Annotated in this window: 32 protein-coding genes, 1 tRNA gene and 3 pseudogenes; 18 read left to right on the top strand and 18 right to left on the bottom strand. The window is 54.8% G+C overall.

All coding sequences use genetic code 11. The features are described 5' to 3' along the window. Nucleotides 1-1,430: 1,430 nt before the first annotated feature. From Poly21_RS25605 to Poly21_RS28395, 8 genes and pseudogenes are all read right to left on the bottom strand, one after another. Nucleotides 1,431-2,195, bottom strand: a complete 765-nt coding sequence (locus tag Poly21_RS25605; RefSeq protein WP_302120638.1) for a Ycf46 family AAA ATPase — start codon at nucleotides 2,193-2,195, stop codon at nucleotides 1,431-1,433. Between the two features lie 26 nt (nucleotides 2,196-2,221). Next, nucleotides 2,222-2,800, bottom strand: a complete 579-nt coding sequence (locus tag Poly21_RS25610) for an ATP-dependent endonuclease (RefSeq protein ID WP_302120639.1) — start codon at nucleotides 2,798-2,800, stop codon at nucleotides 2,222-2,224. An 80-nt stretch (nucleotides 2,801-2,880) separates the two neighbouring features. Then, complete coding sequence (locus Poly21_RS25615; RefSeq protein ID WP_146409920.1) at nucleotides 2,881-3,075, bottom strand: DUF2997 domain-containing protein; 195 nt, start codon at nucleotides 3,073-3,075, stop codon at nucleotides 2,881-2,883. Then, complete coding sequence (locus Poly21_RS25620) at nucleotides 3,072-3,440, bottom strand: DUF1257 domain-containing protein (protein WP_146409921.1); 369 nt, start codon at nucleotides 3,438-3,440, stop codon at nucleotides 3,072-3,074. The genes Poly21_RS25615 and Poly21_RS25620 overlap by 4 nt, the downstream gene beginning before the upstream one ends. Before the next feature lie 31 nt (nucleotides 3,441-3,471). After that, nucleotides 3,472-4,041: a hypothetical protein gene (locus Poly21_RS25625; protein ID WP_146409922.1), complete on the bottom strand. Its 570-nt coding sequence runs from the start codon at nucleotides 4,039-4,041 to the stop codon at nucleotides 3,472-3,474. Between the two features lie 504 nt (nucleotides 4,042-4,545). Next, nucleotides 4,546-6,480: a recombinase family protein gene (locus Poly21_RS25630; RefSeq protein ID WP_146409923.1), complete on the bottom strand. Its 1,935-nt coding sequence runs from the start codon at nucleotides 6,478-6,480 to the stop codon at nucleotides 4,546-4,548. A 198-nt stretch (nucleotides 6,481-6,678) separates the two neighbouring features. Continuing rightward, nucleotides 6,679-7,656 (bottom strand): annotated as a pseudogene (locus tag Poly21_RS25640) (ISL3 family transposase); the annotation flags it as partial. A 12-nt stretch (nucleotides 7,657-7,668) separates the two neighbouring features. After that, nucleotides 7,669-7,941, bottom strand: a complete 273-nt coding sequence (locus tag Poly21_RS28395) for a transposase family protein (protein ID WP_146409926.1) — start codon at nucleotides 7,939-7,941, stop codon at nucleotides 7,669-7,671. Nucleotides 7,942-8,392: 451 nt separating this feature from the next. On the opposite strand from Poly21_RS28395, the gene Poly21_RS25655 reads away from it, so the two are divergent. The 7 genes from Poly21_RS25655 to Poly21_RS25685 all read left to right on the top strand — a co-directional run bounded on the left by Poly21_RS25655 (nucleotide 8,393) and on the right by Poly21_RS25685 (nucleotide 16,407). Continuing rightward, entirely contained in the window at nucleotides 8,393-9,364 is a 972-nt protein-coding gene (locus Poly21_RS25655; RefSeq protein ID WP_146409927.1) for an alpha/beta hydrolase, read from the top strand. A 54-nt stretch (nucleotides 9,365-9,418) separates the two neighbouring features. Then, nucleotides 9,419-9,943, top strand: a complete 525-nt coding sequence (locus Poly21_RS25660; protein WP_146409928.1) for a Dps family protein — start codon at nucleotides 9,419-9,421, stop codon at nucleotides 9,941-9,943. Nucleotides 9,944-10,015: 72 nt separating this feature from the next. Next, nucleotides 10,016-11,023, top strand: coding sequence for an NADPH-dependent aldehyde reductase Ahr (ahr, locus tag Poly21_RS25665; RefSeq protein WP_146409929.1), 1,008 nt, complete (start codon nucleotides 10,016-10,018; stop codon nucleotides 11,021-11,023). Nucleotides 11,024-11,060: 37 nt separating this feature from the next. Beyond that, complete coding sequence (locus tag Poly21_RS25670) at nucleotides 11,061-11,891, top strand: FAD-dependent oxidoreductase (protein ID WP_146409930.1); 831 nt, start codon at nucleotides 11,061-11,063, stop codon at nucleotides 11,889-11,891. Between the two features lie 237 nt (nucleotides 11,892-12,128). Next, nucleotides 12,129-14,429 carry a DUF1553 domain-containing protein gene (locus Poly21_RS25675; RefSeq protein WP_302120644.1) on the top strand — a complete coding sequence of 767 codons (2,301 nt, stop codon included), beginning with the start codon at nucleotides 12,129-12,131 and terminating at the stop codon, nucleotides 14,427-14,429. A 281-nt stretch (nucleotides 14,430-14,710) separates the two neighbouring features. After that, complete coding sequence (locus Poly21_RS25680) at nucleotides 14,711-16,189, top strand: DUF1501 domain-containing protein (protein WP_146409932.1); 1,479 nt, start codon at nucleotides 14,711-14,713, stop codon at nucleotides 16,187-16,189. 146 nt (nucleotides 16,190-16,335) lie between these two features. Continuing rightward, a tRNA-Gln gene (locus Poly21_RS25685) sits at nucleotides 16,336-16,407 on the top strand. 995 nt (nucleotides 16,408-17,402) lie between these two features. Here Poly21_RS25685 and Poly21_RS25690 read toward each other — a convergent pair. The 4 genes from Poly21_RS25690 to Poly21_RS25705 form a co-directional block, all read right to left on the bottom strand. Next, nucleotides 17,403-17,804, bottom strand: coding sequence for a DUF3467 domain-containing protein (locus tag Poly21_RS25690; protein ID WP_146409933.1), 402 nt, complete (start codon nucleotides 17,802-17,804; stop codon nucleotides 17,403-17,405). Between the two features lie 257 nt (nucleotides 17,805-18,061). Next, the gene (locus tag Poly21_RS25695; RefSeq protein ID WP_302120645.1) at nucleotides 18,062-20,299 is read right to left on the bottom strand and encodes an HlyD family efflux transporter periplasmic adaptor subunit; all 2,238 of its coding nucleotides are present in this window, start codon (nucleotides 20,297-20,299) and stop codon (nucleotides 18,062-18,064) included. 52 nt (nucleotides 20,300-20,351) lie between these two features. Then, the gene (locus Poly21_RS25700; protein WP_302120647.1) at nucleotides 20,352-21,281 is read right to left on the bottom strand and encodes an efflux RND transporter periplasmic adaptor subunit; all 930 of its coding nucleotides are present in this window, start codon (nucleotides 21,279-21,281) and stop codon (nucleotides 20,352-20,354) included. A gap of 68 nt (nucleotides 21,282-21,349) precedes the next feature. Continuing rightward, on the bottom strand, nucleotides 21,350-23,401 hold the full coding sequence (locus tag Poly21_RS25705) for an HlyD family efflux transporter periplasmic adaptor subunit (protein WP_146409934.1): 2,052 nt from the start codon (nucleotides 23,399-23,401) through the stop codon (nucleotides 21,350-21,352). A gap of 226 nt (nucleotides 23,402-23,627) precedes the next feature. Between Poly21_RS25705 and Poly21_RS25710 the strand changes: the two genes are divergently transcribed. Further along, nucleotides 23,628-24,098, top strand: a complete 471-nt coding sequence (locus Poly21_RS25710) for a hypothetical protein (RefSeq protein ID WP_302120648.1) — start codon at nucleotides 23,628-23,630, stop codon at nucleotides 24,096-24,098. Between the two features lies 1 nt (nucleotide 24,099). Here Poly21_RS25710 and Poly21_RS25715 read toward each other — a convergent pair whose 3' ends face one another. The 3 genes from Poly21_RS25715 to Poly21_RS25725 form a co-directional block, all read right to left on the bottom strand. Next, nucleotides 24,100-25,587 carry a DUF805 domain-containing protein gene (locus Poly21_RS25715; RefSeq protein WP_146409935.1) on the bottom strand — a complete coding sequence of 496 codons (1,488 nt, stop codon included), beginning with the start codon at nucleotides 25,585-25,587 and terminating at the stop codon, nucleotides 24,100-24,102. Nucleotides 25,588-25,672: 85 nt separating this feature from the next. After that, nucleotides 25,673-26,734: a DUF1349 domain-containing protein gene (locus Poly21_RS25720; RefSeq protein ID WP_436967528.1), complete on the bottom strand. Its 1,062-nt coding sequence runs from the start codon at nucleotides 26,732-26,734 to the stop codon at nucleotides 25,673-25,675. A 145-nt stretch (nucleotides 26,735-26,879) separates the two neighbouring features. Then, nucleotides 26,880-28,532 (bottom strand): DUF1559 domain-containing protein, encoded by a 1,653-nt coding sequence (locus Poly21_RS25725; RefSeq protein ID WP_146409937.1) that lies wholly within the window; start codon nucleotides 28,530-28,532, stop codon nucleotides 26,880-26,882. Between the two features lie 364 nt (nucleotides 28,533-28,896). On the opposite strand from Poly21_RS25725, the gene Poly21_RS25730 reads away from it, so the two are divergent. The 6 genes from Poly21_RS25730 (at nucleotide 28,897) to Poly21_RS25755 (ending at nucleotide 36,325) form a co-directional block, all read left to right on the top strand. Then, nucleotides 28,897-29,370, top strand: coding sequence for an Hsp20/alpha crystallin family protein (locus Poly21_RS25730; protein WP_302120651.1), 474 nt, complete (start codon nucleotides 28,897-28,899; stop codon nucleotides 29,368-29,370). Nucleotides 29,371-29,826: 456 nt separating this feature from the next. Then, complete coding sequence (locus Poly21_RS25735; protein WP_146409939.1) at nucleotides 29,827-30,582, top strand: AraC family transcriptional regulator; 756 nt, start codon at nucleotides 29,827-29,829, stop codon at nucleotides 30,580-30,582. A gap of 350 nt (nucleotides 30,583-30,932) precedes the next feature. Beyond that, a complete protein-coding gene (locus Poly21_RS25740; RefSeq protein WP_146409940.1) occupies nucleotides 30,933-32,171 on the top strand; it encodes a DUF1559 domain-containing protein in 1,239 nt (412 codons plus the stop codon). A gap of 143 nt (nucleotides 32,172-32,314) precedes the next feature. Beyond that, nucleotides 32,315-32,509, top strand: coding sequence for a hypothetical protein (locus tag Poly21_RS25745; protein WP_302120654.1), 195 nt, complete (start codon nucleotides 32,315-32,317; stop codon nucleotides 32,507-32,509). 690 nt (nucleotides 32,510-33,199) lie between these two features. Next, a complete protein-coding gene (locus tag Poly21_RS25750) occupies nucleotides 33,200-34,516 on the top strand; it encodes a sulfatase family protein (RefSeq protein WP_302120656.1) in 1,317 nt (438 codons plus the stop codon). A 387-nt stretch (nucleotides 34,517-34,903) separates the two neighbouring features. Then, nucleotides 34,904-36,325, top strand: coding sequence for a sulfatase (locus tag Poly21_RS25755; protein ID WP_146409943.1), 1,422 nt, complete (start codon nucleotides 34,904-34,906; stop codon nucleotides 36,323-36,325). Between the two features lie 155 nt (nucleotides 36,326-36,480). On the opposite strand, the gene Poly21_RS25760 is transcribed toward Poly21_RS25755, so the two are convergent. Then, nucleotides 36,481-37,335, bottom strand: coding sequence for a tyrosine-type recombinase/integrase (locus Poly21_RS25760; RefSeq protein WP_146409944.1), 855 nt, complete (start codon nucleotides 37,333-37,335; stop codon nucleotides 36,481-36,483). A gap of 810 nt (nucleotides 37,336-38,145) precedes the next feature. On the opposite strand from Poly21_RS25760, the gene Poly21_RS25765 reads away from it, so the two are divergent. The 3 genes from Poly21_RS25765 (at nucleotide 38,146) to Poly21_RS25775 (ending at nucleotide 40,053) form a co-directional block, all read left to right on the top strand. After that, nucleotides 38,146-38,559, top strand: a complete 414-nt coding sequence (locus Poly21_RS25765; protein WP_146409945.1) for a hypothetical protein — start codon at nucleotides 38,146-38,148, stop codon at nucleotides 38,557-38,559. Nucleotides 38,560-38,660: 101 nt separating this feature from the next. Further along, nucleotides 38,661-38,984 (top strand): 50S ribosome-binding protein YggL, encoded by a 324-nt coding sequence (locus Poly21_RS25770; protein ID WP_146409946.1) that lies wholly within the window; start codon nucleotides 38,661-38,663, stop codon nucleotides 38,982-38,984. Between the two features lie 163 nt (nucleotides 38,985-39,147). After that, on the top strand, nucleotides 39,148-40,053 hold the full coding sequence (locus tag Poly21_RS25775) for a leucine-rich repeat domain-containing protein (RefSeq protein ID WP_146409947.1): 906 nt from the start codon (nucleotides 39,148-39,150) through the stop codon (nucleotides 40,051-40,053). 1,001 nt (nucleotides 40,054-41,054) lie between these two features. On the opposite strand, the pseudogene Poly21_RS28520 reads toward Poly21_RS25775, so the two are convergent. Together Poly21_RS28520 and Poly21_RS25785 are read right to left on the bottom strand one after the other, a co-directional pair. Continuing rightward, a pseudogene (locus tag Poly21_RS28520) lies at nucleotides 41,055-41,477 on the bottom strand (transposase); the annotation flags it as partial. A 46-nt stretch (nucleotides 41,478-41,523) separates the two neighbouring features. Beyond that, nucleotides 41,524-42,234, bottom strand: a pseudogene (locus Poly21_RS25785) (site-specific integrase); the annotation flags it as partial. A gap of 148 nt (nucleotides 42,235-42,382) precedes the next feature. Between Poly21_RS25785 and Poly21_RS28025 the strand changes: the two are divergent. Beyond that, nucleotides 42,383-42,562, top strand: a 180-nt coding sequence (locus Poly21_RS28025; RefSeq protein WP_302120658.1) for a hypothetical protein, incomplete at its 3' end; no start/stop codon positions are given.

The following is a 42,562-nucleotide window of genomic DNA, read 5'->3' on the forward strand; positions in this document are numbered from 1 at the left end:
TCAAACTGCCCATCGCAAAGGCCTCCTTGCCGAAGATGAAGTTGTGGTAAACCCATCTAAGCAAGTGAGGCCTTTCTTGTATATGTCGTTTCAGGGAAAAGAGTTAGCGAAAACTACGTGCCATTCGAGTCGGCCACCGGAACAGCTTACGAGCGTCCGAATCTGGCGTCGGTCTGAAACACCGAGCGCAATTTGGCGAATTGGTTCGCCACCTCGGTTTGTCCAACCTCAGCCGATTCGATTGTCTCGTAATTAGCAGTCGTCTATATCGAGAACACGGTTCAATAACGACTTCGAGATCGCCCCGGAACGCCCATTTGCTGCCCAGGGGCGATCGTTCGCGCGGTTTAGAGCCTTAGGAATCGGCCAGGGTTACTGCTTGGCGAAACCAGGTTCCTGATGGATGCTGGTCTTCAAGTACCGATTGTCAGACAATCACAGAAAGGTTCCGGCCACTTTTTTCTATCTGATGTTCGGTGACATGGGAGTTCGTTTCAAAGTTGGTTTTCTTATCCTAGCAGAACTCGCCAAGAGTTTCGGCCTTCGATATCGGACTACTGAATGTCTTGGCGACTTCCGCTAAAATTCCTGCACAGTGCCCCGACCAGGACGAAAAGCTGCCTCGTCCAACAGGGGCAATCAAAATTGCGACTTCTCAGGAGTATGTAATGGAATCGGTAGTTGAACTGATCCGACGGGTGGAAGATTTTGAGATTGATCCGGGCGAGAAAGCCTTGCCATTTGAGGCTCGTTTAGCCCGCGAGAATGGCTGGACGGTGGCGTATTCGCGACGCGTGACCAACGAATATAAACGGTTCTGCGTCATGGCGGTTGCCGCCGGGCATCCTGTCACGCCGCCTGAGCATGTCGATCAAGCCTGGCATCTCCACCTCACCTACTCGCGATCTTACTGGGAACGCTTCTGCCCCGAAGTGCTCGGCCAACCGCTGCATCACGAACCGACCAGCGGCGGGACACACGAAGGACTGAAATATCGCGACTGGTATGCCGAGACACTCGCGAGTTACAAAAGACTGTTTGGACACCCGGCCCCGACGGATATCTGGCCATCGGTCAAACAACGCTTCGCACATGCGGGTGAGTGGCGATGGGTCAACACCGGGCAATCATGGGTGATCCCCCGATTTCAAACCGTGGTGACCGCCATCGCCGTTGCGACGATGTTGTTTCTGTTGATCTTACCAGGATGCCACGGCGCAGGCGGCTGGCCAGTTCCACCGTTCCATTTGGGAGGCGGTGGTTTTCTGGTTTTCTACTTTGCATTCGCAATCGGTACGTTGGCCTTCACGGCTGCCAGCCGTTTGTCTCAGTCCAATGACAACAGCCCGGAGTCAACGTCAACGACGCCGATCGATGTAGCGGAGTTATCGCCACAGCAGATCGCTGTGCTCAGCGGAGGCGGAGCGAGATTAGCTCATGTAGCCATGGCCCAATTGTATATGGATGAGAAAATCACGATCAGCAAACGATGGTGGGGAAAGCCCACCCAGCGATGTGAAGTCGTCGCTGCTCTTGTAGAGTTGCAGCAGGCCCGACTTTTTGAGCATGCTTGCCTTCAGTTCCCAGACCGATTCCGGCAGGATCACCGAGTCGCGAACCAGACTCAATCCGAATGCATTCTCGGCTTCCAATCGAGTCAGCCCCATCGCCGCAGCGAGCACGGTTTCAAGTCGTTCGGCGCCGGGGAGTTCACCCTCTTCGGTGGCGATGCCTTCGGCAATTTCCTTGAGTTGTTCCCGGGTCGGCAACGGATGGTCGATGACGATGAATAGCTTTTCGAGTTCCGTTGGGATCTGGACCACCGGCGATAGGATGACGAAGATCGTTCGAGTTGACTTGCCGTCAACGATCTGACGCGCCAACGCCTGCATGATTTCGGCGGAACTGAGGAAGCGATGGAAATTCGTCAATACGACGATCGACGGCGTGTCATCGCCAGCGAATGAACGCATCGAGCGAATTGCGGACAAAGGATCATTTGACCCATCATCATCACCGAGCGGACTTCCGCTCACTCGCAAACCCTGGTCGATGTCCCAGCTCACTAGCCGCCACTCGTGCTCACGACAAAGCTGGCTGATTTCGAGTAACGCGTCGTCATGCTCGTGACTTTCGATCCAGATGCCGGTGAAACAGGCTTTCACCAATTCCTCCAATCGATCGGATAGTTTCATAGATTCTCCTTGTTTTAAAGTGAAATTCAGGATGCCAGCAGGTCATTGATCGCCAACATCCAAGACGTGATTTCTCCCTCTGGGTCACGCTCGGCCAGCAAGCTGGGCGTCATGTGTTCAACGGCAACTGTGTTGAGCCAACGTTTCGCTCGATTCGCCATTCGGCTTTGCGAACGTTTGGCCTGCAGTAGCCATGCGGTCTCGCCAGGACGCTGGCGGTAGAGTTCGCGGGCAGTCAGTTCCGCAACGCGATCGAAGTCGTCAAATTGCACGGTGATCTGTCCCGCCGCAAATATCGCTCGAGGATGCAGGTAGTTTTCAAGACACCGTTTCCGGGTGATGACCGCCCGGCATCCTTCACGATTGTTGACCGAGTCCGCAGCTTGCCTGCGGAGATCGGTCTCGGGAGACAGCTCGTGATCGTAAAGATGGAATTCGGGACGACCGAGCGGAGCAAAGCGATTGACCCACGCTCGAACATGACCGCCCCCGAATGGAACGAAAATGAGTTCACCCCGCCGCTCCATCTCCGCCAAATTTGGTAGCTGACAGTCGGTGGCATGAAGCATCAGGCTGATGCGACGCAAAAACTCGATGTCATTCATTCCCTCGACGACCAACAGCAGACCAACGCGATCTGCTGTTTGGATTCTTGCATCGTTTAAGCTTTCGCTAGATATGTCGATTATCTCTCCTTTTGTGTTTCGGTGTTGGCGCTGGACTGAGCCGAATAGAATTCGGTTGTGAGTCTTTCGGACTGTCGTTTGCCCAGAGCGGTTTCGAGGAATTGAGTAGCTTCGCGGCATTCACCGCCAGTAAAACCAATCGTTTCGATCTTGGTCGCACCGGTCGGAGAGATGACAATGTTGAACGTTTTCAACTGGCACCTCCAACTTGGACGGTGAGCTTGATTGATCCGTCAGCCAGTGATTGTTCAGTCACGGAGTGCCCCTGCTTGCGAGCTTCCAAAACCGATTTTTCAACCGCATACCGCTGGATCAGCTTGTCCAGTTGAGCCTGTTCACCCCAATGACCTCCGTAGTTGTCGTAGTGAACAGTGCCGCTGTCGGTATCGCAGACGACGGGGTATCGCCAGCGTGGGAGCTGGACGCAATATCCAGTTGCCTCGGCGCTGAATAGCTTGATGGTTTGATGCATCGGTGCGTCAAGGCCAAGTCGACGGCACGATGACCGCAATGCCTCTGGATCACGCACCTGTGTCTCGATCGTCACAACGTGTGACATAGATTCTCCTTTGTGGAAATAATTGAATGAACTAGTTGCGATCGCTTTGACCTGTCGGTCTGTCGCCAATCCGTGGAAGTTCTTTGGACCTGTCGCGATCAGTGCTGTCATGAATCGTGAACAGCTTTGGAGTCGGAGAATTGATTTCTGCGAGCAGAAGTTCGGCAATTGCCATGTTCTCATCAGCCTGGTCACTGCGGCGTAGAACTTGCCAAGCGATTAACAGCGGAACGGCACATGCAAACATCAAACCAACGGCTTTGATCGCTTCGGCAATCACCGGCGCTCGATTTCTTGAGTTGGCAACATCACGGCGGTCATGCTCCAGCAAGTCTCGTTGCCTCCCGAGTTCAGATCGTTCCAACTGCACATCGCGATGCAGACCGATCATGTCCTCGCGTGCGACGGCATCGAATTCGACGAGCCGCTTGGTTCCTTCAGCGATGTGACGCTGCAACTCCGTGTTGCGAATTTCCTGCTGAGCTTGCCGCTCAAGACTCCTTTCCGCCATTTCGGCGAGTCGTCTGTTTTCGTCGTCCCGACATCCGCCTGCGGCGAGGGTGACGATGGCCACGACCAAGACCGTCTTCAGTTTTGGCATGTTGTCTCCATTGTTCTAGAATTCGATTCAAAATGGCTTGCAGGCCGAGTCGCAGTCGACGCTCTCGGGCCAAGGCGAGCACAGCAACTAGCAATGCGCCGCTAATAACCACCATGAACATGTAAGCGATAGGCCCCTCCTTTCCATGGTAAAGAGTAAGATAAATTGAGGATGCTGATTGATTTGGCTCTACATATGACGCGTTTTGGGCGTCAATTTGGGTCCATCGGCGACGCCCAAACAAGAAGCGGCCATTCATGGAATATGCCACGCATTATCTGGTAACTTCGCTCTTGGTCTTGCTGGCATCTGATTTGGCAGCGATCTCCTCGGCAATTCGCCGAGCCACCAAACGCAAGAGTTTGCGAAGGATCGATCCACGATCCCGTAATGCAGTTTTTGCTCGGTCTTTCATCGTGTTTCCGTGTTAGCGCATGAAAAACCCCGCGGCCAATGACCAGCGGGGCATAAGATATGAAACGGGTTGGAAGGTCTCCTCGCCTGCTAAAGTGGGTCAAATCGATAGCGAGGATGTAAATGTCGGCGTAGCTTGCCTTCCGCTGGCGGGGCCGTCAGAACCTGATATGGATCGTCGAGTCCACGTTGACGCATTTCGCGATAGAGACGCTTTGCGCGCTGCACCGCAGGCTGCGTGATCTTGAGACGCTCCGCAATCTCACGTTCGGTCAGCTCAGGTCCGGATTCGCCGTTCAGTTTACTCTGCCGGGCAACTTCGGCCATAAACTTGACTCGTTGAGGTACTTCAAAGAGGTCGACTGTCCGGTGGTGCTTCATCACATCGACGTCGAGCATCTTCGACAGTGGTTCGCCTTCGATCAGAGAAAGCAAGTTAACTGTGAAAGTGGCTCGCAGGCCGACTTTGCCACCATCGATCAATTGAACCGGGAGAACGACAAGGTCTTCGATGAACTGATTCATAAGGCGGCCAAACTGTGGATCTGGAAGGCTCGATTTGAAAATATCGATAGCCCGTGATCGAATATCATCGACAGAGGGCACCACGATGTTGCTCTGCGACGAGTCTTGCAGCGACCGGAGTTCATCCGCTAAGTCAGCTTGGCGATTTTCAAGCCGATTCAATTCGACCTTCAGCAAACGAGACCCACTGCCGGAGCGAATAAAATTGAGAACGTTATCTATTTCCCGCTCGACACGATCTAGATCACGACGTATTTCTTGAAGACGTCCTCCTGCATTTTCGTTTAACTGCTGAACTTGGTTTCGGACTTCATTCATCAGCACTTCGTCAAACTCTGGAAGTTCTTTAACCAGTTCTATGACCGATTCACAAATCCGCCGAGAGGTATCCCGGCCATTTGCACTCGCTCCGTTCCAGCATTTGTATTCGATCGCTCCCTTGCACATCAGATTCTGAGGCTGGCCATGAGCACCGTAATACAGAACGCGACCGCAAATTCCGCAGTACATGCTCTGTCCCGGCCAGACCGTGCGTGAGCGGGGCATGCCCTCACGTTTGTCCTTTGCATGCTGCTTTCCACGACGATACTTGGCATTCTTGCGATCGATCTTCCGCAAAATCCGGTCGTACCGAATCGGTTCGATGAACGCTAAATGCTCACAATGTCGCGTCAAATGATCCTTTTCTGCCGCCGTCACCGAACGCCGCTTACCGGTCCGATTGTTTCGCTTTGATACGCGGCGATTCCACCGCCGAGAACCCTTTAAAATCGTATTATGAGTGATTCGAGAAACCATAGCGGTTGACCAAGTGTTTAAGCGGCACCCAGGCCCCGTTGGGACCCCCTGGTCGTTGAGCCAATCAGCGACTTCAGAATAGGAGGCTCCGTCGTCAAGCATCTCGAACCAGCGATTGTAAACCTTCTCTGCATCTGGGTCTTTCGAAAGATCGTTGTCGGTCTTGGCTCCTTCAGCGCGAACATAGCCGTATGGCAAGACAACCAAAATCGAGCCTTCCGAGAATCGATTACGAAAGGTCCGCTTAATTCGATCGGAGGTATCCTGGTTGTGCCGCTCGTGGTGCAGCGTGGAAAACATCGCTGACGTCTTCCAATCAGACTTGAACGTATCGACGTGGTCGTTGATGGCGATCAACCTCGTTTCGAAGTCTTCACAGAGTTCGCAAATTCGAAGAGCGTCAAGCCGGCGGCAAATACGGCCAAGGTCTTCAACGACGATCAAATCGGGCCAACCCGAATCGATCAAATCCTCCATCTCGCGGTAAGAGTCGCGGTCGATGACCTCGCCGCTACCGCGGCTAGCAATACTCTTCCAGTCAATCTCGCCATCGTAATGGTCGGAAACGAGGCGTTTCGACTTCGCCCGTTGATCATCGAGGGCTCGTTCGTCTTGGTGCTCGGTACTGATTCGCTCAATGGTTAGCACCTTCAATGTCGTTCCGCGTCGCGGTCGAAGGGCCGGGTTTATGTAGTCACTCATAACAGTCTCACTCAATGAGACCCGGCAATCCAATCTTGGCACACTGTGCCAAAGAACCTGCCTACGGGTGAGAACACGTGACTACAGCTGACAACAAACGAAAAATCGCAAGTCGTTGACACGGAACACTTTGCAGCTGCAAGTGCTTGTTCGGCAATCACTTACGGCAAGCAGATTTTAGAGTCCCGTGTCCTCCGCTTAAAAGCCACTTGCCGCCAGTCGGTAAGTGGCTTTTTTTTGGCTCATACGACTGAAAGCGTACTTTGTTGGATGGAGCGAGTAGAGCGTGAGCTCAAAATACTCACGGTCGCGGATACCGCAGGATTGCCTTTGGACAGTCTTGATTTTGCTGTTGGTGCCCTCCATCGGCCCGGATTATATCCGATGCCTAAAGTAGTTCATCAGTCCCTCTTCAAGCCGCATCAACGTCTTTGCCATTGTTTTTAGGGGGGCCAGTCCGGTCGCTATCGCTCGCTCACACCAAAACCGCAGGAACAACTGGGCCGGCCAGCGAAACGTATACCTCCAAAACATTCGCAGCTCCTCCTTGAGATGATACGCCGTGGCTAGCGGCTCGTTGAGTTCCAATGCCGCGGCCAGGTGTGCTTCCTCGTTGCGATCTGCACGTAGGTTCTCGGGATTCTTCAGCAGCAGCCACTGACTCCCCTTGAGCACCGACTTTTCAGCGGCGGTCGCTTTCTGGAAGAGTTGCCGACGGAGTGTGGTCAACTTCTCGTTCATTAATTTCACGACATGGAAGCGGTCAAACACGATATCGGCGTTAGGAAGGTTCCCACGCACCGCAAGGATGTAGGCGCTGGACATGTCCATCGCAACTGCTTCGATGCGATGCCGCCGACGGCCCCGTCGTTTTCGAAAAGGTACTAGCGAACCGGCCGATTTGCCTTCTCCCACGAAGATAATCGCACCGCTGTCCAGGTCCATCACTAGCGTCACGTAGCGGTGACCTTTGCCAATGCAGATCTCATCGATGGCGATTCGCCGTACGTCATTCAGGGAAGGATTGGCGAATCGTCGCCTGAGATCGTCTTTTTTGATTTCCCTGATCACGTCCCATGTGAGACCGAGAAGATCGGCAACGTCTTTGATTGTCATGCTGCGAGTGAGCTGCAATGCGTATGTCCCCCAGCCCTTGGTGTAGCTTCGGCGGGCGTCGGCAAAGTCAGTTTAGATTTGGCGAACGGCCCCGCAATCATGGCACTGCACGCGAGGTAAGGAGGCGACGACTACGGTCCGTTTTAGGCCGATCGGAGAAGCTCGAAATTCCCGTTGCCTGAGTCTTCGACGGATCACGTTTCGGCTATCGCACGATGGACAGCAAATCGTCTTTCCGCGTGGCGGGACATGAAATCGTGTGACGCCTTTGGAGAACTCAATCCGCGTCTGCTGGTAGCCACGGATGCCAAAGGACTGATAAAACAAGGTGGTGGACATGTGCATTTCTCAAAGAAGACATGAGAAATCTCCTCGAAAGATCGCATATCCACGCTTTTTCTTCCATACGCCACATTCTCGATCGCCCGGAGCCTCGCGCACCCGTCAGTCGGATGAGCCACTTTTCGTGGGCAATTCCAATGGACGGAAGCGGTCACACTCGTTTCTAAGTCCCACGTCGCCGATGACGTCTATGCCCGAGCAATTGAACAGTTGTCGGAGGCCGAGCTAACCAATTTGACGCTCGCCATTGTCGCCATCAATGGTTGGAATCGTTTCAGCATCGCGTTTCGCAAATCGCCTGTGTTGGTCACTGCCAAATCCAACTAGGTCTCGGCATGAGCAAAGCAGGCCGGACCAAGCGAAGCGACGTTCCGATGGTCAGCTAGTCCAGTACTTACGCTTAGTTGAACGAGGTATCTGACAAGTCAGCGAAATCTTCCTTTGGGGAACGACTATGCAAATCATCGAGCCTACTCACGACATGGCCATCGATCATCGCGTTCGCGCATTTCTGAGAATGCTTAACTCCGCCGATGGAAAACCGCTCGAGGAGTTGTCGCCGGCCAATGCCCGCGACGTGCTAGCCGGATTGCAAACATCCGTCCAAGTTGATGTGCCGCCCGCACACGTATCTAAGTTGTCAATCACGCAGGATGGCCAAAAAATTGAACTGACCATTGTTCGCCCGGCCGGTGAAGTCAAGACAGTGCCAGTATTTATGTTCTTTCATGGCGGGGGCTGGGTGCTCGGCGATTTCCCTACTCATGAACGCTTGGTGCGTGATCTTGTGTGGCTCTCTGGCATCGCCGCCGTGTTCGTGAACTACACGCCTTCGCCGGAAGCTCGATACCCAATTGCCATCAATCAAGCCTATGCCGCAACAAAGTGGGTTTCAAAGCATGGTCAAAAGATTCATGTTAACGGCAGTCGAATGGCGGTCGTTGGTAACAGCGTCGGCGGCAACATGGCTGCGGTGGTTGCCTTGATGGCCAAGGATCGCGGCGGACCCGACATTCGCTTTCAAGTTCTTATGTGGCCCGTAACGGATGCCAACTTCGACACGAAGTCGTACCACGAATTTGCTGAGGGTCGTTTCCTGACGCGAAGCATGATGAAATGGTTTTGGGACAACTACACGACCGATCCCATCGAACGTATCGAAATCTACGCTTCACCATTGCGAGCGATGACCGAAGAGCTTCGTGGGTTACCACCGGCGTTGGTGCAGACGGGTGGTAACGACGTGCTGCGTGATGAAGGCGAAGAATACGCTCGCAAGTTGGACGCCGCCGACGTTGACGTCATCGCGACGCGCTATAGCAACATGATCCACGATTGGGGACTGTTGAATCCAATTAGCGACGTCCCCGCGACTCGCGCCTCGATCCTACAAGTCGCGCAAGAACTCAAGCGTCGGTTGCAATAAGCTTCTGGCGGAAAATGTTCAAGGTCATACCTACACCCATTGATAAAAAAAGACATGTCTACGACGAACACTCACCCCAGCCGAACTCACGTCAATACCGCCTTCGCAAGGCCCACCGACCTTTCACCCCTTGGCGTGGCAGAGGTATCTGCTGAATTGCGTGTTCTGTTGGCGGATATTTTTGCGTTATACATCAAAACCAAGAACTTTCATTGGCACATGAGCGGCCCGCACTTCCGTGACTATCACCTGCTTCTGGACGAACAGTCCGAACAAATTCTCGCGATGACAGATGACCTCGCCGAACGAGCTCGCAAAATTGGAGGCACGACACTGAGATCTATCGGCGACATATCACGGCTGCAGCGTCTGCAAGACAACGACGAAGATATTGTTGCCCCGGAGGACATGCTGTCGGAGCTAGCCGAAGACAATCATCAACTCTCCAAAGCGTTGCGTGCTACCCACGCAATTTGCGATGAACACAACGACGTCGCGACCGCCAGCCTGATCGAAAACTGGATCGACGAAACCGAATGCCGAACTTGGTTTCTGTCCGAAACGGCGAGGTCGCGTTGACTTCGTCGATTCAACACGCACGAGACGAGTTGCTTCTTCAAACAAATTTCCATTTAACAGAGAGATTAATTCATGGACTATCAAGCATGGGTCGCAGCCGAACCTGGTGCACCGTTTCAAAAGCAATCCATGAATCGGCCATCACTGGGGCTAGAGGAAGTCGAAGTAGAGGTTGAACATTGTGGCGTTTGCCATTCCGACCTTTCGATGTGGCAAAACGAATGGGGCATCGCGGCCTATCCTGCTGTGTTGGGACACGAAGTGGTTGGACGCGTTACGGCTTTAGGAGCACATGCCAAAGCGTTAGCGGTAGGCCAACGCGTCGGCATCGGTTGGAATAGCGGAAGCTGCATGCACTGTCGTCCATGCATGTCAGGCGACCAACATCTCTGCAACGAAGCTCAACCGACCATTGCCGGACACTTCGGCGGATTCGCGAAATCAGTGCGGGCCCATTGGGCTTGGACAATCCCACTGCCTGAGGGCCTGAATATCGCCGATGCAGGGCCACTACTTTGTGGCGGCATCACAGTATTTAATCCTATCGCGAAATTTGCCACGCCGATGAGCCGCGTGGGAGTTATTGGCATCGGCGGGCTTGGACATATGGCCGTCAAGTTTGCCTCCGCGTACGGTTGCGATGTGACTGCGTTCACCTCCAGGGAAAGTAAGTTCGACGAGGCGCGTGGCTTCGGCGCTCAACATGTCGTCGCGACTCGCGATAGCCAAGCGGTTCATAAGCTTGAAAAGTCGTTTGACCTGTTGATCGTCACCGTGAACGTTCCTCTGGATTGGGATGCTCTCATCGCGTCTCTCGCACCCAACGGACGAATGCATGTCGTCGGCGCCGTGCTTGACCCAATTCCAGTCTCGGTTTTCCCTTTAATCATGCGGCAAGCCAGTGTCGGGGCATCTCCGACCGGTTCGCCTGTCGGTATGGCCGACATGCTTCAATTCGCAGCGCGACACGACATCGCCCCGCAAGCCGAGCACTTTCCGATGAGTAAGATCAATGAAGCTTTTGAGCATGTTGCTGCCGGCAACGCACGCTATCGCGTCGTCTTAGACGCCGACTTTTAAAACGTTTCCCCAGTCAAATCCGAAAATAGGATCAGCAATGATGCTCGAGAATATTAAAAACGTCATCATCGGAAGCGGTGAAGGTGGTAAGTTCCTCGCTTGGCACTTGGCACGCAGTGGGGAGCCCGCCGCTGTCATCGAGCGGAGAATGATTGGCGGTTCTTGCCCCAACACCAACTGCTTGCCAAGCAAGAATGAAATTTGGAGTGCCACAGTCGCTCACCTCACGCGGCACGCAAACGCGTTCGGCGTTGACATCGCAGAGCAAGATGTATCGGTCGACATGGTCGCGGTGCGACAGCGTAAACGAGACATGGTCGAGGGTCTAATACAACTTCATCTCGACAATTTTCGATCGAGTGGCACCGAGCTTGTCATGGGAAATGCGACGCTCATTGGTGAACGCCTGCTCGAAGTGCAGCTGAATGATGGCGGCACGCGCACGATATCCGCCGATCGACTATTTCTGAATCTTGGCACACATGCGACAATTCCCGCCGTGCCGGGATTGGTTGAGGCACAACCGATGACGCATGTTGACCTGCTCGAGCTTGATCGTGTCCCGGCATACTTGGTCGTTGTCGGTGGCGGATATGTCGGTTTAGAATTCGCTCAAGCGTTTAGAAGGTTCGGTAGCCAAGTCACCGTCTTGCAACACGGCAGCCAACTGTTAAGCAATCAGGACGACGACGTATCATCCGAGATTTCGCTGGCGCTGCGTGATGAAGGGATTGAAATTGTCACGTCGGTCGATATCAAATCTGTCACCGGGCGATCGGGGCTTCGCGTTGGTATCGATCTCTGTACGCCTGACGGTGATCGAAGAATCAATGCGAGTCACATCCTCGTCGCTGCTGGACGAACGTAAGCGTTCGGCGGGAGGATGAAAATGGGCGTCGGTAGGTTGGCGGTTTTTCTTGAACCCAGGAGGTCAACATGTTGCCGTCTCGTCGTCAGGTTTGGGCTGAGCGATTCAGTCGCTATCAAGCTTGTACGTTCCTGCAAAGAAGATGTGAGAATTCTCTTTGAAGGATGGCATGTCCACACTTTTTTATCCATCCGTCGTAACTTCCGCGACTTCAAACCCGGCGCACGCTTTAGTCGGATGAGCCATTTTAAGGTGCTGCGGACGCCTACCGAGGCGATGGAAAACACGACGCAGTTGTTTCTGGGGATCCGGTTCAATTGCAATCAATGTCACGACCATCCGTTTGAGCGTTGGACCCAAGATCAATACTTCGAAATGGCTGCGTTTTTCGCACACGTCAATCGGAAACGCGATCCGAACTCGGGTGATCGCAAGGTCGGCGGTACCGCGGTTGAACAGGCCACGCCGCTGTTTGAGATTATCGATGACACTGCAACGAGCGAAATCGAACATGCCCGCACGGGTGAATCCGTCGCTCCATCTTTCCCATACAAACTCTCCGGCCTAGAACAGCCCGCCGCAGCTAGTGAAACGCTGACCACGGTGCGAAGCGATGCCACCAGCGACGAGGAAATTCAGAGTACGCGTCGTGAACAACTCGCCGCGTGGATGACAGACCCGCATAACCCCTATTTCGCTCGTAGCTATGTCAATCGCATCTGGGCATACCTTACCGGCGTGGGATTGATTGAACCGATCGATGACATTCGCGCCGGGAACCCCGCGACGAACCCAGAATTACTTGACTACCTCACCGATGAATTCGTACGTTCGGGATTCGATACGCAAGCATTGATTCGTTTGATCTGCCAGTCGAGAACCTATGGGCTGGCGATCGACACGAATCCTCTGAACGAGGACGATCAACAAAACTACTCGCACGCGACGCCGCGGAGGTTACCGGCCGAGGTCATTTTTGACACGGTACATGCACTGACCGGTTCAGTGAGCAAATTGCCCGGCATGCCGCCAGGATCGCGAGCGGCCGCCGCCACGGATGCGGGCGTCACATCACCCGACGGCTTCCTAGCTAATCTGGGACGGCCGGTGCGAGAAACCGCCTGCGAGTGTGAACGAAGCGATGAGTTGCAACTCGGCCCCGTCATGGCGCTAATCAGCGGCCCTACCATTGGGTCCGCAATTAGCGATCCGCAGAATGAATTGGCGGAGATTGTTGCTGAGCATCCCACCGATCAAGCGATTGCTGAGGAGATCTTCATCCGGGCAATTGGGCGTGCGCCCTCGCCCACCGAGGTGGCGGCCTTTACCGATATGACGCAGCAGATCGAGACTGATCATCAACGACTCGCTGCCCGGCTCGCCACCGCCGAGGCCGCGTGGACGGTAGAGTTTGAAACTCGGGAAGCATCACGCCGGGCGATGCTGCAGGATGTAGAAGAGAAAATCACCGCCCGCGAGATGGAAATTGCCGATGAGCAAGTACGCTTGGCTGAGCAGCGAAAAGCGGCAATTTCGCTAGCCACAGAAAACCTCGCTGCTGCGACCGCAGCGATACCAGCGGCCACGGAAGCTTGGATTGCGAAAAATGCGAAAGCGGGCGTGCCCGAGTGGTTTCCGCTCGCGCCGCAAGCCTACTCCGCAAGTGATGATGTTGTGCTCACGGTGCTCCCCGATCGCAGCGTCTTGGCCTCCGGCACAGCTGCGAAAGCCACCTACACACTGGAGTTTGAAACTGAACTCCACCAGATCACTGGTTTCCGAGTCGAAGCCCTTGCTGATGAATCGCTCCCCGGCGGTGGTCCAGGACTACCGCAGAACGGAAATTTTGTCGTCACCGAAATCACCGTCCACGCCAGCAGCGACGAATCGCTACCACCGCCCAAACTACCTGGGGTGAAAATCTCGCGAGGCAACGCCGACTTTCTACAAGCGGGTTTCTCCATCGATCTCGCATTCGACGGCAAAACAGGTAACCAGAACGGTTGGGCGGTCTCGCCGATGCTGTCACGGGATCACTGGTCTACCTTCCAGTTTGCCAGTGCCCTGGCGACCGAGCCCGATTCGAAAACTCGATTACGTTTTGTCATCTCACAAAACCATTCAGCTGCCAACCACCTGTTGGGACGCTTTCGAATCAGCTTGACGACTCATCGGGGCGATATTCCCTTGAGCACGACCGAGGCGCTCGGGATTGCCTCGCTGGCATCGCCCCCGCAACGCACTGAAGCCCAGACGAAACTGTTACTTGACTACGTGCGATCTCAGGACGACGGGCTTCAGATGGCGCAAGCTCAATTGGCGACAGCTAGTAAACCCGTGCCGCCAGACAAGCAGCTTGTCGCCTTACGCGCAACGCAAGAGCGACTTTCCGCCACTACCGGTGTGGACGCCGACTTGCTCACGCTGCGTGAGAACGTCCAACGAAGCGAGTCCCAGAGAAAGCAGGCGAGACTGACCGCTACCCAAGACCTCGTATGGGCACTGATCAATTCGTCCGCATTTCTTTTCAATCATTGACAGAGTTACTTTGCGATGGGGTGCTAGCTTTGGCGCTGACAACTCTGCTCGCTCAATATCGACTTCATTACATTGACCGCTGCATCTATGACGAGCCGAGCCCGCTGATCCGACAACGGCGTTGAGCGTTTCAGACTAAATCGCGATTTCGTGTGAGCTTGCGACCTCGGACACTTAGCAGATTTCTATCGCTTCCCCTCCCCAGCCGCTTTCAGATTCTCTCTCCACCAAGGCTAGTAGCGAACGCTAATAGCTATCAGCTTTCGAACAAAGGAACTCCGATGTTGTCATTCAAAGGCCATGCGGGCAAAGACCTGTGTGATTCCCAACTAGGTTCGACGCGGCGTAGCTTTCTACGGGTTGGTGGAGCGGGGATGCTCGGTCTGTCACTGCCACAGCTACTCCAACTCCAGTCCGCTCAGGGTGAATCGAAAGGCGGGGAATCCTCGGGAGGGCCGGGTTGGAACAAAGCCAAGTCAATTATCATGGTCTACCTGCAAGGTGGCCCAAGTCAGTTGGATCTATGGGATCCCAAGGAGCATGTGCCGGACAATGTCCGCAGTCAGTTCGCACCGATCAGCACGAAGATTCCAGGCGTGAAGTTCACTGAAAATCTGCCCCGTCTCAGCCAGATCAACGATCGATTCACGACAATCCGCTCGATGTCGTACACACCCAACGGTTTGTTCAATCATACCGCGGCGATCTATCAGATGATGACGGGATACACGACCGATAAGGTCAGTCCCTCCGGACAGCTCGAGCCGCCTTCGCCAAAAGACTTTCCTAATTTCGGCAGTAACATCGTTAAGATGCGTCCCATCGACGAGCCCATGCTGCCCTTCGTGATGTTGCCAAGACCGCTGCAGGAATCCAACGTGATCGGCAAGGGCGGCACCGCAGGGTTTCTCGGCAAAGCATTCGATCCGTACACGCTCTACCCCAGCGGCGATGACATGTCGATGGACAAGATGGAGCGGATACGCACCGATGACCTCAGTCTACGCGACGAAGTCTTCGATATTCGCTTAGAGCGACGGGCCAATCTCCGGCAACTCCTCAACGAGCAGATGCCCACTATCAATGAGGCTGTTGAGAACTTTCAACTCGACCAGTACTACGACCGGGCCCTTTCGCTGATCATTTCCGGGCGCGCTCGCGACGCATTCAAACTCAGTGAGGAGGACAGCGTCTTGCGTGACGCGTACGGACGAAATACGTTCGGACAAAGTTGCCTGCTGGCCCGACGCCTCATCGAAGCTGGCACGCGAGTCGTCGAAGTTATCTGGCCCAAGGTTGCCAACAGCGACAACCACTCATGGGACCACCACAAAGACCTCAGCAAGCGGATGAAGACGCAGTCAGCGCCCATGCTCGACGCTGGATTGACGACTTTGATCGAAGACCTCGATCAGCGGGGGTTGCTCGATGAAACCCTCGTGGTCGCAGTGGGCGAGTTCGGCCGCAGCCCCCAGAGGGGGGTAAGCACCAGTGGGAATAATAACTCAGACGATGGACGGGATCACTGGCCGTACTGCTACACCGCGGTGTTGGCCGGCGCTGGCATCCGGCGAGGTTTGGTCTACGGCAAGAGCGACGAAACCTCGTCGGCCCCTGTCGAGCATCCAGTTCATCCCGCCGAACTGCTCGCAACGATCTACCACAGCTTTGGAATTGCCCCTGAAACGATCGTCTACAACCACCTCAATCAGCCCCGTGAGCTTGTCAAAGCCCAGGCAGTGACCGCGTTAATGAGCTAGTCCTACAGCAAATGGCGTAAAAACGCTGGTGCGAAAAAAATTTTCCGCCAACAGCAGAGAATCTGCAAGAGTCCTCTTTAGCAACTCACGCTCGAATGCTAAACTCCGCCCACAACGAGGAACAGATGACAATTCCTCGCCACCACTACCCCGTGGTGTAATTGGCAACACAGCTGGTTTTGGTCCAGCCATTCTAGGTTCGAGTCCTAGCGGGGTAGCTAAAACCCGCATCTGTGAGAATCAGAGGCGGGTTTTTTCGTGGTTTTTCCGCATCCAGGGATTCGCGTGATGGCCTCCCTGGAGCTTCGGCATTGCGGATTCACACACCTTGCGGACTTCCCTCGACACTTTACTCAGATGCGTTGTTCAGACCCTCACCTAATCAGTTCCGGACTCCTTTACCTGATTTGAGTTTACGCCTCTGACGTTGATTCCTTCGCAGAACCAAGATGAGAATGCTGGGCAATGCTACGATTGATACGTCGGCAACAACTGGAAACGCTAGGGCGCCACGAACTACAGTTGCCCCGGATGGAACAATCAGCAACTGTGCAGTGGAGGACGCCTCAACATAATCGTGCTGTATAAACACGAGTGATCCATTGAGCCGGCTTTGTGATTGAAACTTTGCTGAGCATCGTGACACAGGAATCACGAGTAAGTCCGACCGTTCGTCAATCACTCTCCAATAGTACCCGGGAACAGCCGCGAAGGGCGACGCCGAAATGGTACGCCGGAACCAGCGTCGATATTCTTCCTCTCCGTGGATACGGTATGAGTCAATATGCTGGAGAGCCTTTGATGGCCTGCCCGAGATGCAACCGCCCGTTTCCACGGGTGGTAGGCGAAACCACGCTATCCCGAGAGCAACGCCGGCAGTCAGAACAAGAAGTTCCGCAAGAGAAATCTGTCTACGCATGCGATAGCTAAGCTTCATTCCACTTCTGTCAAACAACGGATGCAACCAGGCAGCGGCGCAGAAACATCAGTGATCATTTAAGAACTCCCCGCAGCGAAAATATCTTTCGCAGTTGGCCATCTCACTTCACCATTGGCAAAAACACTGCCACCGCCCTGGGAACTCGAGTGATTTCTGAAAACCCTCCGGCGCACACTTCCGTCAAATGACACAAAAAAACCACCCTGCCGCCGTGGGTAGGGTGGTTAGTCTGCAGATCCGTGTTGAATCACGGATCGGACAATTGGTTCGCGACTACTTCTGTTGCTGTTGCAAGCCGGGCCGAACGCGCTTGTTGATGTCGGTCTCAAGCACGCCGAAGACCGATTCGTGACGAGCCACTGACATTTGCAGGGCGGCGAGCAATCGCTTGGCTGTAAAGAAGTTAACGATGATCCGCTGTTTGACTTGGATTGGATCCTTTGGCACGCCGATGGGCTGAGGATTCAAACCGAAATCGATGATCAATTCTTCGGGCGATCCGGTAACCCGGCAGAAGTTAGCGTAGGTAGCCAAGGCGTCGCGATCTTCAACTTGAACCTGAGCAACTTGCTGAGGAGGCGTTTGCGCCTTTGCCGCTGGCGAAGTTGGTTCCGCAGTTGCTGTCGCAGTCGCTGTTGCGTTTTCTTCCGACTCGGTGGTGTTGTCGTCTGCCATCTAATGATTCTCCAAAAGTTGAGAAGGGGAAAGGTAATCTGAGTGACGCGTTAAACTCGTACATGAAGATCCACTGAGCTCGCAGCGCGCCGGCGACTCAGTTGGGACCTGTGAACCGATCCGAGAATCAGTTCATGTCTGTGATGAAACTTCTGATAGATCCGGTCCATCTACCTAGTGGATTTTGCAAAAACTCCAGATGTGTTCTGTGGCACCATGTACTAACCATCCGATGCATAAGTGATCGTCATGGTTCCTTAAAAATCGAAGTTAAATGTTTTGATAATCACTCGCCATAAACGCTGGCCTAACGACATTGGGTCGACGTGCACTTTGGCAGCGCCACGGTATCCCGGACGTAGGAGCATATCGGCAGAATCCAATGGCACGCGAGCCTGATAGGAAACACTACGGGGCCGGACCTGTCCGGTTTTGGGGTCGATTTCAGTTTGGAGGTCACCACCGGTTTGACTGGACATGGACGTACTCGCTGCATCCATTGGCTTTTTGGAGATCTCTTCAATCTTGCCATGAAAGGTTTGCAATCGGAGCGAATCCAATTTCAAGTCGACTGCCTGATCCTCACGAACGAGCTGGCGGTCACCCTGATCGATAATTAACACGGCTTCAAAACCATCGGGTGCACCGATCTCGCAGATCATGTCGTCGGCCGTCAACAGCGCGCCACGATTTTCTATTTGCAGTGGCGTACCCGTCCAACCAGGCAAGCGGCCGTCACCTGGATCATTCGAGGGACGCTCTGGGGGCGGCAGCACAAACCCGTCTTGCTTAGCTCGTATGGTAAGTCGATCGACTTCCTCTTGCGTCTTTGCTTTCAGGGACAGAATTGACTGCAACATTTCCTCTTGCGTTTCAATCTGAGCGACGACTGCCGGCTCTTCCTGGGCTCGCAACTTCAGGTTTTGGAGTTGAACGGATGCGAATCGTTCTTCGCCGTTGATCACGGCCAGCCGTATTTTGAGTTCGGGGTCGTCGAGGACTGCGATCGGCTCTCCCTGCGACACACGGGTGCCAACGGGGACCGTTTCGACAATGCGCCCCACGGTACCGGCATAGACCGTTCCCGCTCTACTGGGACGGATTTCAAATGCAGCGTCGATATGATGAGGCAGCGGGATATAACACACCGCAGCGATGACAACGCCTGCAACGGCCAGCGATGTCAGGAGGGGGCCACGTTTCACTTTTGCGAGTCTCCCAGGAGTACGGATGAACTTCCAAGTTTGGATGATCGGCTGTGCAACCAGTCCCGAGAACCCGATCACGGCCAGGATTCGTCCAAGTGCCTGCAACCCGTAGGGCTCGAGCACTTGCATCACGAACCACACAATCGAGAACACGACCACCCAGCGATAGATGACACTGGCGATCGTGAACATGCCAAACAAAAATCGATTTCGTTGCGGCAGGAACGGGTCGTCCTGCAATTCCAATCCCAAACAGGTCTCTTGAAACCAACGTTTGAGTACCTCGGTACTCTTTTGGCGGAGGTTCGGAATCTCAAGGTAATCCATCAGGATGTAATACCCGTCAAATCGCAACAGAGGATTACCATTGACGAGCACGGTGCTGACCACGTTGAGAAACATCATGTTCAGACAGAGATCGTTGATCGTCGTCCCAGATTCGCTGAAGAACCACACGTAGGCCGCAATCGACGCCAAGATCATTTCGACATAAATGCCGCCCGCACCGATCCAGATACGCTTCCACTTGTTCGGCAACATCCACGAGTCCGATACGTTGCAGTACAGACAGGGAGTGAAGACAAGCAGCATGAATCCGATCTCGTGACACTCGCCGCCAAACTTTTTGCAACTGAGGCCGTGCCCAAATTCGTGGATCACTTTTACGATCGCCATTGTCGCGGCCAAAATGATCCAGCGATCGGCGGCGAAGAACTGATGAAACGTCGGCAGCTTGGCGTAGACGGTTTGATACTGCGTGGCCAGCAGGAGGGCGGCCGACAGTAAAAAGCAGGCGAAGAAAATCAAGGCGGGGACAGTGAAGATCCATCCTGCGATGGGCAGCAAGCGATTGAGTATCTTTTCGGGATCGATGCCTCGGAATCGCACGGCGAAGACGTTGGACATCTTGCCGAGTAATTCCTTGTTCTTCTTTGTCCGTCCACGCTCGCGTAGCGATTTTCCTTGTCCTGGTGAGTTGCTGATCACCAAGCCACTGCGGTGCAACATCCCAATGAACTGCTGCAGGTCGCCGAATGTAATTTTTTGAGGCGCGAATCGCTGTTCAAATCCGTCCTTGATCTGCTGCAAGCTGACATGCCCGTCCAGCATATTCAGGATGAAGTATTCCTCGTCGTGGAATCGGAAATACTGCAAACCAACAGGTTCTTTCATCACCCAGTACCCTTGCCCCTGGTAGTGGTGCCGACTCGCGGTCAAGTCAGGACGTCGGCGCACCGTCAGCGCACGTGACGAACTGCTTACCAGTGATTCAGCAAGGGTAGTCATGGGGCAAAGTTATGGGAGAGTACGAAACGGGAGGGCCGAGGAATGCTGCTACCTATTCAAAAATAATTTCAGCGTTCATGCCAGGCTTGATGATCCAGGCGTCGCTGGAGTCTTTCTGGTTATCGATGTCGACCCAGATCCGTACGCGATGGCTAAGGTCGAGTTCACTGCCGACAAAGCCGATTTTCCCTGCGACCACAACTGGAGTCTCTTGATCGTTCGATGTGAACACGCGAACGGTCACGGGCAACCCAGCACGAACGCGACCGGGGAATGCCAGCGCGTCGACGACGCCCTCAACTCGAACTCGGTCGAGTTGCACAAGCGTCGCGATCGGGGATCCTCCTTGCACCCACTCGCCTTGCTGGGCGATCCGGTTCTCAATGTAGCCGTCGAACGGCGCGAAAACTCGTCGACGCTGTTCTTCATATTCTGCAATTTCTCGCTCGTTGCGTTTGCCGATGTACTGCGCTTTGGCGATCTTCATCTGCATTTCCGCCAGATCAATCTTCAACGATCCACGCACCGCCTCAAGCATTTTCTTCTTCACCTCCCAGTAGGAAATCGCCTGCTCTTCGTACAACTTTTTGTGCGATTCGGCTTCTGCTTCAGCGAGTTCGAGTGTGTTGCGAGCGTCCTGCACGTTCACGTCGTTGTCTGCATTGAGCATCGCCTCGGTTTCTTCAGCCTTCTTCAAAGCAACCGTCAGCTTTGCCGACGTATCGTCGATCACAGCGAGCACGTCACCGGCGACAACATCCATCCCCTCTTCGACGTTCATCTCGATAAGTTTGCCTTCGACTTCCGCGGGAATATTCACATTGCGGATAAATTTGACGGAGCAGCGATCGGCGACAACCTGCTTGCCCGGACTTGTCGTACGCGGAGGACGCTGGGCCAGCGCTGGGGAACCGGCCAGCAGGGCAGCTACCACGACGACTAGCATCGTCAGAGATCGACGTAGGATTTTCGGCAGGTTCATGAGCAAAGAGAGTCTGCGAGTTGTAGATGAATTTGAGAGGAAAATGTGATTGTTCGTTTGAGACGTGACTAGAAAATGAACTTGGCAAACCACTCATACACTTCGTGTAAGAGCACAAATCCACTTGCACGACGCCCGACTTTGACATCCGCCGTCAACTTTGTTCCTGGACTCGGCGAGAGCTTTTGGAGCTCATCCTGATTGGGAAGAACTCGCATTTTGATGATTGATCCGTGCTCCTCACTGGCTTCCGCACGCAATGAAATGTTGTCAACGGGCAAAGTTCCCGAGAGCGGTGCATCGGGATCGGATGCTAAGATATAGGTGACTTCGAGCTCCTTGGCTCCATTTTTATGGATGAATTCGTCTAAATGTCCTTCACGCTTCTCGGGCATCTCGATCTCGAGATACAGTGGTTTTTCCAGGTCAGCGATCTCCATCAAAACTTGACCTGTCGTGATCGGCCGATTGAGCAATAGTTTTTCCACTTCCCACGACACGACACGTCCGTTGATGGGCGATCGCACAATCAGGTCGTCGGCACGCTTATTCTTCAAGGCGAGTTTGGCGTTTTGCGCTTGCAGCTTCGTTTCCAGTTCGATCTCCTCACCTTCGAGCGCTCGTTTCTCCGCACGCTTGAGCGAGTCCCGCTGATTCAGCTGCCCGCGAACGCGTTGCATCTCCGCCATCGTGGTGTAAATCTGGCCTTCGAGCTCGGTAATCTCGACTTCGATATCCGGATTGATCATACGCACCAAAGGTTGCCCCTCGGTGACTAGCGAATTGTGGTCGACGAGAACTTCGCGAACCTCACCATCAATTCCCGCAAAAATTTCCCGTCGGGCTTCAGGCTTGAGAGTACCGTCGGCTTCCAGGTCAAAGTCCAGCGGAATGAAGATGCCCGCGACGATCAAACCCATAATCAGGGCCACGATCCCTAGCGTTTTGGGCAGCGTGCGGGCGCGCAGCACCCATGTCGCGCGACCGAGCGTTCGCCACACCGGCATCAGAAATAGGTTGGTATGAGCCTGCGAGTTCGCAATTGCTCGCGTGCCGTGCTCGTACACCAAATCACAACGAGTTCTAAACACATCCGGCGGCAGATCCGTCTCGATCTGCTCGACGATCAATGCGCCAATCACTTCACCACGGTGTGCGTCATCGCGGTCGACTTCGCCGGCGGCGCCAGTTTCCTGCTCGTGTCCGAGTTTGCGCTGCGGTGCACGCAGCGGCAAGACCGCAAGATTGCGTCCATACGACAAGTCTACGTAGTCCTCGAGCGCTTCCTCAATCTGAGGCGGCAGGTCTTCCGTCGAACCATCGTGCCAGAGGGGCTCGCCTGCCGCGACGACACGGGTGGCGAGTACGTTGAGAGCGGACACAATATTCGACCGGTTCTCGATCGTGTCCTGCCCACTGATCGCCTCCACGGTACACTTGCGGCCTTTTTTAATCGCCACGCTGACGCGATCGCACCCGATCAGACGGCGGCCTTCGTTGGCCACGATGTATGCGGTCTCCTTCAAATCGAGCGACTCATGCGCAGCACGGGCAAACGAGTCCGCCTGCTGCCATAACGTCTGCCGATCACCGAGCTTGATCAGTTTCTGGCTGCGTAACCACTCCGCCGCCAACTCACACATCTGTTGCAGAAACCGCAAATACCCTTTTTGCGTCTCCGGTGCCGTATCGGGGCGCTGAAAAATTTCGATCACACCATCTTTATGACCGTCGTGCTGGAGCGCTCCGAGCACCAATAGATATCGCGTGGGGTTGCCCTCGGCGTCGCCATCAGTGGTGCCACTGTAAGGCGGCACCAATACCGATTGGCCCGCGTTTGCCGCTCGCTGGACCAGTCGCATGTGCCGCGTCGCGTCATCGCTGTTCTCCGCCAAAATCGAAGGCTCGGCGTTGATTTGATATTGCAGACGCAGGTGCCGATCCTCGTCGAGCAACCACACCGCCCCCCCGGCAGCGGCCAAGGCCGTGATAATTCGCGAAAGGAGTTCGGGGTAAAACTCGGACGCCGTCGAACCGCTCTTGGTCAAGGCAGCGATTTCATTGACCAAACCGCGGATCTGTGCCTTGGTTTCTTCGACCGATTGTTGATTGACCGACATAGGGCTGGTGATCTGGAGCGAATGAGGACGCGGGGGGAACCAATTTTTCTGCGTAAGAGGCAGACGTTAGTGAAAAGTAGCTTGTTCTCGCCACAGGAAGTTTTTTATTTGTGGGCCTGGACTAGTTATACATTTCGTATAACCTGATGTCTAGTCGCTTCTGTCAATTTTCTGGTACTTCCCCAACTACCTAGCTCGCCACATAGCTCGCTGCCTCCTTGATCGCATGGATTCCGTCTTGAACGCACCGTTGGAACAACTCGCCGCGCTCGCCCGCGCGAATGCCCTTGTGCAGAGTAACGAGCAGAGTAGTGCTGCGGATTCGCCCAACACCCTCATTCCTGCGGCCGAAGCGCTCGAGCTGCTGCAGCAGGAAGTCAATCGAATTCAACGGCTCATGCGGCTGACGTTACAGAGCAAGTTGCAGGATCTGGTCGGTCGCTCACTCGGTTCGCTCGAGCACAACCGAGCCTTGGCCGGTGCGATTCAGTCGATGCTGGATCAGCATGGGTTTCGGATCCGCTGTCACCAGTGCGGCCATCCGGCAATCCTTCGGCTTAGCCCCCGCAAGGGAATTCCCACAGGTGCGTTCGTTTTTGATCACTCCATCAATGGCCGGCGGACCTTCCATGGCGGCACCGCTGCGGTACCCCCAATTCACCTGGTGGCCAAACCTGGACGCAAGCGCAAGGCGTAAATCATTCGCTGCAGCGTTTAATATGGTCCAGCACTCGGCGATGAATCGCATGGACGGTCGGCGTCGCCCATGCTTGCCAGTACAGCCGGGGGCGGACGTCAATATCGTACCATGTCGTTCCGACCAAACGCGTTCGATTGCCGGGCAGCGGTTCGAGTAGAAATTGTCCGCGTCGACTCACAAAGCCCTCGTCCAAATGCGGTGGATGCAAACCGGAGAACGGGGTCCATTCCTGCATCGGCTGCGGTTGTTCGACGACGTCGAATGCGAGAAGCCCGCCTTCGCCGCTGGCCGATGGTGGCTCCCAAACGGTGATTGGCTCGACAAAGGGGCCCGTCGTGAATTCACAATAGCGACATGCTCCCACACCCACACCGTCAATCCTGGCATGAATCGGTGCGGCGATACCCAACCGAAAATACCAGGCTGGCGGTTCTTTGATTTCAGGGAATGCGATCACCTGGTCCCACACCTGCGTTGGGGACGCATCGATCACCACCTCCGTATCAACGCGGTGCAACGCACGGTGGTCATCGAGCGGCTCGAGCAGTAGAGCCAGCGGCAACAGCAGCATTGTGCCAAACATGCCTCGGCTTTCATCTTTGGCTCGCAGCCTGGTGACAGAAATGGCGCGCCCCGCGACTCCGCCAAAGAAGCTCAGTGGCCACAGTAACGGGAATGCCATGAAGAGACAGATCGCACCATCGAGCCCGACACATAGCATCACCGCAAAGGACACAATGTTCATGATGGCAATCAGTCCAAACAAGCCGCCCAGCCCAAACCGCCAACTGCGATTATAAATCGCTCCTGAGATCGCGCCCGCTACAATCGGCGTCGTGAAAAACAGAATGAACCCATACTCGCGAAAGCCCCACACACTGATCAAGCCCACGACGACCTGCACGACACACCCTGCGGCGATCGCTACCGTCGCCGCCGAGAGCTTGTCGGGCTGGTCGCGTTCCTGATAGACGACGGAGCGCCCAACCACTTCCAGGCCAGTTGGTGGGGCGAACGCCGAGGCGACATCGCTGATATCCCGTTGGGCAGCGGCTTCCTGGTTGCGGTTGCGCGTCGGGAGCACCGACAATACCGCGATAAAGAAAAGATTGGCCAGTGGCACAAGCATGGACAGTCCCCACCAAGGGCTCCATCCAGCATCGGCGGCACGACGCACACTCATTGATACGGCGATCGCGACAAAGGGCAGTGTGAACAATAGCCAGCCGACTGCCGCGGCAGGATACTCGTCAACAATCGCAGTCTTGCTGTTGAGCCATGGGTTCACGAAATCGACCGGTGTCAGAATACGTCCCGTCAACACCACCAGTGCCGACAACTCAATCAGGTATTTAATCAGTGCCAGCCCAAAGCCCAGGACGACATACTCGTATCGTGATACCCGCCCATCGACGCACACCCAGCGCGTCAAGTGAAACAGAATCGCCCGCTCCTTCTGATCGCCTTTGTGAATCGCGTCCTCCATTGGTTTACCTCATGCTGTTAACCGTCAACATCGGTGCATCCTTAACAGGTGCGGCTACCGAGAAAACGACGTGCTCGACATTGACTCAGTCCGGCTTACGTTCAAGCGCCATTAACAAACGCCCGTCACCATTTTGAGTTGCGAGTTCCCGCGGTGCTGGACTACCCGGCGGCATCGATAGACAGATGATAAGTGTCCCGTCGTGCAGGGCGATAACACCATTGACCGGTTGCGTTGCATCCGGAGTCAACGAGGACATCGTGAACCCTCTCGGAGAAGATTTCAAATTCAGTGAATAGTCGACTTGCATCCGTTCTCCGTTGATGGAGAAGGAGACTTTCCCTCCATCGAAAGTGAACTCGCTGATCGGACTGACCGCCACGTCTTGTCCATCGACCCGTGTACTCGTTACCGTCCAGGTCCCCTCCAGGGATCGACGCTGCTCATAGGCGGGGCTGTCATGTTCCTCCTGCGTGAGCTCACGAACTTCGAAAAAGTCGAACTGCGCCTCGATCTCCTCTGCCGCAGAGGAGCCATTTGTTGCGACGATGCCAATCCATGTAGGCCTACCATTACCCCACACCTCTTCGCCCTGGGATCGAAACGTCTTACCGTCCGAGCTATACGACCGCTCGTATACATTGCCACGTTTCGTTATCCGAATCCAGATGCGATCGGTTAGTTTGACCGCGTCGTCGGTATTGACTAAGCGGAAGCCATCCGTCTCTCGCATGTACTTAATGCCGACCCAAGTATCACTGGCCTCCAGCCCGCATTTCAAGTAATTGTCGTCGTCATCATAGACCAGCACACCCGCCTGCTGGTATTTCATACGGGGCAGGAAGGACTCGATACACGTGGTAATCACGAAATCACGATTTCCCTCCGTAGGGTTCGCCACCAGATAGAGATTTTGAGTTAACGGAACTGGCCGACTTCCTGCTCGGCCGCCTATCGAGCCGGCCTGCGTTGTGATCGTCAACTTTCCAGGATGGCGTTCCAGTGACACGTGGCTTGGATCGGGTCTCACCGGTTGCCAATCCAAACGGCTCCCGCCGTCAAATGCATCTGACAAAAGTATGGCAGGGGCCTCGCCGCAGGCCGGCACAGGAAAGGCCCCCGCAGCGAGTAACATTGCGGCGGCCATTACAGACGGCACGCTTAAACTCCGACCTGCCATAGGTGACACCATTGCTGCACAGGAGTAACAAAAGGAAGACTGATGACAAATTCGAGACTCGACCTCGACCAGCCCTGGTATGGGCGTGGAAGCACGATGCCGCATGAAGCTCTTAAGGAAAATTAACCACTTCTTTGCCCGCTCGAGTCAATAGCTTCTTCAGGAGGTCGACGTCAACGCTGTCCGTCATGAATCGGACTGCCCCGTCGCCCATTAAAACGTGAAATCCCCCACGTTCAGCATTACCAAGGTGCTCCATCGGGTTATCCATATCGATCTCAAGATCCTCGGGCTTGGACCAGATGACCGCTGCATCGGGATCAACTTGCATGACCAAAATACTGTTGCTTAAGCCGTCGAGAAAATCGCGGAAGCTGGTTTTTTCGAGCGGCCGCAGACCGATGTCATCTCCCACCACGGCCTGCATGACGGTCGTGCCAGGCGGCGTTTGGGTGTTCGGCGCGCTATATACGGCAGGCAGTTGCTTGGACAGCGGGAGGTTGTGCTCGCTATCCCACGGCTCGTCAAGTCGAAACTGTTGATAGAGTGCTTGCTCTTCAATGAACGGCAGGATCGCAACGCGCCAACTCAGCAGAGGCTTACCGTCCTCGTCCGTGATCGCCGACGGCGGCAGTTGCCTAAATGCGGAATGGTAATTGTGCAATGCCAAGCCAACTTGCTTCATGTTATTGGACATGCTCATGCGGCGTGCCGCTGTACGCGCTGCTTGCACGGCGGGCAACAGCAGACCGACGAGCACCCCCGTCGTTGCAAAACTCGCTTGTGATTGTGTCTCGATCGCGACCTCGTCGCCGTCGAGTTGTGGCTGCAGTGACTCCATGACCATGTCGGCGATCCGATTGGCGTACGCGTTGGTCGCCTCTCGCATCGCTGGGGATTCGCCCGAACCAGCAAGACTGCGGTTCATCTCGGCAATTCCCAGCGATCGCGCCGCAGACATCGAATCAATCAGAATCGATTGGATCCGCTGTGCCGCAACCTCGTCGGTGCCGATCAATGCGACCCGCAGGCGTCCGGTACTGTCTAGCAGGCCGACTTCAACCTTGATCGCATCGATGAGCCCAGGTATCTCCGCCAGTGCTTGCAAATCCGGTGCAAGATGGTGCGCATTCTGCATCGCCACGGGGCCGATCATCGGACGAACTTGCTCTGTCAAGATCGCGATTTTGACCCCCGAATCACTATTCATTGTCCGCAGCAACGAAGGTAGCTTGCCACTGCCATTTTTCGCATTGAGCATGCGTGGCAACAAGTTCGCAGTGCCCGCGTATAGAGTCTCGTCGTCGATCATCGCAATCACTGTTCCCGGAGGACCATTCATGGGGTAGGTCTCGTGCCCATCGACCTGAACCATATCGTCCCGAGCATCGATCGCGGCGCGGACTTTGGCGAAGTCAATCTCACCGGTGAGTTTTGTGATCGAGCCAAACGCCGGTTGCATCGTCGTTGGATCGAGCGACACGATCGTCCTAATCTCACCAATGTCAAACGGGTCGATGCCGAACTGTTCCGTCATCTGCACACGCATGATCTCCAAGGGAAACATCTCTAGCATGGGGCTGTTGAGCCATTCGCTGGGCGTCACAATGATAGCTGCCATGGCATCATCGGGGATGTACCGCGTCACGGGATCCACCGCTGCCTCATCCGCCCAAGCGGACTGCATCGACGCATCATCGATCGGGCCAGTTACCCACAAACTGAACAGCAAAAGTAGGATCGGGGTGGGAAATTGTCGCATCATCTCATCCAGAGGAATCAGAGGGAAACGCTAGTTGAATAGGCGGGGGCAACTGTCCCCCTGAACTCACCTCAAGTCTAGCAAATGCTGACGACCGATGTTGCTCGCTCAACATGGGGTACCAATCGAAGGTAGACGCGTGCGGTTGGCTCGTGAGACCACCGGCTGACTTTCGATCCAGTAGCGGTGGCCAGGGCGTTGCAGAAAAACAGACGCCGCACGGCATCTCGGGTGCCTGACCAGGCGGCGAATTGACAAGGCTCACGGACTGAAATTGGTACACAAGTTGCAATTTCGTCTGGGCATTCCATGTGTCTGCCAATGTGACCGGACACCTCCAATGAGTCCTATCAAGCGGAGCAAGAAAATGAGTCGAACATTAATGCCGCGGGACAACCGCGGGCAAGTTGCGCATCTTTACAACGATCCTTTCCAGTCTCTCGAGACTCGCATGAATCAATTGTTTCGTGGCGTGTTCGAGACAATGGGCGCAGATTCTGGCCTGGGAAGCTACCCCGTCGATGTTGACGAGGATGACGAAAAGATCACGATCGAAGCAGAGGTGCCTGGGTTCAAACGCAATGAGATTGATGTCAATGTTGAGAACGGAGTGCTGACGATTAAGGCAGAGCGTGCCGCGAAGGATGTCGCTAACGGCAAGAAGCGACACATGTCCGAACGACGTTTCACCCGTGTCCAACGTGCATTCACCCTCCCGCGTACGGTCGATGGATCGGAGGTCGATGCGAGCCTACACGACGGCATACTAACGCTAACGCTCAGGAAGACCGAAGAGAGTAAGCCTCGCAAGATTGAGATTCGTGGCGGTCAAGAATCCTAACTCGACCGAGACGAGGGATAGCATCGCAGGCAGAATCCATCCTCCATCGGAATAGATCGACTTGTGTGGGCACGTGTTACTTGCCACGGCACAGTGACCGACGGCCTCCGTTCTGGTTGATCTGAAGAAGATCTGTTTTGGCGGCATTGTCTGTTCCGCTTGCGATCTCCATCACCCACTCGCTTGGGCGGGGCATGCTTTCTCTGCCCAGCGAGTTGGCCGAGATATTTTATCGGCAGCTACTCAGCGGGGTTGAACGGGCGACTGATGTACGCGGACGCTGCGTCGGCGCAGCAACCTGTGCCACGCCCCATCGCCTCGGCTGACGCTGGTGAACGATTGCCAGTTCGACTTACCGAATTTGATGGGAGTTGTCTCTGATTTTCGAATCGCGACGGATAACGTAGACTGGCTGCGGCCTGGATTCGTGAACGTATTCGTCACCGGAAATTCAACATGTGTACAGCACAGAGGGTCCTATCACCGGCCGATATCGGCACGACAAAAGTGACGGCGATTGAGCTCAAGGTATTGTCGAAACTGTTTGATTCAGCCCCTGGCGCTGCATTCTTTGTCAAAGACGTTGAGGGACGTTACGTTGCCGTGAACGACTCGCTGGTCAAGCGGCATGGATTCAAATCCAAGTCGGACGTGATCGGTAAGCAACCCCGCGATATTTGTCAGGGTGAATTCGGCCAAGTTCCGACAAGGCAGGATGAGAAAGTTTTGCGGACCGGACGCCCACTCATTGAGCATCTTGAGATGCAATGGCATCGGCCTCGAAACCCCGTTTGGTGCCTGACCACTAAGTTGCCTCTTCATGATGCGGAGGGGAAGGTAATCGGCTTGGTGGGCTTCTCACATGACGTTCGCGTTTCAATTCCTACCGGGGAGATCCCGACCGCATACGCGATGGCGCTGGACGAATTCGAGCGGACGCTCGCTCCCGAAGTCACTCCAGCTTGGCTGGCGCAGCAGTCTCAGCTGAGCACCACGCAACTTGCTCGCTTCACCCGCCGCGTTTTCGATTTAACGCCCACGCAGCTTATTGCCAAGATTCGCATCGCAGCGGCATCACGCCTTTTGCGTGATACCCAAAAGCCGGTCGTTGTTATCTCGTTGGACTGTGGCTTTTCCGATCACAGCGCGTTTACCAGGGCCTTTCGGCGGGCAACGGGCGTCACTCCCTCGGTGTTCCGAAAACAACGCTGATCTCTAGGCAACCCTTCAATAGCTGCCATGCATGTCTCGCATTTCACCCTGCGGCGTGCTGATTTCCCTAGGGAGGCTGCTGCATTTGCTTCAACGCCGGTGAAGGTTGCGAAGGCGATGAAACAGCGACGCCATCCTCCACCGGGATACTGCTCGACAACTTTTGTACTGTGCGCAGAAAGATCGCTGAGTGGCGCATATAGCATATCTTCGACGGTATTGATTGTTAGCATCTATTCATAGTTGCCGCATTCCCAACTCCTCGTAGCCATCGGCTGGTTTTGTATCGGTACGCCGAGTAGTCGGGTTTGCATCTATCTTGTCTGATCAACTGATATAGGAACATTGCTATGCGTAACTGTTTTAAGCGACCTGCCTTCACGCTTGTCGAACTGCTGGTGGTCATCGCCATTATCGGCGTCCTAGTGGGGCTACTGTTGCCCGCAGTACAAGCGGCTCGGGAAGCGGCCCGACGGATGAGCTGCAGTAACAACTTCAAGCAGATTGGCTTAGCAATTCACAACTACCATGCGACGTATAACCAGTTGCCTATCCAAGGCAGCGGCACCGCTACCGTCGCCCCCCGCCGGGAGTTTGCGCCAGGAAGCAACAGTTTGGAGTTGTCCGCCTTAGTCGCGTTAACTCCGTTTATCGAGCAGCAGGCACTATGGCAGCAAATCTCCAATCCCTATCGAGTTCCCGCTGGGCAGCCCGGGGCTGGAAACCTGTACGCCGCGATGGGCCCCTATCCAGGACGCGTCTTCAGTCGGCTCGTCAATGAGGCTGCGGGCCCGTATAGCCCCTTTGAATCGGATATTCCAACATTCCGCTGCCCAAGTGATCCGGGCCTGGGACTTCCGGCGATGGGCCGTACCAATTATGGCGTCAGCATGGGTGACTCGATTCACAAGTCCAACATTGCCTCGATTTACAATTTGGATGGATCGTCGAAAGGCACGGCTGCCGTCCAAGCCGCCAACGCCAGTAACCGCGGTCTGTTTAAATGTCAGTTGAAATCTGCTTTCCGCGATGTGATTGACGGCCTGTCGAATACAATCGCAATGGGCGAGTTCATTACGGATCTCGGTGACGATGACAAACGCTCTCGACACTTGAACGGTTCGTCCACCATGAATTTATTCCAAGTGGGTGGCGCGTTAGCATGTGAGCCCTTCACGGATCCGAATCGACCTGCGTTCTGGAGTGCGAGTGCGCCCTTCACATCCAATCCACAGATCGACAACCGGCGTGGTTTTCGGTGGGCCTGGGGTTTGCATATCCACTCCGGGGTCTACACGATCTTGCCACCTAACCGCGAGTTGTGCTTCACCCAAGACTGGTATCAGTCTGAGGGCATTTGCCCACCGAGCAGCCGACACCAAGGTGGGGTTCACGTTTTGATGGGCGATGGTGCCATCAAATTCATCACTGACTCCATTGAATCGGGCAGCCAGTCGAGCCGAGCGATGGTCTCCCTCGCCGGCGCGAATGATGACCCTTTGTCGACTCCCGGTGCATCGAGTCCCTTCGGGTTATGGGGAGCTCTCGGCACGCGGGCATCGAGCGAGGTGATCAACGGCGAGTTTTAATCTTGTAACCAATTGCTAGAGCAGCCTGCCCAGACTCCCTGCGGGCTGCCACACGGACCATCGCCACACGTATGCTTTGTCATTGAAAGCATCGCATTCTGAACTTGCTACTCTTGGTATCGATTCTTTTCTATTCCTCTTGAATGTCTGAGGCTGTTATGAAGATTTGTTTGAGTCTATTGGTTTTATCACTGGCGATATACCTGACGGGATGTGCGAAAAAGGAGGTGCAGCCAACCTACGAGCTTTCCGATGTCGAGCAGATGTTAAAAGATCATCCGGAACTCAGCGAAGCCCCGCCGGCAGAATTCCGAGTTCCCGGTGAAAAATACGATTGAAGCAGGGGATCTTCAATGCTCTCCACTCGCAAAATGCAATGCGGTCAACGGTAGTTGTGAGATCTGGGAATAGACCGAGCCTTCGATGAAGACAGGTGCATCCGTAAAGGAGATCGGGACGGTCACGGGTAGACCACCTGAAGAACCATGCTGCACTTACATGCCGAAGTTCAGCGAGGCCGATATTGGAGCGTCGCGACGCTGCAAAACGAAGCCGTCAACCGCTCGTCGAGGCACACCAGCGTCACGAGTCCGAAGATCAGTAACCTCCTTCATCATGTTTTCATTCGCTGCTCCGGCTTCGGTCGTGCGCAGTGGGCCATGGGCCGTCGATGCCGCATACGGCGATGCCCATGCGGGCGGAGGGGGGGCGCGTCTGCTTAGCAATTTCCAGCCGCGTCGCTACCAGCTTCGTCGCGGGTATTCTCGATGCACCATGCGACTGGTTAAGGGCACTCGGTGTTGCGGGGTCTTTGTACTTTCGTCAGTTGGGCAGGACTGAGGTGCCAACAATCGGTAGTCCCCATCATCCAACCGCCCGCAGAGCATACGATGGTGCCCGGTAAAATACCTGTGATGTTCTCATCTCGCTCGCTGTCCCAAAACTCATTTACAATCAAGACTTACACTACCATGACGTGCTTCAGAAACAGCCTGCTTCGCCTGTTCCCGATTCTTTGGGTTGCTGCGATGCCAACACTTGTCCACTCCCAGCCGCCCAACATTGTCTTGATCCTCTCAGATGATCAGGGCTACACCGATTACGGTTTCATGGGTCATGAGCACATCGAAACGCCGAACATTGATAAGCTGGCTAGGCAGAGTGCACTCTTTCGTCGTGGGTATGTTCCAACTGCTCTGTGCCGCCCCGCATTGTCCACGCTGATCACGGGTCACTACTCACATCAGAACAGAACGACGGGAAATGACCCCGCGCCCACACCCGCGAACATCGCTCACGCCAAAGAGGCAGGCAAAGACATTCGTGAACTGTTGATCTCGCACATTGACCGTGTGGGCACTCTGCCCGAGTGGCTGGCAAAGGAGGGTTACGTCAGTTTCCAGAGCGGAAAATGGTGGGAGGGGTCTTACCAGCGAGGTGGTTTCACCGAAGGCATGACCAGAGGATACCCGCACCCCGGTGGACGACATGGTGACGCGGGACTGGCGATCGGGCGCGAAACGATGAAGCCGGTCATCGAATTTATCAATCGCAGCGTCACAGCAGAAAAGCCGTTCTTCCTGTGGTATGCCCCGATCATGCCCCACACTCCACATAATCCGCCAACACGGCTACTTGACAAATATCTCAACAAGGGAGTTCCCAAGCGAATCGCCCAGTACTATGGAATGTGCGAATGGTTCGATGAAACCTGCGGTACGCTCTTGGACCATATCGATAACTCTGGAATCGCAGAAGATACGCTTGTCATCTACATTACGGACAATGGGTGGATTCAGAAGGAAGTCGGTGGCTACGGACCGCGATCGAAGCGAAGTCCCTACGAAATGGGAACTCGCACGCCCATCATGTTCCGCTGGCCAGGAAAAATCTCACCTGCGGACCGCCCTGAGCTCTGTTCCTCGATTGATTTTGTGCCGACCGCTTTAGCAGCTGCGGAAGCGGAAGGATCTCGCGACTACCCGGGGCTCAATCTCCTTCCGCAATTGATCTCAGGCGAGGCGATCCAGCGAGATACCTTGTTGGGGGAAACGTTTGCCCACGACATCGCTGACATCGAGACACCTCAAGCGTCACTCCTCTATCGCTGGGTAATTCATGGCCATGACAAGCTCCTATTGACGTACGACGGAGCGACCGGGGCCATGAGATATCCACCGCCCACCGCTGACCCTCAGCTGTATGATCTCAAAAACGATCCGCTCGAAAAAGTCAATCTCGCCGAGACGAATCCAGAGAAAGTCGAAAAACTCAGTGAGATGTTGAACGACTGGTATATTCCCTGCCAGCGTCAAGCCGGCAAATTGGCTCCCGTTTCCCCTTAAAGCGAATGCTCCGCGATGCTCGGATATGCCTGTAAAGCTGCTGTACGCAAAAGGTATAAGGGCTCGTGCGATAGTAAGGCTGCGAGCATTTTCGCATCGCCGCCTCCAACGAGTCTTGCGGGACTAGTTAATCTCACCAGCTGCTCAGGAACCCAATCACTTAGCAGTTTAACCATACCTCGTAGGTTGCATCCATCGTCAACGTCTATACTGCGGCGGCATCGCTCATTTCGGCCGCAACCGCGCTCCTATAAACTCCTATGTGTGGGAGCCTCTCCGGATCAACCCAGTTGGACCCAAGATTTCCCGACCACGGCAAAGCTGACTCACTGATTTCATCACTACCTTTAGGCTTGCCTCGATCCAAGGCCTTAATAGAGACCGACAATGCACGATATCAAGATCACGATTCTATTCGCCTCGCTGGTTGCGTGGGCTACGATTTCGTCTGGCCAAGACGCAGTCGAGCGACGAAGCCCACCCAACGTGGTCTTGATCATGGCAGATGACCTGGGCTGGAAAGATCTTCACTGCTACGGCAACGAGAACCTCGATACACCCCACCTCGACCAACTGGCGAGACAAGGCTTGCTTTTTACAGACGCCTATGCCGCGGCACCGGTTTGCACTCCAACGCGGGCGGCGCTAATGACGGGTGAGTCGCCGGCACGCTTGAACATTACCAACCACGCCGGAGGACACCCCGAGAATTTCCGTAAGCCCGGAACCGATCTCGTCACTCCGACTTGGTTGAGGTATCTGCCGCTGGAACGGGTCACCCTGGCCGAACAACTCAACGCGGCCGGATATGCGACAGGATTTGTGGGGAAGTGGCATCTGTCCAACTGCAGCTCCACCACAGCCAATACCGATGCGGTGCAGCCGACCGAACCGGCTCTGCGGCCGGAACATCAGGGTTTCGACATCAACATCGGAGGCTGTCATTTCGGCGGACCGCCAAGCTATTTTAGCCCATACAGAATACCCAACCTGCACGGAAAAACCGACGGAGAATATTTACCCGACAGGTGCGCCGACGAATGCGTCGATTTTATCAAGGCCGCCAAAGCCGATGGAAGTCAACCGTTCTTTCTTTGCTGGTGGAACTACTCGGTTCACTATCCCTTCCAAGCTCCCGGTGATCTGGTTGCAAAGTATGAAAGCCGTAGGGGGACCGGCGTCGAAAATCCAACGTACGCGGCGATGATTGAGGGCATGGACACATCGATCGGCAAAGTCCTTGCCGCCATCACGGAACAAGGTTTGGATCGCGAAACGTTAGTAATCTTTACCTCAGATAACGGACCATTTGGAGCAAACGTGCAACCACTTCGGGCAGAGAAAGGATACCTGTATGAGGGGGGCATTCGAGTCCCCATGATCGTTCGCTGGCCCGGTCATGTCAGCCCGGCGAGCCGGACTTCGACCCCAGTGACCACCATGGACATTCATGCAACAATTCTTGACGCTGCAAATTTGCAGGCCGACCCGTCCAACACTCCAGACGGAATTTCATTGTTGCCTCTACTCGAAAGTGGCTCCGATCTTGACCGCGAAGCAATCTACTTTCACTATCCCAATTACGCTTTCCACAAACAGAATCGACTCGGCAGCGCCATTCGCTCCGGTGACTACAAACTAATTAAGTTTTATGATGATGACTCCGTCGAACTCTATGACCTCAAAGCGGATATCGGCGAGTCCAGCAACCTAGCTGATCAATTACCAGAGCGGGCCCAGCAACTTCGATCCGACCTCGAAGCCTGGCTACAGCAGACCAACGCCAGTCAGCCGCAACGCGCCAGATGATTTTCAGTGCATCACCCGCTCTTGTGACTGCCAGCTGAACCTTCAGGTTCAGCCGATTTGCACGCAGACTGCGCTGAAGTATGCAGTAGTGTGCGGAGCCGCGTATCAGGTTGGTCCGATCCTATGCGAGCGCTGAGTAGAACGGGTTCCTGATCTCAATGAGGAGTGTGATCGGGCGACAGTTCGGGGACGCGAGATATACCGCGAGCAGCTTGCGCAGATGCAGTACGGCCTAGTCGGGGACTGCCGAGCAACCGACGACGCAGTGAGTTTGAGGTTATCGTCGACTCCGCCAGTCTGAATGGGCCGGCCAAACCGTCTTCGATCAACAGAGGTGGGTTGCTCGTCAAGGGATCGAGGATCTCCCAGATCGTGCAAATATCGGATCCCTCACGCAGCAGATGCGTGGCAAAGCTATGACGAACAACATGCGAGCTGATGTGCTTGTGGATCTCTGCCTTCTTGACCGCCTCGCGCAAGTTTGCTGGGAATGTATCCTTGTGCAAGTGATGGCGTCGCAGCCCCCATTCACGCATGAACGCCTTCACATTCGCCACGTACGCTCGCTCGGTCTCCAGCTCATCCTGACGCCCTCGAACGGCACGACGCAGGTTCTGAATAATATCCGGTTCGCTGGGGTCGATGTGGCCCACAACGTCCTCGATATCCTCGGCCGTGTGCTCACCGGATTCTCTCAGCCGCGCTTCTTTGACCTTCTCAGCCCGAGCGAGACTTTCGAGTTTCGCCTGAATGAACTTCACGTCATCAAACGGCGCGGACTGGACGTAACGGCGATAGCAAATCAGCGACTGAATGATCTTGAGACGCTTCCAGGCCGGAGTTTTGCGCCGCACATGGTCGCGGAGGAACGCAATCACATCGTCGGCTGTGAATTCCCAGGTCGCCTGCGGCTTGAGACCATGGAAGCGACAGAGCTTCTCAAACCAAATCTTCGCCCATTTGTCACGCTGCTCATGCCACGTGGTTTCGGACTGACTAAGGCGTCCCATGGATTCGTCCCCTGCTATCACCCGACCCGGCAACAAGAAACTCGCCTGAGCCGATCGTACGCAACAGATTCCGTCCCAGTTACCCGCAGCCTCCCAGAGAAGACCACCGCCCTCTCCCACGACCTTTTCCAATGCGAGCTGTTGGCATTTCCGGGAGCTAACTCCTGCTCCCCGCCGTACCGCATCGCCGCAGCATTACCGAGCTGATTCTTCGCATGTCCTCAAAACAGGTCACGCCTTACGTCTCAAAATGTGTTCAAAATTTTGCTTGACCCTAGAACTAAGCCCCCTCATACTCAGCAGACGCCAACCGGCGATAATATTCCCTCGAACCGGCGATAACACTTCCCGTGTCACCGAGGGAACCGAAGGTCCAACCGGCGATAACACTCCCCCGAGCTCCTTATAGCCCGGTGACCGCCCCACCAACCGGCGATAATTACCTCGTTACGAGACCAAGCTGGTATTGAAGCCAAGTGTGCCCTGCGGGGCATGGTCCGACGCCCGAGCAGCGGCAACCAGCGCCAGCCCTGCGGGGCACGAGGCAACACTGCCCTGCGGGGCATCAACCAACGCCTGCCCTGCGGGGCACTGTCCGACGCCTGATCAACTGGTGACTGTGACTCATGCTCGTTGCGGATCAAAGACGCGGGCAAGCCCGCTGGTGCTACGCTACACTAAACGACTCGTAACAATGCAATGATGACGGAGCGGCGTAGTCGCCGTTGGCTCAGTGGTTGAGTCGCTCGCCGCCGCCCGCATATCGCCGCCGTTACCCGACAGAGATCATACAAACCGACTGACGAGACAATGGAGACACAGGTCAAACGAACACGCTCGCTGACGCTTGTTTTACTGCTGATTTTATTAGTCGTGTCGTCTTACGGCGCCACCGTTGTGGTTGCCTGGGCACGCGGTTTTCCAAACCGCCTGCAAGAATCCATGGACAGCTTAGCGAACGCAATGGCGCCGGCTTACGTGGAATCGGTTCATGATGCCCTGCGGCATGGCGATGTTGCGACCAAGACTCAGCTAATCAATGAACATCTTATCCCTGCCATCGATGGTCACCCAGATGCTGCCGCTTGGGTTCGCAACGAATACTACGATGACTTAGTTCGTCTTGCTGCGTCGGATGACTTGGCGGTATCGTCTGCTGCATCGGACGTGCTCTCAAAGTTAAAATCCGCGTCTAGTGAAAAACCGATCAACGACGGCGGGTAACAATTCCATGCAATGGAGGACGGTGTCCACGTCTTGGCAGGTCAACGTCTTTCTGCCGTCCCCACTGATGGCCGCCGTTCGCCGACTGAGATTTACCGCCCGTGAGAAAACGCCTGCGTAAGAAACGGAGACTCGGCGAGTTCCGCGAAGACTGCTTTGAGCTGACATTTGAGATGTCGCCAACGCTCAACGACGATGAAAGCGATTGCCTGACGGACGCGTTCATTGACATGATCGAGTCCAACGGTCTTCAATTTGGCGGCGGCGGGAACGATCGCTGGTCCGGAATCGTCCAAGGCCCATACCGTGGGTCGGCGACCGAGTCCGACCGGCAAACCGTACTCACCTGGCTCAATCAGCATCTGGACGTACTGAACTCACAGGCTGGTCCGCTACGTGACGCGTGGTACGGTTGGTCGTCATAGACACGCCGGTCGTCTAGCTTGGTACACTGTCATCGACCAAATCGCGGCGAACCATGCCGTGTACACGGAGGGCGGCATCGGGCGTTTACAAATGGAAAGTCGAACCGCCGTCCCCGGTGACTGCCGCCGTTCGTCGGAAAAACTGACGCCCCGAAGGAACACTGTGAACGCCAGTCATTGCTCAACGATCTTCGCATCCCTCATCGTATTATGTCTGCACTTCAATTGTGAAGCCCGAACATACGGTGACGACGGGGTTGCGGCGAAACTCGAAATTGCTGGCGCAGAATGTGAAACGGACAAGGAGGGGAATATTGTTGGTGTCTATTTTCGCGACGAGCTCGCGACGGCGCAGGACCTCTCGCTGTTTGCTGAGTTGGAACACGTCACCGAAATTGCAATCTCTGGAGTTGATCTAGGTGACGACGGTCTCAAACACTTAAGTTCTCTGGCAACATTGAAGGAGCTGGATGCGTCGGAAACGAAATGCACGGACCGAGACTTAGAAAATCTCGCATCATTAACTGCAATCGAATGGATCGATCTAAGTGATACTGCAATCACTGACGCTTCGATTGACACGCTAATGAAACTTCCAAATCTCAAGTGGATTGACTTAAGCTCGACTCGTGTAACCGTGGACGGACTTGGTCGTTTGCGAAAACACAATCCCGAGTTGCATGTCAGCGAATGGTGGAACTATCGTGCCGGAGTCATGGGTGGCCGTGGTTTGCTGGACATCCAACGAGCCACGATCATTTTCGACTACGTCCGTGCCTCGGGATCCGGCGGTGGATGGGGTGGAGGCTCGATCGAGGTGTCCAAGCCAATCGATAACGATCAGAGTTCAGCGTCAATGAGCGGCGGCGGTGGCTCGATCGGACCTGGGTCCGTTTCTGCGGCTTTGGCGTACGTAGACGGCATTCCAACCATACGCGTCGGCAAGCATACTGTCGAAATCCGAAACGATGGGAGCGACTTGTTTGTCGATGGACAGCGATTTCGTATTACGAAGAAGAAGTTGCGTATAAGCTTGACCGCTGATGGTGTCGCGACGCTCCTTGATTAAGACAACCGACGAACCATGGGTTGCAACGAAGCCGGGTTTGCGAGATTCTGCGAAGTGGAGAGTCAATCGTCCCGGCTCGCTGAACCCCGACGTTCCCCGACTGACTTGATGCAAACTCAGTTGTCACATGAACCTGCTTCAGTACACCGTTCCATCTGGCTTGCCCTGTTACGGCGACTGGGACTTTGCGATGCACCCCGGAACTTTTCGGTTTCCGGTTTGCGACTTACGTGACGCATTTCGTGCTGGCCTCGAATACAGCTCAAAATACGCGCCGATGTGGTCAAAGAAGAGTGGCATCTATCGGGATCATCTTAACAGCATGACGATTCTAGAATGGCTAGAGTCGTTGGATGCTACCGGCGATCCTGTTACCGTCTACTCTGAGCAAGTACCAGATCTTTTCTGGACTACCGCCGCTTCCCTTATTTACGGCGGTAAGTTCACGGACGTCATCTGCCCGGAATGTACGCGGCTATATATTCCAGCCGACACCCGTAAACTATATTGGACTTATGGTAGCGGCCTTGCCGCGGACGGTGGACATCGACTCGTATGCCCTCACGATCACACGCTATACTCAATGATGGAGTGGAACAGCTAAACGGCGGCGAACCAATGAGGATTTGACTTCGCGTAAACGCGACGGTTGAGTCACTATCTGATTCGATTTACTTCGTTCGTCGAAGGCAGAATTGCGAACGCCTAGCCGAAGCTCAAGTCCTTTGTTCAGGAAGCCCGGTGCTTACCCAACGCACCTTGAGCTTTGCTTCCACAGGGACAGCCCAGGTGCAGGCGGTGGTGCGGTTTGCGAATCCGGTGCGACGGATTACGACACCAAGAATCGCCTCCCGTGTACTTGGCAGATTGATGATTGGCGGTTTTTCCTCGACATTCACGCTCCTGTGACGACTTCGGATGTGATTGGCGCATTGCTTCATCGATCGCCCTCCTGCAGACGTTTCGATTCTCGCGGTCTTGTCAACTCGATGCCTCATCGCTTAGCCGCTGTCGTAGAAGGTCTGTCCGTGTTCGGGACGAACGCCCAGCGAACCGAGTGAGCGGTAGGTCACTTCGGTCACCCGCATCTCGCCGCCACACTCGATGCACTTCATCGGTGCTGTCAACTTCTTAGTCTGCGGCGCGTAGCCGCTGGCTAGCCAGAACGTCCAGCCCAACATGATCCACACGAGCCACTTCACTTCATCGACCGAGATCTTGCTGTTCGCACTCATCCAGCCATAGTGACGGATCTTCATGAAGTTCGTCGGCAGCACGTGCTGCGCGAAGTTTTCGACGAACGTTTCGCCAGGAACCACCTTGGTTTCCATCCGATTGCCTTTGCGGCGAATTCGATACGTCACCGTTTCTTCGTTGACATCCACGATCCGGCTGTCGTTGATCGCAACGCGATGCACGTACGGTATGAATGGTGACCTTCTTAGCCAAGTTCATTTTCGTTGTGATCCGCTTCATGGCACCCTGGACGGCCGTTTCGCTCATGGGGTTCTGGACGCGACTGATACCTTGGCGAGCAAGCGTATGATTGCGTCCGTCGGCGGGGAAGAATAGCCGCGGGTGGCAATGTGTTGTCCAATACTTTCTGAGCAGCAGGAGCGTGGAATTGGCGATCGGCACACATCGATCCTTGGCTCCGTTGCCGCGATGAACATGCACCAGCCCACGGGCGGCATCAATGTCGCCCACTTGCAGGTGCAGGGCCTCGTTCATCCGCAGGCCCAACGAATAGACGGTCCAGGAGTAGGCTCGCATTCGAAGAGTCGTCGTCGCATGCACGATGGCATGGACTTGATCAATCGTAAGCACTTCAGGTAGGACCGTGATATTCTGGAGCTTGAGCATCTCGAAGATTGCCCAATCCCGCTTACAGGCATAGGTAGAGAAGAACTTCACTCCCGAGAGCGCAACGCGCAGCGAGCCATACGCGAAACCGAGGTCGTTCTTGAGATAGAGGAAGAATCGCCTGGCATCTTGCTCGGTCACGTCGATAGGCGACTTTTGTGCAAAGTCAGAGAGTTGGCGAACGGCGCGGATGTATCCTTTTCGGGTTCGTTCGGCTTTGCCGGTCAGATGGAGATCATCACTCATTTTTTGTTGGAGTTCAGCGGGAAAGAAGTGACCGAGTGGCTGTGCGCCGCCAAGGGGGGTAAACTGAGGCATTGTTGTTTTCCTGATTCAGGAGGAGTCTTGGTGAGCTGTTCACAGCGAACAGCTCCTCCTGAAACAGGTACCTCACGATCCAACCTTCATGACTCCCCGCCGCGATAGCGGCTTACTTGAACAAAAAAATGCACTAGAGCCGGGCGTCATGGTTCATGACAGGTCGAACGTCGCTCGGCCCGGCCAAGTGAATTCCACCGACTATGAAGTCCAAGGTTTGACAAGTGGTGTTGGGTTGTTTTTTGTCTTACTTCATTTTTTTTCCGCTGGTGGAGGTGAGGTGCCGTTCGCCGGAGGCTTTTTTCGGTCGCTCGCCAGAGCATGGCGA

The organism is Allorhodopirellula heiligendammensis (genome assembly GCF_007860105.1).
Taxonomy (GTDB): domain Bacteria; phylum Planctomycetota; class Planctomycetia; order Pirellulales; family Pirellulaceae; genus Rhodopirellula; species Rhodopirellula heiligendammensis.

What these genes read in the sequence shown, in the direction of transcription:
- Poly21_RS25605 (WP_302120638.1), bottom strand. Translation starts at nt 2,195, where the DNA reads ATGAAACTATCCGATCGATTGGAGGAATTGGTGAAAGCCTGTTTCACC.
- Poly21_RS25610 (WP_302120639.1), bottom strand. Translation starts at nt 2,800, where the DNA reads ATGAATGACATCGAGTTTTTGCGTCGCATCAGCCTGATGCTTCATGCC.
- Poly21_RS25620 (WP_146409921.1), bottom strand. Translation starts at nt 3,440, where the DNA reads ATGTCACACGTTGTGACGATCGAGACACAGGTGCGTGATCCAGAGGCA.
- Poly21_RS25625 (WP_146409922.1), bottom strand. Translation starts at nt 4,041, where the DNA reads ATGCCAAAACTGAAGACGGTCTTGGTCGTGGCCATCGTCACCCTCGCC.
- Poly21_RS25630 (WP_146409923.1), bottom strand. Translation starts at nt 6,480, where the DNA reads ATGAGTGACTACATAAACCCGGCCCTTCGACCGCGACGCGGAACGACA.
- Poly21_RS28395 (WP_146409926.1), bottom strand. Translation starts at nt 7,941, where the DNA reads ATGCACATGTCCACCACCTTGTTTTATCAGTCCTTTGGCATCCGTGGC.
- Poly21_RS25655 (WP_146409927.1), top strand. Translation starts at nt 8,393, where the DNA reads ATGCAAATCATCGAGCCTACTCACGACATGGCCATCGATCATCGCGTT.
- Poly21_RS25660 (WP_146409928.1), top strand. Translation starts at nt 9,419, where the DNA reads ATGTCTACGACGAACACTCACCCCAGCCGAACTCACGTCAATACCGCC.
- ahr (WP_146409929.1), top strand. Translation starts at nt 10,016, where the DNA reads ATGGACTATCAAGCATGGGTCGCAGCCGAACCTGGTGCACCGTTTCAA.
- Poly21_RS25670 (WP_146409930.1), top strand. Translation starts at nt 11,061, where the DNA reads ATGATGCTCGAGAATATTAAAAACGTCATCATCGGAAGCGGTGAAGGT.
- Poly21_RS25675 (WP_302120644.1), top strand. Translation starts at nt 12,129, where the DNA reads ATGAGCCATTTTAAGGTGCTGCGGACGCCTACCGAGGCGATGGAAAAC.
- Poly21_RS25680 (WP_146409932.1), top strand. Translation starts at nt 14,711, where the DNA reads ATGTTGTCATTCAAAGGCCATGCGGGCAAAGACCTGTGTGATTCCCAA.
- Poly21_RS25690 (WP_146409933.1), bottom strand. Translation starts at nt 17,804, where the DNA reads ATGGCAGACGACAACACCACCGAGTCGGAAGAAAACGCAACAGCGACT.
- Poly21_RS25695 (WP_302120645.1), bottom strand. Translation starts at nt 20,299, where the DNA reads ATGACTACCCTTGCTGAATCACTGGTAAGCAGTTCGTCACGTGCGCTG.
- Poly21_RS25700 (WP_302120647.1), bottom strand. Translation starts at nt 21,281, where the DNA reads ATGAACCTGCCGAAAATCCTACGTCGATCTCTGACGATGCTAGTCGTC.
- Poly21_RS25705 (WP_146409934.1), bottom strand. Translation starts at nt 23,401, where the DNA reads ATGTCGGTCAATCAACAATCGGTCGAAGAAACCAAGGCACAGATCCGC.
- Poly21_RS25710 (WP_302120648.1), top strand. Translation starts at nt 23,628, where the DNA reads ATGGATTCCGTCTTGAACGCACCGTTGGAACAACTCGCCGCGCTCGCC.
- Poly21_RS25715 (WP_146409935.1), bottom strand. Translation starts at nt 25,587, where the DNA reads ATGGAGGACGCGATTCACAAAGGCGATCAGAAGGAGCGGGCGATTCTG.
- Poly21_RS25720 (WP_436967528.1), bottom strand. Translation starts at nt 26,734, where the DNA reads ATGGCCGCCGCAATGTTACTCGCTGCGGGGGCCTTTCCTGTGCCGGCC.
- Poly21_RS25725 (WP_146409937.1), bottom strand. Translation starts at nt 28,532, where the DNA reads ATGATGCGACAATTTCCCACCCCGATCCTACTTTTGCTGTTCAGTTTG.
- Poly21_RS25730 (WP_302120651.1), top strand. Translation starts at nt 28,897, where the DNA reads ATGAGTCGAACATTAATGCCGCGGGACAACCGCGGGCAAGTTGCGCAT.
- Poly21_RS25735 (WP_146409939.1), top strand. Translation starts at nt 29,827, where the DNA reads ATGTGTACAGCACAGAGGGTCCTATCACCGGCCGATATCGGCACGACA.
- Poly21_RS25740 (WP_146409940.1), top strand. Translation starts at nt 30,933, where the DNA reads ATGCGTAACTGTTTTAAGCGACCTGCCTTCACGCTTGTCGAACTGCTG.
- Poly21_RS25745 (WP_302120654.1), top strand. Translation starts at nt 32,315, where the DNA reads ATGTCTGAGGCTGTTATGAAGATTTGTTTGAGTCTATTGGTTTTATCA.
- Poly21_RS25750 (WP_302120656.1), top strand. Translation starts at nt 33,200, where the DNA reads ATGCCAACACTTGTCCACTCCCAGCCGCCCAACATTGTCTTGATCCTC.
- Poly21_RS25755 (WP_146409943.1), top strand. Translation starts at nt 34,904, where the DNA reads ATGCACGATATCAAGATCACGATTCTATTCGCCTCGCTGGTTGCGTGG.
- Poly21_RS25760 (WP_146409944.1), bottom strand. Translation starts at nt 37,335, where the DNA reads ATGGGACGCCTTAGTCAGTCCGAAACCACGTGGCATGAGCAGCGTGAC.
- Poly21_RS25765 (WP_146409945.1), top strand. Translation starts at nt 38,146, where the DNA reads ATGGAGACACAGGTCAAACGAACACGCTCGCTGACGCTTGTTTTACTG.